This is a genomic window from Aquitalea sp. ASV11 (genome assembly GCF_016429185.1).
Taxonomy (GTDB): domain Bacteria; phylum Pseudomonadota; class Gammaproteobacteria; order Burkholderiales; family Chromobacteriaceae; genus Aquitalea; species Aquitalea pelogenes.
Genome location: NZ_JAELUD010000034.1, coordinates 1 through 43,400 on the forward strand (window position 1 = coordinate 1; position 43,400 = coordinate 43,400).

39 protein-coding genes are annotated in these 43,400 nt (G+C 59.4%); 26 read left to right on the top strand and 13 right to left on the bottom strand.

From position 1 onward, the window contains the following. Both JHD62_RS12070 and JHD62_RS12075 read right to left on the bottom strand, forming a co-directional pair. A partial coding sequence (locus JHD62_RS12070) for an iron chelate uptake ABC transporter family permease subunit (RefSeq protein WP_199103106.1) occupies positions 1 to 491 on the bottom strand: 491 nt, incomplete at its 3' end. Then, positions 488 to 1,597: an ABC transporter substrate-binding protein gene (locus JHD62_RS12075; protein WP_199103107.1), complete on the bottom strand. Its 1,110-nt coding sequence runs from the start codon at positions 1,595 to 1,597 to the stop codon at positions 488 to 490. The genes JHD62_RS12070 and JHD62_RS12075, both read right to left, overlap by 4 nt. A gap of 257 nt (positions 1,598 to 1,854) precedes the next feature. Between JHD62_RS12075 and JHD62_RS12080 the strand changes: the two genes are divergently transcribed. Then, positions 1,855 to 4,053 (top strand): TonB-dependent receptor, encoded by a 2,199-nt coding sequence (locus JHD62_RS12080; protein ID WP_199103108.1) that lies wholly within the window; start codon positions 1,855 to 1,857, stop codon positions 4,051 to 4,053. 174 nt (positions 4,054 to 4,227) lie between these two features. Beyond that, complete coding sequence (locus JHD62_RS12085; RefSeq protein WP_199103109.1) at positions 4,228 to 5,232, top strand: hypothetical protein; 1,005 nt, start codon at positions 4,228 to 4,230, stop codon at positions 5,230 to 5,232. Positions 5,233 to 5,261: 29 nt separating this feature from the next. Here the strand turns inward: JHD62_RS12085 and JHD62_RS12090 are convergent, their stop codons facing one another. Continuing rightward, positions 5,262 to 5,777 carry a TlpA disulfide reductase family protein gene (locus JHD62_RS12090; protein ID WP_199103110.1) on the bottom strand — a complete coding sequence of 172 codons (516 nt, stop codon included), beginning with the start codon at positions 5,775 to 5,777 and terminating at the stop codon, positions 5,262 to 5,264. A 532-nt stretch (positions 5,778 to 6,309) separates the two neighbouring features. Here JHD62_RS12090 and cydP point away from each other — a divergent pair. From cydP to JHD62_RS12165, 15 genes are all read left to right on the top strand, one after another. Beyond that, on the top strand, positions 6,310 to 6,471 hold the full coding sequence (gene cydP / locus JHD62_RS12095; protein WP_181837159.1) for a cytochrome oxidase putative small subunit CydP: 162 nt from the start codon (positions 6,310 to 6,312) through the stop codon (positions 6,469 to 6,471). After that, positions 6,468 to 8,054: a cytochrome ubiquinol oxidase subunit I gene (locus tag JHD62_RS12100; protein WP_199103111.1), complete on the top strand. Its 1,587-nt coding sequence runs from the start codon at positions 6,468 to 6,470 to the stop codon at positions 8,052 to 8,054. The genes cydP and JHD62_RS12100 overlap by 4 nt, the downstream gene beginning before the upstream one ends. A 3-nt stretch (positions 8,055 to 8,057) precedes the next feature. Beyond that, positions 8,058 to 9,194, top strand: coding sequence for a cytochrome d ubiquinol oxidase subunit II (cydB, locus tag JHD62_RS12105; RefSeq protein WP_199103112.1), 1,137 nt, complete (start codon positions 8,058 to 8,060; stop codon positions 9,192 to 9,194). Between the two features lie 17 nt (positions 9,195 to 9,211). Continuing rightward, positions 9,212 to 9,307, top strand: coding sequence for a cytochrome bd-I oxidase subunit CydX (gene cydX / locus JHD62_RS12110; RefSeq protein WP_113023936.1), 96 nt, complete (start codon positions 9,212 to 9,214; stop codon positions 9,305 to 9,307). A gap of 107 nt (positions 9,308 to 9,414) precedes the next feature. Further along, positions 9,415 to 9,996, top strand: coding sequence for a response regulator transcription factor (locus tag JHD62_RS12115; protein WP_233160892.1), 582 nt, complete (start codon positions 9,415 to 9,417; stop codon positions 9,994 to 9,996). A gap of 91 nt (positions 9,997 to 10,087) precedes the next feature. Then, a complete protein-coding gene (locus JHD62_RS12120; RefSeq protein WP_199103113.1) occupies positions 10,088 to 10,594 on the top strand; it encodes an RNA polymerase sigma factor in 507 nt (168 codons plus the stop codon). Continuing rightward, the gene (locus tag JHD62_RS12125) at positions 10,591 to 11,490 is read left to right on the top strand and encodes a FecR domain-containing protein (protein WP_199103114.1); all 900 of its coding nucleotides are present in this window, start codon (positions 10,591 to 10,593) and stop codon (positions 11,488 to 11,490) included. Before JHD62_RS12120 ends, JHD62_RS12125 begins: the two co-directional genes overlap by 4 nt. 82 nt (positions 11,491 to 11,572) lie before the next feature. Then, on the top strand, positions 11,573 to 13,942 hold the full coding sequence (locus JHD62_RS12130) for a TonB-dependent siderophore receptor (protein ID WP_199103115.1): 2,370 nt from the start codon (positions 11,573 to 11,575) through the stop codon (positions 13,940 to 13,942). Positions 13,943 to 13,989: 47 nt separating this feature from the next. Then, the gene (locus tag JHD62_RS12135; RefSeq protein ID WP_199103116.1) at positions 13,990 to 14,904 is read left to right on the top strand and encodes an MbnP family copper-binding protein; all 915 of its coding nucleotides are present in this window, start codon (positions 13,990 to 13,992) and stop codon (positions 14,902 to 14,904) included. Between the two features lie 50 nt (positions 14,905 to 14,954). Next, a complete protein-coding gene (locus JHD62_RS12140) occupies positions 14,955 to 16,064 on the top strand; it encodes a methanobactin export MATE transporter MbnM (protein ID WP_233160893.1) in 1,110 nt (369 codons plus the stop codon). A 449-nt stretch (positions 16,065 to 16,513) separates the two neighbouring features. Beyond that, positions 16,514 to 16,960, top strand: a complete 447-nt coding sequence (locus JHD62_RS12145) for a hypothetical protein (protein WP_199103118.1) — start codon at positions 16,514 to 16,516, stop codon at positions 16,958 to 16,960. Positions 16,961 to 16,970: 10 nt separating this feature from the next. Beyond that, positions 16,971 to 17,549 (top strand): hypothetical protein, encoded by a 579-nt coding sequence (locus tag JHD62_RS12150; protein WP_199103119.1) that lies wholly within the window; start codon positions 16,971 to 16,973, stop codon positions 17,547 to 17,549. 64 nt (positions 17,550 to 17,613) lie between these two features. After that, positions 17,614 to 18,432 (top strand): hypothetical protein, encoded by an 819-nt coding sequence (locus tag JHD62_RS12155; protein WP_199103120.1) that lies wholly within the window; start codon positions 17,614 to 17,616, stop codon positions 18,430 to 18,432. Between the two features lie 53 nt (positions 18,433 to 18,485). Beyond that, complete coding sequence (locus JHD62_RS12160) at positions 18,486 to 19,190, top strand: C39 family peptidase (protein WP_199103121.1); 705 nt, start codon at positions 18,486 to 18,488, stop codon at positions 19,188 to 19,190. 50 nt (positions 19,191 to 19,240) lie between these two features. Further along, positions 19,241 to 19,909 carry a hypothetical protein gene (locus JHD62_RS12165; RefSeq protein WP_199103122.1) on the top strand — a complete coding sequence of 223 codons (669 nt, stop codon included), beginning with the start codon at positions 19,241 to 19,243 and terminating at the stop codon, positions 19,907 to 19,909. Between the two features lie 44 nt (positions 19,910 to 19,953). Here JHD62_RS12165 and JHD62_RS12170 read toward each other — a convergent pair whose 3' ends face one another. The 5 genes from JHD62_RS12170 to JHD62_RS12190 form a co-directional block, all read right to left on the bottom strand. Then, a complete protein-coding gene (locus JHD62_RS12170) occupies positions 19,954 to 21,288 on the bottom strand; it encodes a sigma-54 dependent transcriptional regulator (protein WP_199103123.1) in 1,335 nt (444 codons plus the stop codon). Between the two features lie 11 nt (positions 21,289 to 21,299). After that, the gene (locus JHD62_RS12175) at positions 21,300 to 22,583 is read right to left on the bottom strand and encodes a transporter (RefSeq protein ID WP_199103124.1); all 1,284 of its coding nucleotides are present in this window, start codon (positions 22,581 to 22,583) and stop codon (positions 21,300 to 21,302) included. A 466-nt stretch (positions 22,584 to 23,049) separates the two neighbouring features. Then, entirely contained in the window at positions 23,050 to 23,574 is a 525-nt protein-coding gene (locus JHD62_RS12180) for a hypothetical protein (protein ID WP_199103125.1), read from the bottom strand. Positions 23,575 to 23,626: 52 nt separating this feature from the next. Next, positions 23,627 to 25,306: an ABC-F family ATP-binding cassette domain-containing protein gene (locus tag JHD62_RS12185; protein ID WP_199103126.1), complete on the bottom strand. Its 1,680-nt coding sequence runs from the start codon at positions 25,304 to 25,306 to the stop codon at positions 23,627 to 23,629. A 294-nt stretch (positions 25,307 to 25,600) separates the two neighbouring features. Further along, positions 25,601 to 26,005 carry a nuclear transport factor 2 family protein gene (locus JHD62_RS12190; RefSeq protein ID WP_045848214.1) on the bottom strand — a complete coding sequence of 135 codons (405 nt, stop codon included), beginning with the start codon at positions 26,003 to 26,005 and terminating at the stop codon, positions 25,601 to 25,603. 47 nt (positions 26,006 to 26,052) lie between these two features. Between JHD62_RS12190 and JHD62_RS12195 the strand changes: the two genes are divergently transcribed. Both JHD62_RS12195 and JHD62_RS12200 read left to right on the top strand, forming a co-directional pair. Then, positions 26,053 to 26,982 (top strand): LysR substrate-binding domain-containing protein, encoded by a 930-nt coding sequence (locus tag JHD62_RS12195; RefSeq protein ID WP_199103127.1) that lies wholly within the window; start codon positions 26,053 to 26,055, stop codon positions 26,980 to 26,982. Positions 26,983 to 27,099: 117 nt separating this feature from the next. Further along, positions 27,100 to 28,923, top strand: a complete 1,824-nt coding sequence (locus JHD62_RS12200; RefSeq protein ID WP_199103128.1) for a heparinase II/III family protein — start codon at positions 27,100 to 27,102, stop codon at positions 28,921 to 28,923. A gap of 156 nt (positions 28,924 to 29,079) precedes the next feature. Here the strand turns inward: JHD62_RS12200 and JHD62_RS12205 are convergent, their stop codons facing one another. Beyond that, the gene (locus JHD62_RS12205; RefSeq protein WP_199103129.1) at positions 29,080 to 30,120 is read right to left on the bottom strand and encodes a zinc-dependent alcohol dehydrogenase family protein; all 1,041 of its coding nucleotides are present in this window, start codon (positions 30,118 to 30,120) and stop codon (positions 29,080 to 29,082) included. Between the two features lie 135 nt (positions 30,121 to 30,255). On the opposite strand from JHD62_RS12205, the gene JHD62_RS12210 reads away from it, so the two are divergent. Further along, positions 30,256 to 30,741 (top strand): Lrp/AsnC family transcriptional regulator, encoded by a 486-nt coding sequence (locus JHD62_RS12210; RefSeq protein ID WP_199103130.1) that lies wholly within the window; start codon positions 30,256 to 30,258, stop codon positions 30,739 to 30,741. A gap of 149 nt (positions 30,742 to 30,890) precedes the next feature. On the opposite strand, the gene JHD62_RS12215 is transcribed toward JHD62_RS12210, so the two are convergent. Further along, entirely contained in the window at positions 30,891 to 32,108 is a 1,218-nt protein-coding gene (locus JHD62_RS12215; protein WP_199103131.1) for a hypothetical protein, read from the bottom strand. A gap of 31 nt (positions 32,109 to 32,139) precedes the next feature. On the opposite strand from JHD62_RS12215, the gene JHD62_RS12220 reads away from it, so the two are divergent. Beyond that, positions 32,140 to 33,159, top strand: a complete 1,020-nt coding sequence (locus JHD62_RS12220) for a GIY-YIG nuclease family protein (protein WP_199103132.1) — start codon at positions 32,140 to 32,142, stop codon at positions 33,157 to 33,159. Between the two features lie 926 nt (positions 33,160 to 34,085). Continuing rightward, on the top strand, positions 34,086 to 34,787 hold the full coding sequence (locus JHD62_RS12225; RefSeq protein WP_199103133.1) for a hypothetical protein: 702 nt from the start codon (positions 34,086 to 34,088) through the stop codon (positions 34,785 to 34,787). A gap of 66 nt (positions 34,788 to 34,853) precedes the next feature. On the opposite strand, the gene JHD62_RS12230 is transcribed toward JHD62_RS12225, so the two are convergent. Continuing rightward, positions 34,854 to 35,318: a nuclear transport factor 2 family protein gene (locus JHD62_RS12230; protein WP_045846149.1), complete on the bottom strand. Its 465-nt coding sequence runs from the start codon at positions 35,316 to 35,318 to the stop codon at positions 34,854 to 34,856. Between the two features lie 45 nt (positions 35,319 to 35,363). After that, entirely contained in the window at positions 35,364 to 35,912 is a 549-nt protein-coding gene (locus tag JHD62_RS12235) for a carboxymuconolactone decarboxylase family protein (RefSeq protein WP_199103134.1), read from the bottom strand. A gap of 107 nt (positions 35,913 to 36,019) precedes the next feature. On the opposite strand from JHD62_RS12235, the gene JHD62_RS12240 reads away from it, so the two are divergent. Further along, the gene (locus JHD62_RS12240) at positions 36,020 to 36,925 is read left to right on the top strand and encodes a LysR family transcriptional regulator (protein WP_199103135.1); all 906 of its coding nucleotides are present in this window, start codon (positions 36,020 to 36,022) and stop codon (positions 36,923 to 36,925) included. Between the two features lie 88 nt (positions 36,926 to 37,013). On the opposite strand, the gene JHD62_RS12245 is transcribed toward JHD62_RS12240, so the two are convergent. Beyond that, positions 37,014 to 39,305, bottom strand: coding sequence for an NADP-dependent malic enzyme (locus tag JHD62_RS12245; protein WP_062787981.1), 2,292 nt, complete (start codon positions 39,303 to 39,305; stop codon positions 37,014 to 37,016). A gap of 179 nt (positions 39,306 to 39,484) precedes the next feature. Between JHD62_RS12245 and JHD62_RS12250 the strand changes: the two genes are divergently transcribed. From JHD62_RS12250 to JHD62_RS12260, 3 genes are all read left to right on the top strand, one after another. Further along, positions 39,485 to 40,438, top strand: a complete 954-nt coding sequence (locus JHD62_RS12250) for a LysR substrate-binding domain-containing protein (RefSeq protein ID WP_199103136.1) — start codon at positions 39,485 to 39,487, stop codon at positions 40,436 to 40,438. Positions 40,439 to 40,663: 225 nt separating this feature from the next. After that, positions 40,664 to 42,598, top strand: a complete 1,935-nt coding sequence (locus JHD62_RS12255) for a bifunctional diguanylate cyclase/phosphodiesterase (protein ID WP_199103137.1) — start codon at positions 40,664 to 40,666, stop codon at positions 42,596 to 42,598. Positions 42,599 to 42,687: 89 nt separating this feature from the next. Next, the coding region (locus JHD62_RS12260) for an MHYT domain-containing protein (protein ID WP_304506248.1) at positions 42,688 to 43,400 on the top strand (713 nt) is incomplete at its 3' end.

Below are 43,400 nucleotides of genomic sequence, written 5' to 3' on the forward strand. Positions count from 1 at the left end.
CCGGCCAGCACATAAGACTCGGCATTGCCACCGCGCCTGCGGCCAATCAGCAATACCGCACTGCCTGCCACAAAGGCAAAGCCCAGCGCACTCAGCGGCAGGCCCCAGGCCTCGGCCAGGCCCAGGCTGCTGCCCGCCACAATGAATAGCGCCGCACCAAAACCGGCACCGGCGGAAATGCCCAGCGTATAGCTACAGGCCAGCGGGTTGTGCAGCACGGTCTGCATGATCAGGCCGGACACACCCAACGCCGCCCCCACCGCCAGCGCCATCAGCGCCACCGGCAGGCGGATTTGCCACACGATGACCCCATCGCCCCCTTCACCTTGCAGCAGGCTGTGCAGTACCTGGCTGATGCTCAGCTGTGCCGGGCCGCTGGCAATGTCCAGCAGAAAACTGCCCAGCAGCAGCATGGCAGCCAGCAGCAGGAAACCACACTGGCTGAGCCGGGACTGCCAGCGGCCAGCCAGCGAAAGGCTCAGCGTGCTCATGGCTTGAGGGACAGCAACCAGCTGCCGCTATAGGCAACAGGCAGATAGCGCTGATGGTACTGGCGCAATTCGGCCAGCGGGTCGACATCGGCAAACTGGGCCGGGTACAGCTGCTTGGCGATAAAGGCCATGGCGGTGTAGTCGTTCAGGCTGCGGCACAGGCCGTGCTCGATGGCATAGACATGCTGCTGGCGCACTGCTGGCAGGCTGCTCCAGCCCGGTCGGCCCAGATAGGCTTGCAGGCTGGCGCGGGCGTCCGCAGCGTTATGGTTGTATCCGAGTTTGACTGCCTTGGGGCGGTTTACCCAGGACGAACCGGCAATGAAGATGTAGTCCGGCTGCGCAGCCAGCACGGCCTCCGGGTTCAGCGGCCCCCAGTTGGCGGCAATGCGGCCATTGGCCAGATTGTCGGCACCCAGGGTGTCCAGCAGCTTGCCCCACATGGTGTCGCGGTAGGTATTGCCCATCGTGTCTGCGCCGTCGCGGCCCAGTTCCACATATACCCGTGGCTTGCTGGTGGCCTTGGCCAGTGCCACGCGGCGCAGGATGTCACGGTATTTGCGCTGGTATTGCTGCGCCAGTTCTTCGGCGCGGATATTGCTGCCCATCACCGCGCCAATGGCACGGGTGCTGGCCAGATGCCGCTCCAGCGTCTGGGCGTTGTAGTCGATCACCACAATGGGAATGCCGGCCTGGGTGATTTGCTGTACCGCCGTGCCCAGCACCTTGAAGCTGCCCTCGGGCAGGATCAGCACATCCGGCTTCAGCGCAATCACCTTTTCCGCGCTAAAGGTATTGTCCTCGCTATAGCCTACGTCCGGCATGGTGTTGAGTGCCGGAATCACCTGCTGATAAAGCGCCCAGTTGGCTGGACGCCAGCCTGCCCACGGGTTTTTGCTGATGCCTACCACTCGCTTCCAGCCCTCGGTACCGGCGATGGCGGTGAAGTCCTCGAAATTGAAACCCAGCACTACCCGTTTGGCGGGTACATCCACCACTACCTTGCGATTGAGGGCATCACTGATGGTGAGCGGTTTGGCAAAGGCGGGCAGGGCCAGCAGGGTGGACAGGCAAAGGGCAAGCAAGGTGCTGCGGCGGCTGGTCATTATTCTTTGGGCATGAAGTGACAAGGCCGTCATTTTAAGGGTTGGGCGGGGTAGGGTGCTGCGGCAAATTGTCGCAGCATGGTGCGGCAATATGTCACAGCGCTTTGCCTTGGCAAGCTTGTAAGCTCGCAAGATTGACAGGCCAGGCCGCCGAACTGCGTTCGGCAAGCATGCTTGGGCCTGATTGGCATAACAGGGCTGGCAATCACCAGTTTGACCGGCCCGGCTGATTATCCGTTGCTCACTTGGGAAACAACATGCATTACCACACCAAACCGGCCGTCGTGGCCGTCACCCTTGCCCTGTCCGCCCTTGGCCAACTGGCCTATGCCGCCGACAGCACTGAAGTACAGCAAATGCCGGAGGTGGTGGTCCACGGCACCCGGCCGGACAGCTTGGCCAATGGCAGCACCCTCAATCAGGCACAGCTGGCTGGCCAGGCAGCGCGCAGCAGCGACAGCGCCCAGCTGTTGCAAGACATTCCCGGCCTGAATCTGCACGCAGCCGGTGGTTTTTCCAGCTTGCCGGTACTGCGCGGTCTTGCCGACGACCGCCTGCTGGTGAAGACCGACGGTGCCAGCCTGATTGCCTCCTGTCCCAATCACATGAACTCGCCGCTGTCGTATATGGATGCCAGCAAGGTGGACAGCATCCAGGTGTATAACGCGGCCGCACCGGTCAGCGCCGGTGGCGATAATATCGGCGGGGTGATTGTGGCCAAATCGGCCGCCCCGCAATTTGCCGCCGATGGCCAAATCTTGCAGACCGGCGAAGTAGGGGCCTTCTACCGCAGTAATGGTGATGGTCGCGGTGCCAATGCCAGTGCTACCCTGGCCAACGACCATGTCAGCATCAACTACACCGGTTCCACCGCGCGCAGCAATGACTACGACGCCGCAGCCGATTTCAAGAAATCCGGCCTGGCCGCTACCGGCCGCGCCTGGATGGATGGTGCTACCGTAGGTTCCACATCCTACAAGACTGAAAATCACGAACTGGGCGTGGCCTGGCGCGATAACAACCAGCTGCTGGAAGCCAAGGTGGGGGTGCAGCGCACCCCGTATGAGGGCTTTGCCAACCAGCGCATGGACATGACCGACAACAGCAGCGACCAGCTGAACCTGCACTACAACGGCCAGTTTGCCTGGGGCGAGCTGGATGCCCGGCTGTACAGCCAGTATGTGCGTCATCACATGGACTTCGGCAATGACAAGCAGCTGGATTACATGGGCGACATCGGCATGCCGATGGACACCGCCAGCCATACCCAGGGTGGCAGCCTGACGCTGGATCTACCATTGAATGCCGGCAACAAGCTGAAGCTGGGAACGGAATTCCAGCGCTACCAGTTGAATGACTGGTGGCCGCCAGTAGCGGGTGACACCATGATGATGGGGCCGGAAACCTTCTGGAACATCAAGAACGGCAAGCGCGACAAACTGGACGTATTTGCCGAATGGCAGGCTGACTGGGCCCCGCAATGGCGCAGCATCATCGGTACCCGCCTGAGCCAGGTGAAAACCAATGCCGACAATGTATCCGGCTACAGCAGCATGTACGACAGCGACGCCGCTGCTTTCAATGCCCAAAGCCACGCCCGTACCGACAACAATATCGACTTCTCGGCGCTGACCCGCTACACCCCGTCAGTCAGCCAGCAGTATGAACTGGCCTTTGCCCGCAAGACGCGCTCGCCCAATCTGTACGAACGCTACACCTGGGCCACCGACAGCATGACCTCCATCATGAATAACTTTGCCGGTGATGGTAACGGTTATGTGGGTAACCCCAACCTGAAGCCGGAAGTGGCCAATACCCTCAGCGGCAGTGTTGACTGGCATGCTGCTGATGGCGAGGCGTGGCAGTTCAAGCTGAGCCCGTACTACAGCTACGTGCAAAACTACATTGATGCCAAGCGTTACGACGCCAGCAGTACCGCCACCACCGGCTATGTGGTGCTGCAATATGTCAACCAGAACGCCCAGCTATACGGTGTGGATGTCAGCGGCAAACTGCAGCTAGCCAAAAACACGGCCTATGGCAGCTTTGATGCCACCGCCCAGCTGAGTTACACCCGTGGCGAAAACCTGACGACCGGCGACAATCTGTACAACATCATGCCGCTCAACGCCAAGCTGGCGCTGGTGAACAAGCTGGGGCAATGGACCAGCACCGCCGAATGGCAGGCCGTACGCGCCAAGACAGAAGTCTCGGCCGTGCGCAACGAAGCCAAGACTCCCGGCTACAGCCTGTTTAACCTGCGCACCCGCTACGAGAACAAACAGTTCAGCGTAGACGTGGGCATCGACAACGTGTTCAACCGCTTCTACACCCTGCCGCTGGGTGGTGCGTATACCGGCCAGGGTGCGACGATGGGCATCAACAGCATTGCCTGGGGTGTTGGTGTGCCGGGGCCTGCCCGTTCGCTGTATACCGCCTTCAACTACAAGTTTTGAGCCTGAAGCGTTCTTTGTATTTTCGAGCCCACCAACATGGTGGGCTTTTTCATTGGCAGGCAGTTTTGGCTGCGACATATTGTCGCAGTTGCCGATTTTTGCCGCAGTCCATGTATGGCCGCGATGAAAAAAAACGATAATCAACGCGCTCACTGAACCTACAAAGGCAAAAAAATGAAAAGCAATTCCTTGAAGCATGTGGCAGCTACCCTGCTGTTGGCTGGTATTTCTGGCCAGGTACTGGCCTGTGCCAGTTGTGGTTGCACGCTTAGCTCTGACTGGGAAAGCCAGGGTTTTACCTCGCAAGAAGGTTTGAAGCTGGATATCCGCTATGACTACCTGAACCAGAATCAGCTGCGTCAGGGCAGTCACAGCATTTCTGCTGCCAATGCCAGTCAGGTGACCACGCCCAGTGGGGATGCGCAGGAAGTAGAAAAGTACACCCGTAACCAGTACCTGACGCTGGGACTGGACTATGCGTTTTCCAGTACCTGGGGCGTCAATGTGCAAGTGCCGTATATCGACCGCCAGCACAGCACGCTGGGGCAGAATTCCGACGGTAACAGCCCGGCGGATGGTGCATATGATTCGCACACCCAAAGCCTGGGCGACATCAAGGTACTGGGCCGTTATCAGGGCTTGACCGCGCAGCACAATCTGGGCTTGCTGTTTGGCCTGAAACTGCCCACCGGCAGCCATACCCAGACCGGTACCTCTACCGACCCGTCCAGTCCCGGAACGAGTGCCAGCATTGACCCCGGCTTGCAGCCGGGCACCGGTACCACCGACCTGATTCTAGGGGTGTATTACTTTGATGCGCTCAACAAAAACTGGGACTACTTTGCCCAGGCGACGGTGCAAAAAGCGCTGGATACCGTGGACGAATATCGTCCCGGCACCGGTTACAACGTGAATGTGGGGGTACGTTACATGGCGTGGCAGGGCATTACCCCGCAGTTACAGCTCAATACGCGTTATGTGATTCACGACCATGGCAGCAATGCCGACCAGGTCAGTACTGGCGGAACGCTGATGTATCTGAGTCCGGGCGTGTCACTGGCGCTGAGCAAGCAAACCACAGTGTATAGCTTTGTCCAGTTGCCGATTTACCAGAAAGTGAATGGTGTGCAACTGGCACCGCGTTACACCGCCAGTGTGGGTGCGCGTTTCGCCTTTTGAGTAAAAACCGGGGCCAGCCTGCCCCGGTTTTATTTTGCTTGCAGCCAGGGGGTGACTTCGGCCTCCAGTACCTTCTCATCGACAGTGGGGCTTCCCACACTGCCATCGCGCCGCAAAATGCCCTTGCGATCAATCACGAAAGTCATGGGCAAACGCCAGATCCGGCCAAAGCCGGATAGCTTGCTGTCCCGGCCCACGGCACCGGTATAGGCAAATTGCTGCATGATGCCGCGCACACTATTGTCCTCGCTGGCCTCGTCCATGCTGACGGCAAACACCTGAAGGCCTTGTTGACGATGTCGCAGGTAATAGTTTTGCAGCGCTGGCATTTCTTCGCGGCAATAACTGCACCACGTGGCCCACAGATTGATGATGACGACCTGACCGCGTAGCTGTGCACTGCTGACCGACTGCCCCTGCAGGGTGTGCAAGGTAAAGTCCGGTACCGGCTGGCCTACCTCCAGGCTGGCAGCCATGGTGGGCAGGGTGATCAGCAGGCCAATGATGGAGAGGGCGGCGAGGGCTCTATGCAAAAGACGTGGCATGTTTCGGTTTGCTGACGGTGGTGAAATGTGTTGATGTGCAGGGCACTATAACACTGTCTGTGGTGGAGCGCCGGGTAGCGCCGATTCTTGCTGCGACAATATGCCACATTTTGTTTTTGTTATTTCTTATTTATAGTGGTTTGCGGAATACAAGCACTCCAAGGCTTGCTAACCCATGTTTTAACTGCACTGACCATGCAGAATAAATGCCCACCCTGACCAGGTGGGCATTTTCATTTCATTATTATTTCAGCGCTTGCCATTCTGCGGCAATATGTCACATTTCCATCTTCCCGCAATGGATATATCATTTTGTTACCTCAAACAAACTTCAAACACTTTGTTGAGTGCCGCCTCCCCCCGAGGCGGCTTTTTTATTTCTACGCTATGTTTTTTGATTGCGACAATATGTCGCACACGAAAAACCACTTGAAAATAAAGGGTATTGGCAGCTTGCGACATTTGGTCGCATTCTGGCAATTCCAGTTATATGGCATGGTGTCGCTGTTTTTTATTGCAGGTGCATGAGGCCATGAAAGACAAAAAAAATTATCGCCGGGATATTGTCCTGGTATTGCTGGTGAAGTTGATTCTGCTGGCCCTGTTGTGGTCGGCATTTTTCCGTGAACGGCCGGCCGTTGTGCCGACCAAGGCAGCCACGCACTGGTTGCAACACGAGGAGGTAGCACCATGAATGAAGCACTGGTAGATATATCGCGGTTGCAGTTTGCTGTAACTGCCCTGTATCACTTTCTGTTTGTTCCGTTAACACTGGGGATGGTGTGGATTCTGGTTATCATGGAATCCGCCTATGTCATTACCAAACAGGAAATCTACCGCGACATGACCCGCTTCTGGGGCAAGTTGTTCGGTATCAATTTCGCGCTGGGGGTGACCACCGGTATTACCATGGAATTCCAGTTTGGTACCAACTGGGCCTATTACTCGCATTATGTCGGGGATATTTTCGGCACCCCGCTGGCGATTGAAGGCTTGATGGCGTTCTTTCTGGAATCCACCTTTATCGGCCTGTTCTTTTTTGGCTGGGACCGGTTGTCGCGCGGCAAGCATTTGCTGGTGACCATCCTGATGGCCATCGGCTCCAATCTGTCGGCCTTGTGGATTCTGATTGCCAACGGCTGGATGCAGGACCCGGTAGGCGCGCATTTCAATTACCAGACCATGCGCATGGAAATGAGCTCGATGTGGGACATCGTGTTCAACCCGGTGGCACAGGCCAAGTTCGTCCACACCGTCAGCGCCGGTTATGTGACCGCCGCCTGCTTTGTGCTGGGCATTTCCAGCTGGTACATCCTGAAAGGCCGTGACCTGCCGTTTGCCCGTCGCAGTTTCCGTATTGCTGCGGCCTTCGGTTTTGCTTCGGCCTTGTCGGTGATTGTGCTGGGCGATGAGTCCGGTTACACCGTGGCGGAATCGCAGCAAACCAAGATTGCGGCGATTGAAGGCATCTGGAATACCGAAGCCGCACCAGCAGCGCTGACCTTGTTTGCCATTCCGGACCAGGCTAACCGTACCAATCACTACGAAATCCGTATTCCTTATGTGATGGGCCTGATTGGCACCCGCTCCACCAGCAAGGAGATTCCGGGTATCAACCAGATTGTGGCGCGTAACAAGCAGCGTGTTCTGAATGGTCAGCAAGCCGTGATTGCGCTGGAAGCATTGCGCAAGGCACCGCAGGATGCCGCTTTGCGTGCAGCCTTCGAAAAGAATCAGGGCGACCTGGGCTTTGGCCTGCTGCTGAAAAAGTATGTGGCTGACGTACGCACCGCCACCCCGGCCATCATCGACCAGGCGGCCTGGAGCACCATTCCCGATGTGGTACCGATGTTCTGGAGCTTCCGCCTGATGGTGGGCCTGGGCTTCAGCTTCCTGCTGCTGTTTGGCTGCGCCTTCTGGTTCTCGCTGCGCAACCGCTTTGCCGGCAAAACCTGGCTGCTCAAATGGGCGCTGCTGTGGATTCCGCTGCCGTGGATTGCGGCAGAACTGGGCTGGGTGGTGGCTGAATACGGCCGTCAGCCGTGGACGGTATATGGCTTGCTGCCGACCCATCTGTCCACCTCTTCGCTGACCGCAGGCAGCGTGGTGGCTTCGCTCACCGGCTTTGTGCTGTTTTACACGGGCCTGTTGATTGCCGAGATGTTCCTGATGGTGAAGTACGCCCGTCTGGGCCCGGCCAGCCTGGGTACCGGCCGCTACCACGAAGAAACAGCAACCCCGCACGGCAAGCCGCAACTGGCTGGCAAGGAGGCTTGAGTCATGTTTGATTACCCGACAATCAAATTTATCTGGTGGCTGCTGGTGGGCGTGTTGCTGATCGGCTTTGCCATCATGGATGGCCACGACATGGGCGTGGGTGCGCTACTGCCCTTTGTTGGCCGCAGCGATACCGAGCGCCGGGTGGTGATCAATACCATCGCCCCGCACTGGGACGGCAATCAGGTGTGGTTCATCACCGCCGGTGGTGCCATCTTCGCCGCCTGGCCCTTTGTCTACGCCACGGCATTTTCCGGCTTTTACTGGGCGATGCTGGCGGTGTTGTGGTCGCTATTCTTCCGCCCGGTGGGTTTTGATTACCGCAGCAAAATCGAAGACCCGCGCTGGCGTGCCTTCTGGGACTGGGGCCTGTTTGTCGGTGGTTTCGTGCCGCCGGTCATCTTTGGCGTGGCCTTTGGCAACCTGCTGCAAGGCGTGCCTTTCCACTTTGACGACACCCTGCGCGTGTTTTACGAAGGCAGCTTCTGGGCCTTGCTCAACCCGTTTGCCCTGCTGTGTGGTCTGGTATCGGCCAGCATGATCCTGCTGCAAGGTGCCACCTACCTGATGCTGCGCACTGAAGAGAAGATGGCGCAACGTGCCCGCACTGCGGCCATGCTGTTTGGCGTGCTGACTATCGTGCTGTTTGTGCTGGGCGGCCTGTGGGTCGGCCATCTGGATGGTTACGTGATTACCGCTGGCGGAGAAGCCGCCGCGCAGTCCAATCCGCTGGCCAAAACCGTGGTGCGTGCCACCGGAGCCTGGCTGGCCAACTACCAGCGTTATCCGCTGACCATAGCCCTGCCGCTGCTGGGCATTGTCAGTGCGGTTGCTGCGGTTGCGCTGGCTTCGGCACGCAAGGCGGGCCTGGCCTTTATCGCTTCCAGTCTGGTACAGGCCGGGGTGATTGGTACTGCCGGTGTCAGCCTGTTCCCCTTCCTGCTGCCGTCCAGCTCGGACCCACGTTCCAGCCTGACCGCCTGGGATGCCACCTCCAGCCAGATGACGCTGAACACCATGTTCTGGGCCGCGCTGATTTTCACGCCCATCGTGCTGAGCTACACCACCTGGTGCTACCGCGTGATGCGCGGCAAGGTGACCGAGCAGCACATCCGTACCAACAGCAAGAGTGTTTACTGAAGCGAAAGGACAAAATCATGTGGTATTTCGCCTGGATGTTGGGGCTGCCGCTGGCCGTGGCCATGGGGGTCATCAATGCGGTGATCGAGGAAAGCCTGCATCACGATGATTGATACAGTGTAAGTGTTGTACAGGGCGACGCAGCGTGTGCTGCGTCGCTTTTGTGCTGTTGGCGTTGCTGCTTGTGACGCGTGTTGCAGGCATGGATGAAGGAGTAGCCATGAGCGTATTGCTGGTGGATGATGATGTCGATTTTTGCCAGGTACTGGCGCGCACCCTCAGGCGGCGTCAGCTGGATGTGCTGCTGGCACACAATGGCCGCGAGGCGCTGAGTCATGCTGCGGATAGTTGCCAGCGCATCATCCTGGATTTGAACCTGGGCGGGGAGAACGGGCTGAACCTGCTGCCGGCCTTGCGCAACCATTTCAGTGACAGCCGCATTCTGGTGCTGACCGGTTATGCCAGCATTGCCACGGCAGTGGAGTCTATCAAGCTGGGAGCCACCCAGTACCTGTCCAAGCCCGCTTCGGTGGATGACATCCTGCAGGCCTTCGAACAGGCCGAGCCAGACCCGGAGCTGCCTATTTCATCACGGCCGGTGTCGGTACGGCGGCTGGGTTGGGAGTACGTGCAACGCATCCTGCTGGAAAACAACGGCAATGTTTCTGCCACCGCCCGTGCGCTGGGCATGCACCGCCGCACCTTGCAGCGCATGCTGGCCAAGCATCCGCCTCCGGTGGTGCAGGCCCTGTCTGGCAGCAGCGAGCTGCTGCGGTCTCTTGGGGCTGACGATGGAGTCTAGTTTCCAAACAGTCAGGCTGTGACAATTTGCCACATGGCGTTGCCTGTGCTCGCTGTCTATGATGTCCGGATTTTCCAGCCTGGCTAGCGCCATGCCTTTTTCTGCCGACATCACTGCTTTGTATCTGAACCATATTGTCGAACTGCGCCGCTACCTGAGTGGCAAGGTAGACAGTTCCGCCCTGGCCGACGACCTGGCCCATGAAACCTTTGCCCGTGTCCTGGCAAGCGATAAAGGGCTGGACAGCGTGCACCAGCCGCGCGCCTTGCTGTTTCACATTGCCCGTAACCTGCTGACAGACCATTACCGTAGCAAGGCTGCCCATGCCGGGTGGATGGTGCCGCTGGAGTCGTGCCAGCAACAGGTATCTGCAAGTCCCTCTCCCGAGCGCATCGTGCTGGCCCGTCAACAATTGGCCCAGCTACGGCTGTCGATTGAAAACCTGCCGCCGCGCTGTCGTCAGGCATTCGTCCGTTTCCGCTTTGATGGCATTCCGCAAAAAACACTGGCAGCCGAGCTGGGCATCAGCCTCAATGCGGTGGAAAAACTGTTGATCCGCGCGATGCTGGCCTTGCGCCAGCAGCTGGAGTGGGCATGAGCCCTGCGCCGGATGCAGCCGTGCGGCAGCTGCAAGAGGAAGCAGCCCGCTGGTTGTTACGCCAGCAAGAGGGGCTGACTCCACAGCAGCAGGCGGAATTCCAGCGCTGGCATGATGCCGCGGAAGAACACCGCCAGGAATATGCTGCCCAGTGCCGGCTGTGGGGTGCCCTGGACCAGCTGGCCAAAGCACCCGCGCGCCGACGCGGCCGGGCTGCCAGCCTGGGCTGCCTGTTGCTGGCGGCGCTCGGCGGCTGGACCTTGCTGCACTTGCCGGTGCAGTCGGCGCTGTTCACCGCCTATGGCCAGGGCAGCAGCCAATACCTGGCTGATGGCAGCAAGCTGACACTGGGAGGCCATAGCCGGGTGCGGGTGGACTATCACTGGGGCGAGCGGCAGTTAGTGGTGGAGCAGGGTATGGCCCGTATCCGGGTGGCACCCAATCCGCGCCCGCTGCGCGTGCTGGCTGGGGCAGGCGAGTTACGCGATATCGGCACCGAGTTTGATGTGATGCGTAGTGGAAATCAGGTAGCGGTGCATGTACAGCAAGGCCTGGTGGAGCTGCGCCTTGCTGGCCAGGTGCTGCAACTGGCTGCCGGACAGCAAGCCAGTTATCAGAGCCAGCATCTGACAGGGCCGTTATCCGCGGGCAGCTTTGACTGGCAGAACGAAACCTGGACCTTCAACCATCTGCCGCTGGGGGATTTGCTGCTGGCGGTGAATGGCCAGTCGGCCCAGGTTTGGCGACTGGCGGACCCGTCACTGGCCAGTCTCTTGTTGAGCGGCAGCGTACAGCGCGATGACCGTGACGGTTTACTGAGCATGCTCACCAGCATGCTGCCCTTGCAGGCGAAGCAGCAGCCGGATGGCACTGTCTTGTTGAGCAGAAAAAAATAAATGCTGAACCATGTCAGGTTGTTGACCCTTGTTTCGTCTTCCTTCTTGTCCGTGATGAACACTCAAAAGCAAAGAAACGAAGATGAAACAACGCTATCCATCCATGGGACTGGCCCTGCTGGTTTCCGCCCTGTTTTCCAGTGCCGCTCTGGCACAGGATGTGACAGTCAACATTGCGCCGCAAAGCCTGGCCTCTGCCCTGACCGGGCTGGCCGGGCAAACCGGCCTGCAACTGCTGTTTGCCAGCCAGGAGCTGGATGGTCAGCACAGCGCCGGGCTCAATGGCACCATGTCCGCCGAGCAGGCGCTGGCCCGTCTGCTGCAAGGCAGTGGCTTGCAAGCCCGGAAAACCGCGGCCGGCAGCTATATCATTGTCAAGGCAGCCAATCCGGCTAATGCGCAGCTGATGCCGGAAGTGCTGGTGACCGCCAGCGCACTGGACAGCTACAAGGCTGACAAGGCTGCCATTTTTGGCAAGAAACCGGTCAGCCTGCGCGAGATTGCCAACTCGGTATCGGTGGTGGGCAAGCAGCAAATGGAAGACCAGCACATGACCACGGTGGCCGATGCCATGCAGCAGGCCACCGGTGTCACGGTCATTGCCAACGACACCCTGAGCAACCAGTACCTGATTCGCGGTTATAACTCGGTCGGGGTGATGTATGACGGGGTGACGTCGTATAACGGCCTGTCGCCCTCGCACCAGTTTGATCTGCCCTTGTATGAAAGCATCGAGGTGCTGCGAGGCCCCGCCGGACTACTGCGCGGGGTGGGCGAGCCGGGGGGTATTGTCAATCTGGTAAAGAAAAAGCCGCAAAAAGACTTTGCCGCCAGTTGGGAAGCCAGTACCGGCTCGTGGAGCAACAACCGTCTGGTGGGGGATGTCACCGGTGCCATGAATGAAAGCGGCACGGTGCAAGGCCGGCTGATTGCCAGCAGTGAAGACCGTGCCTATTTTTACGATCACACCCACAGCAACAAGTGGTTGTTGTCCGGCATGTTGCGTTTTGAACTGAGTCCGCAAACCACCTTTGACATCAGCTATACCGGGCAGAACCAGACGGTAAAAGACCCATGGTCCGGCTTGCCCACTTACACCACCACCGATAGCAGCGGCCATTACCAGTTGCTGAATGTATCGCCCTCCACCTTCAATGCGCCTGACTGGGGGCGCACCAGCTACAACACCCAGGAGCTGTCCGCTGCGCTGGAGCACAAATTCGGCAATGAATGGGCTGCCAAACTGAATGTGAACCACCGCGTGCAGGAGCTGTACTACAAATATGCCTATACCTCGTCCGGCCTGAACCCGCTGACCAATACCATCGACTACAGCACCATGCGCGGTGACTACACCTATACCCGCGACGGTATGGACCTGAGCCTGTCCGGCCCGCTGGAAATGTGGGGTCGCAAGCATGACATGCTGCTGGGCTTCAATGTCGACGAATACAATAGCAAGGGCCGTTCCGGTCGCGGGCCGACTTATTCCGGGGTGGACTATGCCAGCGGTAACAGCCTGGCCGAACCGGTCATCAACTACACCTCGGGCAGCGAAAGCAATACCCGGCAAAGCGGGTTCTACACCCAGGGTCGCCTGCACCTGACTGACGCCACCACCCTGCTGCTGGGGGCGCGCACCACCACCTTCCTGGCCAAGTCGCACAATATTGCCCCGTCCACCTTTACCGACTGGAAAGACGGTGCCAAGGCCAGCAATCGCGTCACGCCTTATGGCGGCCTGCTGTACGACTTCAGTCAGCAAGTGACCCTGTACGCCAGCTATGCCAATATCTTTGTGCCGCAAACCCAGCAAAAAGCCGACGGCTCCACGCTGGACCCGCGCGTCGGTCGTCAGTATGAAGTAGGGGCCAAGGGAGATTTCCTCGATTCCAGACTGGGCGCGACCCTGGCCTTCTTCAACATCCGTGACAAGAACCGCGCCTATGCCGACCCGGCTTATCCCAGCTCCAACTACTACCTGAATGCCGGTGAAATCGAATCGCAAGGGGTGGAGCTGGAAGTGCAGGGCAAGGTAAACAGCCGCTTTGACGTGACGGCTGGCTACACCTACATGACCACCAAGTATCTGTCCGACCCCAGCAACCAGGGCAAGACCTACTCGATCCAGACCCCGCGCAATCAGTTCAAGCTGTGGAGCAACTACACCTTTGCCGATACCGGCTGGCTGAAGGGTTACTCGCTGGGGGGCGGGCTGATTGCCCAAAGCCGTGCGCAAAGCTCGCGCGGCTGGTCGGACGAGGTGGTAAACAGCGGCTATGTAGTGGCCAATGCCCGTATCGGCTACCAGTTCAACAAGAACTACAGCCTGGCACTGAATATCAACAATCTGTTTGATACCCGCTACTACGCCTCGGTTGGCACGCCGAATATCTACAACTTCTATGGCGAACCGCGCAATGTCATGCTGACCCTGCGCGGCAAGTACTAAGCCTGCCTGCAAGCCGGGGGCCTCGACTCCCGGCTGGAGACCGTGTCATGTTGCAGCGTATTTTTCATGGCGGCCTGCTGACTGCCTGCTTGCTGTCCGTCCCACGGCTGGCTGCCGGACAGGAAGTCGCCCTGCATTTTGCCTTGCAGGCGGGCGAGCAGGCCCTGTCTTGTGCCAGCCCTGCATTGCCACTGGGGCAGCCGCCCGTACCCACCCGGCTGAAAGATGCCAAGTTCTACCTGTCGGACATCCGCCTGCTGCGTGATGATGGCCAGCCGCAGGCCCTGCAGTTACATGCGGATGCCTGGCAGTCGCACGATGTTGCCTTGCTGGATTTCGTCCCCGGCGGTGGCAGCTGTCATGCCGGAGCTACCGGGCCGGTGCATGACACCGTGCAAGGGGAAGTGCCCGCCGCTCACTACCGTGGCCTGCTGTTCACCATCGGGGTGCCGCTGCAAGGGCGGGATGAACAGGGGCGGCCAGTCAGCCTCAATCATGGCAATTTCGAGCTGGCCGATGCCCCGCTGGATCGCGCCAGCATGGCCTGGAGCTGGCAGGTGGGGCGCAAATTCATCAAGCTGGAACTGCTACCGGAAGGCGGGGTGGCACGCAGCAGTGGCCGCGCAGCGGTGTGGACGCTGCATCTGGGCTCCACCGGCTGTAGTGGTAACCCGGCCGAGGCGGGTGCCGTGCATTGCCTCAGCCCTAACCGGGTCAGCGTGATGCTGCCGGATTTCGACCCGGCACAAGACCATGTGGTGCTGGATGTGGCCCGCTTGCTGGCCGGCAGCAATCTGGCCGAGGACAAGGGCGGGGCCAGTGGTTGCATGAGCAGCATGGACGACCCGGAATGCAAGCCACTGTTTGCCCAGTTGCAAATACAGCTGGAGGCGGGAGATCGGCGCGGGCAGCCCTTGCTGCCGCAGACATCGCCAGCCTTTGTCCGGGTGCAACAGCCATGAAGCAGAGCGCAAGAGGGTGGGGACTGCGGAGGGCCTACAGTGGGCTGGCCTTGTCGGGTTTGCTTTGCCTTGCGCCCTTGCAGGCGGCGGACAGCTTGCCGGGCAACTGGCAATGGCGCTTGCCTGCCGGTTTTGCTGCGCCGGTAGTGCCGGCTGATAACCCGATGAGTCAGGCCAAAGTGAAGCTGGGGCATTATCTGTTCTACGAAAAGCGCTTGTCGGGCAATGGCAAGCTGATGTGTGCCAGTTGTCACATCCAGCGGCTGGCATTTACTGATGGCCGGCCGGTATCACGCGGCTCCACGGGTGAATACACCGCGCGCAGCGCGCAGGCGCTGATGAATGTGGCCTGGAACGCCAGCTATACCTGGGCGAATCCGGCACTCACCAGCCTGGAAACGCAGATGAGCGTGCCCTTGTTTGGCGAAAATCCGGTCGAGATGGGGGTGAACGACAGTAACAAGCAGCGGGTGTTGCAACGCTTGCAGGCGGATAAGCTCTACCGGCAGCTGTTTCGTCAGGCGTTTGCGCAGGATGCTGCGCCCATCAGCTGGCGCAATATCATCCGCGCTATTGCCAGCTTCGAGCGCAGCATGGTGTCAGGCAATGCCCGGTACGACCGCTACTTGCAAGGTCGCGCCCGGCTGAGCGCCGCCGAGTTGCGCGGCAAAGACTTGTTCTTTGGCGAGAAGGCCGAGTGTTTTCACTGTCATGGCGGTTTCAATTTCAGTGACCAGACCGTATCCGTCAAAACCCGGCTGGAAGAAATGCTGTTCCATAACACCGGGTTGTACAACCTCGACGGCAAGGGGGCATTTCCCGAGGGCAATCGCGGGGTATACGAGCTGACCGGCCTTGCCGAGGACATGGGCAAGTTCCGCGCGCCCAGCCTGCGTAATATCGCTGTTACTGCACCCTATATGCATGATGGCAGCCTGAAAGACTTACCATCCGTGCTGGCCTTCTATGCTGCTGGTGGCCGTAAACTTGCCCATGGCAGGTATCAGGGCGATGGCAGGTTGAATCCCTACAAGAGTGAGCTGATTGGCAATATCGAACTGAATCGGCAGGAGCAGCAGGACATCATTGCGTTTCTGGGTACGCTGACGGAGCAAGAGTTTTTGCATCAGCGCGCACTGGGTGACCCGTTCCGGCGCTAGTCCCTCATTCCAGATCGGCCAACATCTTGCAAAACATCGCCACGCTGCCGGAACGCTGTCGGCTGCCCAGGTCACAAGCTTCGTCACCGCACCACGCAACACATCCTCCTCAATCGTAGGGCGGTCGTTCCCTGCCAGCGGGCGATCACCTTGCCGCACCATCCCCAGTCCGGCTCAAGCAGGATTTCTCAGGTTTGATACAACCCGCGCAGGCGGAATGGGTGGTTTGGCCCTGCAAACGCCAGCCTCAAGCTCTGCAAATTTCCCGCCGGGTGTGGACCGGCAGCTGGAATGGCGGCTTGCGTACCGGTTTGTGTTTCAGTTCTGACACAGGTGTCCAAATACGATGGCATGGAGAATCTGAATTTCCCTTATGTCATAAGGACTTGCTGCGCCTGGCATGCTTTCTGCACTAGAGAGGGCATTGTCAAAGCTGACGGGAGCAGATGATGAAGCCGAATATCCATCAACTGCTTCTGCTGTTTCTGGCCAGTTCAGCCCTGCACGGGCTGGCACAGGCGGCGGGGGATGGCGACATCATCATCGGCAGGGAAGTGCCCAGCCGCAGTGCCATCCGTCATGGCGACCCCAGCCCCGATGTCAGCGAGGTGAGCGCATCTCCGGCCACGGTGATTGTCGGTGCCACCCGGCAAGTGGACAGCATCAGCAGCCAGGCTGGCGAAATGGTACTGGGTGCCGTGCATGGCAGTGTGGGCAGCCAGAGCGCACAACTGCAAGGTCTTAATGTCACGGCATTTACCGCTGTCACCGGTGCCGGTGCTGCCAGGCCCTCAGGGACGAGTGGCAGTGGCGGCGGGCTTGCTGCAACAGGCATCAGCCAGCAGTTGCAATCCGGCTTGCAGTCTTTGCCGATCATGAGCGGTTTGGCGCACTAGGAGAGGCAGCATGCGAATCCTGCAATTGTTGTGGCTTGGCAGTTGCCTGGGGTATGCGCTGGCGCACGCCGAGCAGGCTGTGATCGACAACAGCGGACAGTCAGCCAACGGGATACTGGCGGTGAACCAGGCCGCTGGCAGTGCCAATCAGCAGGGCAATCTGCAGGCCCTGGCCGTGTCCACCACGGCCGGCCATGCCAGTGTCTCCCTTGCCCGCCAGCCGTCGGGTACCAGCACCGCCGTCACGACGGATGCCACGGCCAGTATTACCGGTGCGGCCTTTTCCGGCAGTCAGGGGCTGATGGCCATCAATCAGACTGCAGGTAATGAAAACCAGTCCCTGAATGCCTTGAGCCTGGCCGTGTCTCCCCGGCCGCAGGCTACCGCGCAGCCAAGCGCTGCTGCCGACAGCCTGCTGGCCAGTACTGCGGGTAGTGCTCCGGCAGTGGCCGGCGACAACAGCCACACCCGAACCGATATTTCCCCCACCGCCTTCCAGGGTAGCCGGGGGCTGGTGCAACTGAACCAGATTGCTGGCAGCCACAACCAGGCTGTCAATGTAGTGGCCGTGCAATGGGCCAATCCGTGAGCAGTACCGGCTGTCACCCGCATGGTGATGACCGGCATTCAAGCAAATCGCCTGGAGAATAATCATGACCGCAATGCTGCAGAAAAAAGTGCTTTTCCTCGCTCTTGTTGGTGTGTGTGGCGTAGCCTATGCCGGCGGGGCAGACCGCCCTGACGACCCGTCGTCTTCCACCACTAGCAAGATCAGCAACAATCTGTCCAACACCTACAGCAATACCAATGTCAGCCTGACCGGTACGGCCTATCTGGAAGGCATTGCCGTTTACGAAGTGTTTGATCCCAAGGCCGATGCCATGGCCTCGGCCCGGGTGGATGATGTACAGAAGAACCTGGCCAACAAGCTGAATGTGACTGACCCGTCCAAAGCCACGGTGAAGGGTAGTGTCACCGGCATCCAGGGCAATGCCGGGGTGAATAATGCGTCCGGCTACTTCAACCAGCAGGCTAACAATGTGGCCATTGCCTCGGTATCTGGCAAAAAGAGTGGTGCGGCCGCAGCGGTTTCCTTCGAGCAGTTGAATGATGGCAACACCTACACCTTTGCCGAGCCGATGCGCGGCACGTCCAACAGCATGGATGCCAGCGTCACCAACTCGGTGAACAACATCCAGGGTAATGCCAGTGTCAATAATGCTGCCGGTGCCGGCAACCAGCAAAAGAACGATGTTGCCCTGTCCTCCGCCAGTGCCGCCGTGCTGGCCACGGCTTCCGCCGGTGGCACCCAGGTCAATCAGGGAACGTCGGTTACCACTTTCTTCCCGCTTAACAGCACGGCGGGCATCTCCGGTTCCGTCAACAACATCAGTGGCAATGTCGGCCTGAACAATGCCGCAGGCTTGTCCAACCAGCAGGTCAACAGCCTGTCGGTTGCCGCCACCCACTAACGTCTGGAGAGACCGGCAGCGCAGTCCCGTGGCCGTGCTGCCGGTTTGCGACCATGAAACTTCCCATCCGCTTGCTGTTATCCATTCCGCTCTTGCTGTTCTGTTCGGGGGGCGGGCAGTTTGCCCAGGCCGCCGACTTGGCGCTGCCTGCCTACACCGGCGAGGGTAATGTTTACAAGCAGGTGCACAGCCTGCGCGAGTTGCGCTTTCGTTATGTGGTGGAACAAAAAACCGATTTCAGCTGTGGTGCCGCCGCGCTTACCACCTTGCTGCGCTACGGATTCGGCCTGGACCTCAACGAGCAACAGGTCATTGCCGGGATGATGGCCGGTGCCAATCCCGATGTGGTCCGGCAGCAGGGTTTTTCCATGCTGGACATGAAGCATTTCGTGAATGTGCTGGGCTTGCGCGCCAGTGGCTTTGTCAGTGGTGCCGAACGCCTGCCTGCATTGCGTATCCCGGCGCTCATCATGCTGGACATCAATGGCTACAAGCACTTTGTGGTATTGAAGATGGCCACGCGTGACACGGTGTATGTGGCAGACCCTGCGCTGGGTAACCGTGCCATTCCCATGGCGGACTTCACCCGGCAGTGGAATGGCGTATTGCTGGCGGTGGCCGGGCCGGGTTACCGGCCACAAGGGCCGTTGCGCCAGTTTCCCAGCCCCTTGTCGGCCCGCCAGCTGATGGTGAACATGGCACCGGTGTCGCCGGCCGATCTGGTGGAATACGGTTTTCTTTACAGTGATTTCTTATAGCCTGTGCCGGCAGGCATGCGGGATTGCCGGGCAAAGGCAGGGAGCAGCACATGCGTACCTTGACTACGGTAGTGCCGGCGCTGTTGTTGCTGGGCTTCAGCTTGCCCTCACAGGCCATGCTGGCCTATGTCGATGACGCTGTGCTCGACAGCATGCGCGGGCGTTATGTGGATGCCGGGCAGATTGTGCGTTTTGGCGTGCAGATGCTCAGTACCTGGCAAAATGCCGCAGGCGTGGTGCAGGGGGCTGGTGTCCAGCTGACTGCCCAGGCCGGTGCCGTACCGGTGATCAATCGCTATACGCTTGACGGGAGTACGGGCAATCCTGCCGCTGTCAGCCTGTCTGGCGGCATGGCTTCGGTGCAGGGCATGGTGCAGGTCAACCAGCAAGCCGGTAATGGCAATGTGTCACGTAATATCACCACGATAGATATCAATGACGGTGCGGCGTCGGCCAGTATGCCGGCTGGCTGGCAAGCCACTACCCAGGGCAGCAGCACCCTGAACGGGCAGCTGGGAGTGAGCATCGATATGGGCAGTGCCGGGCAGATGGGGCAATCGCTGGGGCAGGGCCAGCTGGTCCAGTTCTCGCGCCTGACCGGTAACGGCATCGTCACCAGCAACACCCTGCATATCCAGCTGGTGTTGCAGCCACAGGCAGGCCTGATGAACTTCATCATGCCCAGCCGCAGCATGTTGTCCGGCATCGGTTTGCACTGACGCAGTCCCTGTCTGTACCTCGCCTGCAGGAAAGCAAGGCCTGGCTAGTCGCCAAGGCCAATTCCGTATTTCTTTACCAGCCGGTACAGGGTGGCACGGGAGATGCCCAGCTCGCGCGCGGCCTGGCTGCTGTTCTGGCCATGCAGCTCCAGCGCCATTTCCACCGCCTCGCGCTCGGCATTGTCACGGATGGCGCACAGGCTGTTGCGCTGGGATGGCATGGCAATGCCGCCCAGCCCCATGTCTTGCGGCCGGATGACCTTGCCGCTGGCCATGGCCAGCCCCTGGCTGATGCGGTTTGACATCTCGCGGATATTCCCCGGCCAGTCATGTTGCAACATGATGACCATTGCCTCGTACGACAGCCGTTTGTGTGGCAAAGCCAGCCGCTGGGCGTTTTGCGCCAGCAGGTGTCTGGCCAGCAGGGGAATGTCGGAACGCCGCTCGCGCAAGGGCGGCAAATGCAGCTGGCAGACGCACAGGCGGTAATACAGGTCTTGCCGGAAGCGGCCACTGCTGATGGCCGTGGGGAGGTCGACATGGGTGGCGGACAGCACACGGGTGTCGATACTGCGGCTGCGATTGTCACCCAGCCGGTCTATGGTGCCTTCCTGCAGGAAGCGCAGCAGGTTGACCTGCGCTTCTATCGCCATGTCACCGATTTCATCCAGAAACAGCGTGCCGTTATGGGCCGCCTCGATACGGCCTATCCGGCCGGAAGACGCCCCGGTAAACGCGCCGCGCTCGTGGCCGAACAATTCGGACTGCACCAGATTGACCGGCAAACCACCGCAGTTGACCGCCTGGAAGGGGCCATCGGCCCGGTCTGAGTATTGATGGAGCAGCCGGGCCACCAGCTCTTTGCCGCAGCCGGACTCGCCAGTAATGAGGACAGTGACATTGACACGCGCCAGTCGGCGGATTTCCTGACGCAAACGCCTTATGCAGGCATGTTCGCCCACCAGCTGCTTGCTTTCTGCAGGCGTTTCTTCTTGTTGCAGATGCCGCCGGAGGCTGGTCTTGCCGTGCAGCCGTCCCAGCGTTACCGCCAGCCTGGCACTCTCCACTGGCAGGCAGTGGTAGTCGTAGCAGCTGTCATTGATGAAACTGCGCACCGCCGGGTGCTCCAGCTGCTGACGGTCGGTCAGCAGCACCCACTCCATATCCAGCTGACTGCCCAGCTGTTGCAGCATGTCCAGTTTGCGTTGCAGCTTGTTGTCCAGTAATAGCAGCCCGGCGCTGAACGGGCCTGCCTGTCGCGGTTTGAGTTGCTGTACATCGTGCAGGTGGGTGATGTGCCAGTACTGCTGGTGCAAGTCCTGCAGCACGGGGTGCAAGGCATCCGACCCCAGCGCCAGCAGTGTTTTGCTCGATTTCATTGCTGACTCCGTCAGAAGCGGTAGGGGAACTTCACCGAAAACGCGTAGTTGGGGCTGTCCGGAGTCATGCCCAGTGACAGGTTGGGAATGATGGAAAGCCGCTTGCTGTAGGCATAGGTGAGGCCCAGATTCAGGTTGGCGGCATTGGCGCTGCTGCCCACCACACTTGCCCAGTCGCTGCCTTGCTGCCGTACCCGCGCCTGACCGACTATCTGCTGTGAATAGGACAAACCCAGACTGAGCTTGTCGTTGAGTGCAAAGGCAATACCGGCACCCCAGTTCCAGCTGTCACCCAGCCGTACATCGCCCGGCTGGGTGACCCCTGCCGTGGGGCTGATGTCGCTGAAATGGCCATCCAGATAATGGGTGTAACCCACGCTGGCAAACAGCACGGCCGGGTCTACCGTCTTGACGAAGGACAGGCCGGTGGTGATGCCCCAGACGCCATTGCCGGTGGGCAGCCGGTCTGGCAGCGAGAGATTGTTGTTGCCGGCCGACTGAATCAGCTTGATGCCATAAGGGCTGCGCCCGGTGGGGGCCTTCACGCGCAAGCTCCACACCACATCCGGCCAGTCGGCGTTTTCTTCCACCAGCTTGTAACCCAGTCCAAAACTGATATCGCCCAGGGTAGGCCCCTGACGTACCGAGCCTTGGGACACCGTGCTGGCCGATCCACCCGCGCCGCCCGAAAAATAGGTGGCGTCCCGTGCTACCCAGGGGATGTCGATATCCAGCTGCCAGCGCGGGCTGGGCGAGTAACGGGTGGTGAGGTCCAGCGTCAGGCTGTCGCTGACCACCTTGTCCAGGTTGATATTGCCCAGAAAGATGGAATCCAGCGCCAGAAAGCCATTGAGCACCAGCTCGCGGGTGTCGTAATGGGTGTAGGTGAAGCTCGGTTCGATGGAGAACTTGCCAGGGGCAAAACCGCTGGCTTCCTGATAGATGTCTTCCACGCTCTTGGGTACGTCGCTGACCACGGGCAGCGCCGGGCCATTGTTGCCAGCCATGGCTGCGGAGTTTGCGGCTGCATCGGTTCCAACATTCCTGCTGCTCAAGCCGCTGTTGTTACTGCTGGCTGAGCCTGCAAGCTGGCCATCACGGCGGCTTAGCGCGGCCAGCTGCTGTTCCAGTTGGCGTATGCGCTGTTCCTGCTGGCGGTTGGTTTGTGCCAGATCGCTGATTTGTTGTTGCAGGCCTTCCAGGCTGATATCGGCATGAACCTGCATGGGAACAGACAAGGACACTGCGGCAAGAAACAGGCTGTTTCGCGTGTAGTGCAAGGTAGTCGGCTGCATGATGGTTTCCTTGGCGTACTGGTGCGGCTGGCCCACCTGTATCCTCGGCTTGTGCTGGCAGCCGGATGGAATGCAGCAAGAAGACTTCCCCGCTACCACGTTGGTAGAGTAATGATGCCCCTTGAATTTTTCATATAGAAATAATTTAAACTGTATTAATTGTTGCTTGCTTTTTCATTCTAGTTGCTACCCAAGCCAAAGCAAGCCCTACCAAGTTGTCATTGACATTATTTGCCGCATGGTATTTTCCCCTGCTGCATGCTTCAGGCGGAAAACCGGCTGTTGCAACAGGGTAAAGTGCAGCCCGGTCGGGCCATGTATCGATGGATGGCTGAAAAAGCAAACACCCCGCTTACGGGCGGGGTGTGGTGTCGGGCGAAGAGGGTTGCCGGCTGCGGCTTGTTATTGCTGGCTGCTGTGGTTCAGAACCCTGCGGATGATGGACGTGGCTGGCTGCGCGGGTATTTCATCGGGTACGCATCCAGTTGCCTGTGCCGGTGAAAATCAGCTCGCGTGCCGGTGTGCTGCGGCTTTCATCCTTCCATACCGTGCAGTGCACGCCAGGGCCAGCGGTAATTTCGCATTCGCCTGCCGGGTAGGCAAATTCGGCATTCAGCGCCTTGTCGTAAACCTTGCCCACCGTATAACTGGTGCGGCCGCTACTGCCTGCATTCTGCCCGGTGGTGACAAAAAACCATGCACCGCCGCCGTCAGTCAGCGGAAAGATGAAAATGGGCCTGGCAGGGTCATCCGCACTGATGCCCAGATAATGGTCACATTGGGGCCGGGCTTTGGCGCCAAGATAGAAGGTTTGCGAACACGCACCTTCCACCCGGTAATGACCGGCAGCCAGCATGCCGGTGTTGTCGGCAACAGCAGGCCCGGCTGCGCATGCCGTTGCAATCACTGCGATGGTGCCATACCGGTGAAAGCCCTTGCTGACTGACATCTGGCGCTCCTTGAAGATTTCCATGCCGCGATTCTGGTTCATATGCATGGGTCATGGCAATGGCCCTGTGCCGGGCCAGTTGCCAAGGCCTTGCTTATGCTGCCGTCTGGCGTTTGCCCGCCGCCTCTTCGCGGCGGCGCTTGGCTTCTGCCAGCAGGTAAACCTGGTAATCGTCCAGATCGCCATCAAAGTCGCTGACACCACCGCGCGATACCATCCAGAACTCGTCACACACGGCGCGCAGCAGGGCGCGGTCGTGGCTGACCAGCATCACCGAACCTTCAAACTCGTTAAGCGCCACACTCAGCGCCTCGCGCGTGGCCAGGTCCAGATGGTTGGTCGGTTCATCCAGCAGCAGCAGGTTGGGGCGCAGCCAGACAATCATGCACAGCACCAGCCGGGCCTTTTCGCCGCCGCTCATGCTGCCCACCGCCTGCTTGACCATGTCGCCGCTGAAATTGAAGGTGCCAAGGAAGTTGCGCAAGCCCTGCTCGCGGCAGTCGTTGGCGGGCGGGCGCAGCTGGGCTGGCGTTTCCCGCACCAGGCGCAGCATGTGTTGCAGCGGGTCGTCTTCCGGGCGCAATACGTCCAGCTCCTGCTGCGAGAAGTAGCCGATGCTCAGGCCCTTGCCACGGATGATTTCGCCGCTGGTGGCTTTCAATGCTTCGGCCACCGTTTTTACCAGCGTGGACTTGCCCTGACCGTTGGCCCCCAGAATGCCGATGCGCTGGCCGGCCAGCACCGAGCGGTTCACCCCTTTGACAATTACCGTAGGCGGCGTGCCTGCCGGTGCATCTGCCGCTGCCGGATAGCCGAAAGATGCCTGCGACATGGTCAGCATGGGGTTGGGCAGGCTGCCCGGTTCCTTGAACTCGAACTGGAATTCGGCATCGGCCAATACCGGCGCAATCTTCTCCATGCGCTCCAGTGCCTTGACCCGGCTTTGTGCCTGCTTGGCCTTGCTGGCCTTGGCCTTGAAGCGGTCGATGAATTTTTGCAGGTGGGCCATCTTTTCCTGCTGCTTGGCCTGTGCGGCCTGCTGCAGAATCATCTGTTCGGCACGCATGTCCTCGAACTTGCTGTAGTTGCCGCCGTAGCGTACCAGCTTGCCGTGGTCGATATGCAGGGTGACGTTGGTGACTGCGTCCAGGAATTCGCGGTCATGGCTGATGACCACCATGGTGCCGCTGTATTGTTTGAGCCAGACTTCCAGCCACACCAGTGCGTCCAGGTCCAGGTGGTTGGTGGGTTCGTCCAGCAGCAGCAAGTCGGAAGGGCACATCAGCGCCCGCGCCAGTTGCAGACGCATGCGCCAGCCGCCGGAGAAGCTGTTCACCGGCTGATCCAGCTCCGCCACGCTGAAACCCAGGCCCAGAATCAGCGCCTGCGCCCGCGCCGGGGCGTCATGTTCGCCGGCATCATTCAGTGCGGTATAGGCGTGCGCCATGCGCATGTAGTCTTCACCCGCTTCGGCCTCGGCCACTTCGCGCCGTGCCGCCAGCAAGGTGAGGTCGCCTTCCACCACGAATTCCGTAGCGCTTTGCGCGGTTTCCGGCATGTCCTGCGCCACTTGCGCCATGCGCCACTGGCTGGGAATGGAAAAATCGCCACCGTCTTCGTGCAGATTGCCGTTGAGCACGGCAAACAGCGATGACTTGCCCGCGCCGTTACGCCCGACAAGGCCGACTTTTTCGCCGGGGTTGATGCTGACAGTTGCGTTGTCCAGCAGGACTTTGGTGCCGCGACGCAAGGCCACGTTTTTCAGGATGATCATGAGGGAATGCCGTGCTGCAAGGGTTGGGTGGCGAAAAGCGGTAGCCCGGCGTTTACTTTCGTCGCGACGGAATGCCAGGAAAAAACACCGCCCTCAGGCACATGGGCCGAGGGCGAAGTGGGGATTATACGCAGATGCTTCCTGCGCCGCGCAGGCTTCTGCCAGTCAGCGGCGTCATGTTCCGTGCTTTGTTGACTGCGCTGGCGTGGGATGGGATGGAAATGGCGCGGCGGAACGCCCCGATAGTGCCGGGGCTTCCGTCCTACGGGGCAGGGGCGTGGGGTGTATGGTCTGTCAATCCGGGCTGAAGCGGTCGCCCAGATCGGCACGGATGGTGTGGGTGTCGTAGATGATGACCAGCTTCTCAATCAGGCCATCGGCATTGAAGTCGAACACGTCCACGCAATCAAAGCTGACGGTGCTCTGGTCTTTCAGCACCCAGTCATAGCGGAAATAAGCCGTGGCACGGCGGCTGCCCTGGCTGCTGTGGAAGAGGTCCAGCAGGGTGATCTTGCTGTTGCCGGAAGCCTCGGCCAGCTTGCGGTAAAACGATGCGGGGCTGACCCACCCCAGCAGCGGCGAATAAATGGTGGCCTGCGGGGCAAACAGCGCCACCACCCCGTCAACATTGCTCTGTTCCAGTGCCTGCAGGTAGTCTGTCAGCCTGGCTGCGTACTGCGCCGTATCGATACCGGACATTGCTGTATTCCTTGTTTGGTGTGAGCCATCACCTTAGCCATTTGCCCATGAGCCGAATATCGACAAATTCTGAAGCCGGATATGCAGCGGATGCATACCCGCTTGGCGAACTGACCAAACCCCTGCCATCCATCATGGGCTTGCAGGCCTTTGTCGCCGTCGCCCAGCTGGGCAGCCTGTCGCGTGCCGCCACCCAGTTGCACCGCACCCAGGGCGCGGTGAGCCGTCAGATTCAGCAACTGGAGCAGTACTACCAGCTGGCCTTGTTCCGTCGCAGCGCCAGCGGCATGCAACTAAGCCCGGAAGGCGAGCAACTGCACCAGCTTGCCCGGCGGGTATTGGCCGAGCTGTCCGCATTTTCGCAGCTGGCTTGTCAGCAACAGCAAGTCATCCGCCTGCGCCTGCCATCCACGCTGGCACTGCGCTGGTTCCTGCCACGGCTGGACAGCCTGCAACAGTTGCTGCCCGGCATCCGCATCGACATCAGCACCTCCATCAGCGATACCCCCGACTTCACCGGCACCGAGCTGGACGCCATGCTGGTGCGCGGCAATGGCCAATGGCATGGCCTGCATGCCGAATTGCTGTTTGCCGAGCACCTTACCCCGATGTGCTGCCCGGAACTGGCGCGTGAGTTGCACAGCCCGGCCGACATGCAACAGCACTGCCTGATTCATGCCGATGCCGGCCAGCAAGCTTGGCAAGGCTGGTGGCGGCAATATGGCAGCGGGGAAATGGCAGGGCGGCATGTCGAGTTCGACTCGCTGGAATCCGCCACCGGGGCTGCGGTACTGGGCTACGGCATTGCGCTGGGCGACCCGCGGCTGGCACAAGACCGGCTGGCTAGCGGCGAACTGGTGATGCCCTTTGCCGCCATGACCACCAGCACGCTGGCTTATTTTCTGGTGATGCCCGAGCCTGGCCGCCGCAGCCCCAAGCTGCGCGAGCTGACCGAAGCCCTGCTGGCCCTGGCATAAGGTGGATGACCGCAAGCGGCAGGCTGCCAATGACCACCATGTATAAATTTTTGCAGTTAAGGTCGTCCGGCCGTCGCTCCCATGCTTTACTGCAATAACTGCTTCTGGAGTCTGCGCATGAAATCAAGCAAACGCTCAGGTTTTCTTGGCAGCATGCTGCTATTCTGCCTCCTCATGTTGCAGGCAGCCTGCACGCCCGCAGCCCATGCCTTTGACACCCCTGCCAGTAGCACGAATGCAGCCACCTTGCCCGATCACCCTCGATTGATCGCTACCGCCAGGGACTGGCAACATCTTGCCGCACGCCGCGCCGGCGATGCGGATCTGGACAACTATGTCACTCTGCTGCTGGAACGTGCACGCAAGGATCTGACGCTGATGCCGGTGGAGCGCACACTGGTCGGCCGCCGTCTGCTTGCTACTTCGCGTGAGTTCATTCGCCGCAGCCTGCTGTGGAGCTTTGCCTACCGCGTCACCAGGGAACGCGTCTTCCTCGACCGGGCCCGGCGCGAGATGCTGGCCGTGGCAGCCTTCTCCGACTGGCATCCGGATCACTATCTGGATGTTGCCGAAATGACAGCGGGACTGGCGCTGAGCTACGACTGGCTGTATCACGACCTGTCCGCCACCGACCGTGCCACTGTGCGCCGTGCCATCGTGGACAAGGGCATCGCACAAGCACGTTATGGCCACAAAACCTTCAGGCTGGAAAACAACTGGGGCCAGGTTTGCATCAGCGGCATGGTGTTGGGGGCGCTGGCTGTGGCGGAGGATGAGCCAGCACTTGCTCGCGACCTGCTTGGCGCAGCCAGGGAAAACGCCTTTACCGCGCTGGCTGCCTACAAGCCGGATGGTGTCTATCCTGAAGGGCCGGGCTACTGGGTGTATGGCACCACCTATGAAACCCTGCTGGTTGCCGCCCTGCGAAGCAGCCTCCATACCGACTGGGGCTTGCTGGATGCGCCGGGCCTCAAGCGTAGTGCCGGGTTCTACAGCCATGCAGTCAGCCCGACCGGGCGGCAGTTCAATTTTGCCGACAGCGGTGAAGGCCAGGAAATTGCCCCGCCCTTGTTCTACCTCGCCAGCGAGTTGCGGCAACCCGCTCTGATTGATGCCAAGCGCATCATGATCCGCAACAAAGGAGGGCTTAACGAGCGCTTCGGCCCGCTAGTGGCCTTGTGGTGGCCTGATGCCGCCACGGCTCGGCCGGCTCCGCTGAATTTTACCGGGCAGGGGCCGCAGCCGGTGGCGATCTGGCGCTCTGCATGGAATGACCCGAATGCGTTGTACTTCGCCATCAAGGGTGGCGGCGCCAATCACAACCACGCCCACATGGATGGCGGCAGCTTCGTGCTTGATCTGGATGGAATACGCTGGGCCAAGGACTTGGGCATGCAGGACTACTACTCGCTGGAAAGTCGCGGTATCGACCTGTGGAACATGAAGCAGAACTCATCACGCTGGCAAGTGTTCCGCCTTGGCAGCGCAGCGCACAACACCATCACCCTGGATGGCAGCCCGCACAATGCTGCCGGAATGGCATCGTTGCAAATGCAGGGGCCAGACAGTGCAAAACTCAACCTGACACCGCTGTTTATGCCCGGCCAGCTGAGGCAGGCTACGCGTACCGCCCGCATTGAAGGGCAGAGCGTGACATTGCGTGATGAGGTTCGCGGCGCAGCCCCCGGCAGCATCATCCGCTGGGCCATGACAACCGAGGCCACCATCACTCTGGATGGCAGTGATGCCACGCTTGTTCAGGGTGGCAGAACACTGCATGTCCGCTTCAAAGGTACGCCGTTCACGCTGGAAGTGGTGGATGTTGCCAGACCGCGGGCAGGCTATGACAGCCCCAACCCGAACACCCGCCAGCTTGTCGCCCGCGCCCCGGCAGGACCGGATGGCAGCTGGATGCTGACAGCCCGGTTTTCCCGAAACTAGGTACTGGCCCGCTAGCCTGAAGCGAGGCCCGTCCGCTCCGCCTGGCGCTGATGGGGCCGGGGTGGCACCGACAAGTGATTCAGCGCGCAGGGCAGATGCCCCGGCGGGGCGATCCACCATGCGTTGCATGGCCGCAGGCGGCAGGCTGACGGGGAGTCAGAACTCCGTCACCACCGTTACCCCGGCCACCTCGAACCTGTCCATATTCATCAGCACTTCAATCGACTGCTCAAGGCTGATGGTGCGGCCAATCAGCTGCTCCGGTGCCAGCTTGCCCGCGGCCATCATGGCGAACATGGCATCGTAACGGTGCGCCTGCATGCCGTGGCTGCCCAGGATTTCCAGCTCGTGCGCAATCACCTTGCTCATCGGAATTGCCGGGGTGCTGTGCTCGCCCAGCATCAGGCCCACCTGCACGTGCTTGCCGCGCTTGCGCAGATTGCTGATGGAGTTGAAGCAGGTGACCGGATGGCCCAGCGCATCCAGCGACACATGCGCACCGCCACGGCTGATGTCCATCACCGCTTCAACCACATCCGACACCTTGCTGGCATTCACCGTGGCCACCGCCCCCAGCTTGCGCGCCAGTTCCAGCTTGTCGTCCGCAATATCAATGGCAATCACATTCGCCCCGATGGCATTGGCAATCATGATGGCAGACAGGCCAACGCCACCACAGCCATGCACCGCCACCCACTGCCCGGCCGAGGTTTTACCCTGATCCACCACCGCACGGAACGATGTCACAAAACGGCAGCCCAGACTGGCGGCGGTGGTGAAATCCAGCGACTCCGGCAAGGCCACCAGATTGATATCCGCCTGATGGATGGACACATACTCGGCAAACGAACCCCAGTGGGTGAAGCCGGGCTGGAACTGGTGGTCGCACACCTGATGATTACCGGAATGACACTCCGGGCAATGACCACAGCCAGCCACAAACGGCACCGTGACCCGATCGCCAATCCTCCATTTGCCCACCTGCTTGCCAACCGCCGTCACCACCCCGGCAAACTCATGGCCCGGAACATGCGGCAGCTGGATGTCCGGGTCGTGGCCAACCCAGCCATGCCAGTCGCTACGGCACACGCCGGTTGCCATCACCTGGATCACCACACCGCTGTTATCCGGCGTCGGGTCCGGCACGGTAGTCAGTTGCGGCGGGGCGGAAAACGATTCGTAAACAATGGCTTTCATGCAGTACTCCTCGGTGAAATGGTGCATTTATTGTGAACGTTTTCCCAGAAATTACCTGTCAGATTGCCATTGGAATAAGCCGTAATCTGAAATAGGATTTCACTCATTAACTACCCGGTGAAAGCTTTCTTCAAAATGACCGACCTCGACAAAGTAGACCTCGCCATCGCCGACAAGCTGCAACAGGATGGCCGCCTGTCCAACGCCAAGCTGGCCGAACAATTTGCCATGAGCGAAGCCTCCTGCTGGCGACGGCAGAAACGGCTGGAAGAGCTGGGGGTGATCGAGGGTTACAAAGCAGTACTGAACCGGCGCAAACTGGGAATAGGGGTGATGGCCTTTGTGCAGATTGTCTGCACCCAGCACAGCGAAGAAGCCACCGCCGCATTCGAACGCATCATCCAGGCCTGCCCGCAGATACTGGCCTGCCACAACACCACCGGCGAAGCCGACTTCCTGCTGCAAGTGGTCGCACGCGACCTGGATGACTACAGCCGCTTTGTCGAGAAAGTACTGCGCAAATTGCCGGGGGTGTTCAGCATCCGCAGCAATATCTCGCTCAGGGAAATAAAGGTGATGAACAAACTGCCCATCACCGATATCGAGTCAGGGCATGGCTGAATGGCCATGACCTGTGCGGGTGGGTGGTGATTGGGGGGGGAGGGGGTGCTTGTTCCCGTAGGGCGGATGCCCCACAGGGGCGATCCGCCGGGATTTGGGAAGCAAAGTGATCAATAATTAGAGGTGGGCAATGTTTTCAATGTTATGTCTTATTTATTGTTGCTGCTAAGAAATGGGGTTAAAGTTTTGGTTATAAAATGATTTGGTTTCCAATTTTCTAGTAGTTTGTCAAGTAGTAGCAAGTCAAGTGCTTCATACGATAGGCTCATTGCTGGTGCTACTTTCAGGGTTGTTTCAATGCTGCTAATCGCTTTGCCAATTATGTATCTGATTGTTTTTGTTTTCATTTTACTTTCTACCCCCTTCTTTTGAATTTCCTCTATGTATTCGTGCACGATGTTTTCCTCGGGATTTATATTGCGAGACCAATGCTTGAATTTTTCGGCTTTGTCGAGCATTTTAAATAATTCGTCAATATTTCTTTCGTTTGTGTTTATGACTTCGGTTATGGTTGGTGAGTTATTTAAAATGCACTCACGAAAATTGTCTATTTTTTCTTTGTTTATTTCGGTGCGATGCAAGAATCTATCAAATTTTCTTTTTAGAATTTCTGAATTAATATGAGTTGTCATTAGGTCGCCACCATAGTGCGATGCTATGGCGAGGTCGGCATTTGCATCCAATAGAGAAGTCAAAATGTTGGCCATTGTTATTGGTGAGTCCAGATTGTGATTTTCTATGTTTTTTCTATTGAATTCGTTTAGATTGAAATCTGTGAAGATTGTAAATCTTATGTTATTATTTTCTTTGTATATTTCAATTTTTGAGTCACTGCTGAGGTGGAATTCATTGTCAATTTGCTTTAGTCGCTCTTCAAATAAATGTCTAAGTAGTTTTTGATCGTTTAGGTCGTTTAATGCAGATTTTGTTATGCCCCCCTTGATATAGTGGTCGCTGGAGTAGTCTCTGCATGGGGTTTTTTTAATAAATGATTCTGCGAATTTGTTAGCTTCATTTTGGTCACTGCATACGTTTCTTAATGTGTATGCAATTCGTTCGCTAAGTGATTTAAGCTCACCTGTTTCTTGATTGCCAGAAATTTTTGCTGCAATAAATGAATGATATGGTGTAACGCCATATGTTTGCGTTTGAACGCCAAGTATTTCTTCACAATATACTGCAGATATTTCTGGTCTGTTTAGTAGTCTTAGTGTGTCTTTTGGGCCTAGTTTTTTAATGAAATTTGTGAGAGTGCCTTGGTCGATTATTAATTGTACTTTTTGATAGTAAAACATTGCTTCGGCAACTTCACCAATGGAGATTATATCTCCGTTGAAAGATTTTCTAAGTATGATAGAGTCGAACAATTTACACCTCTAAATTTATTGGTTTGCTTTGATGGATTGGGAAAAACTAATTGCAAGAAAATATGAAGTATCTATATTATATGACAAATTATTTATTTTGCATGATTGTGAGGGTCTGGTGCCAGTAGGAAAGTCAATCCGAATCTTTCTTGCGGATGCCACAGTTACTGGCATCCGCTACGCTGAGTTAGTCAACTGGACAGGCCACGGATTAGCGTGTCCGCGCAACAGGCTTAGTGAGTTATCGGCCTGGCCGGAGGCCAGTAAACCAGGTGTGTATCTGTTGTTTGAGGCGCGATTGGGGGATGCCAAGCCTCTGGCTTACATTGGGGAGTCCGAGAATGTGGCAGAGCGTTTGACGTCGCATGACCGGTTGAAAGACTTCTGGAACGAGGTGGTTATTTTCACTAGCAAGGACGAAAACCTGACTAAGGCTCATGTCAAATTCCTAGAGTCGAATCTAGTCGCCATTGCAAAAAAGGCAGACCGTTACACTCTGGAGAATGGAAATACGCCGACGGAGTCCAGTTTGCCTCGTGCAGACAAGGATGCGATGGCAGAATTTACCGATAATATCCGGATGGTGCTGGGAACGCTGGGTTATCCCATTCTGGAGCCTCTGCTGCGTTCTGCCCCTGTGAGTCTCGATGTTTCCTTGCAATCTACACAAGTTGTCGCAGGTCCGGTGTCTACCAAACTGGATAACCTGACTTTCACGGTGAATGGACTGGTGGCGCATGGCTCGGTGACCGATGAAGGTTTTGTGCTAAAGAAAGGTTCCCAGCTTTCCAGCAAAAATATGGACAGTTTGCCATCGCGAATTTTGCAGCAAAAGCAGAAGATGCAAGAGGATGGCCGTTTATTCCCAGATGCGGCGAGTGGCCATTTGGAGTTGGCTGAGGATGTTCTGACAAGTTCGTCCAGCTATGCTGCTGCTTTGGTTGCAGGTACTTCACGTAGCGGCCCGCAAGGCTGGATTGCAGAAGATGGTCGAACTTTGAAAATGATTGAGGATGAAACTATCACCTTCCCTCAGTCTATTCCTGAATAATTGTAGAAATAGCTGTCTTTCCAGTTCGGGTATTGCTGGTATGGTCCGCATGACGGCGGAACGCCCCGGTAAGGCCGGGGCTTCCGCCCTACGCGCCTATCCCGTAGGGTGGATGCCCCGCAGGGGCGATCCACCCTGAAACGTTCCCGAATAAATCCATTTCCCCCGCCGAAAAACTACCGAATCAACGCGCCCACTTGGCCCCGTCAAGCATGCCGACGGGTGGCGCTGCTGCGGTTTTAAGCGGCTGGCTGTTTGAGCGATTGGACGTTAGCCAATCGCGAGTTCCAGCCGTGCCTCAGCAGTGTCAGGCCCCGGAGGGTAGCCGCAGGCCATGCTTGCTGGGGTGGCCTTGGAGGTGAAGGAGGGCTTGGCCAGGCAAGCTCTCCTTCCCGTCCGCCGCGCGGAAGCGGCAAAACAAAACATCATTCGCGCAGCGGATTTCTACAGTCTGAATAATTGATTTTTTGTTGTGTGCCGGGATAGTCCGCATGGCGGCGGAACGCCCCGGTAAGGCTGGGGCTTCCGCCCTACGGGCTGGCTACAATAACGTCGCCAGGCAAACACGCATCCCGTCCGCCGCGCGGAAGCGGCATTTAAAACATCATCAGCCCCTTACCTGCACCTCTTGCCAGTGTTTCCCCGTCCCTCTACCCTTGCCGTCCCCGGTGGTGCTGATTAGCCTTGTCCCGTTGCGTTTTCAAGCGCATCCAGGTTTGGCGACCTGATGAGAATTACCGGGAAAGCCGTGTAAAAGCGGCTTTTTCTGCTTGCGTCTGCCCCCTTCAATGGCAGGCCAGGCGGGGAGACCTATACGGTCTGCCGGTTCAGTGGTGATTCTCCCGGTTCGCCAACCCCGCTTTGGCCTGCCACCCGCCTTCAAACAAGCGCGTGGCAGCCTTCATCCTGCAACGGAGGGCAGCACCATGACGCATCCCGACCCCATCATCCCCCAGCCACCACCCCTGACACTCTGCTACCTCGGCAAACCCGTCCGCGTAGTGCAACACCACGGCCATTACTGCCTGCTGGCCGACGACATCCTGCAACTGTTCGGCCCGCGCCTGCGCCACAGCCTGCAACAACAACTCCCGCCGCAGCTGGGCTGCACCATCAGCCTGAGCCTGCAAGACACACCGCAAACCGGCTGGCCTGCTGCCACACTGCAACGCGCCTTGCGCCAGAGCAAACGTCCGGCTGCGCGCCGCCTGCGCCTGTGGCTGGAGCGACAAGCACTGCCAGCATTGCAACAACGCCCCGATTGCTACGCCAGCTGGGAGCAGGCACTGGCCATGGCGGCGGAGGCCGGGCAACAAATCAGCCATGCCGTGCTGCAAGCGGTGCTGCAACATGGGCCGGGCTGGCAACGCAGCCACTGGCTGCTGACTCTCAATTACAGCCCGGACCACCCGCGCCGCCATGCGCATGGCCGACTGGTGGAACTGGATAGCCAGGCCACACCGTTGCAAGCGCTGGCGCAGCGTATTGCCGGGCCGGACGGGCTGGATTGCAATCATGCCGAGCTGCTGCGGCTGGCCAGTGCCTGTTACCAGCAACTGGCCAAGCGCACAGAAAAGCAGGCGTGGCGGGTGGAGGCCGCGCAGCAGCGCAAGGCGGCCTGTGCGTGAGCAGGGGATGGCCCCGGCAACAGCAAGGTGTCGCCGGGGCGGGGTGGTGTCAGGCTGAAAGCCTGCTTACAGCCCCAGCGCGGACAGCGAGGGGTGATCGTCCGGCCGCCTGCCTTGCGGCCAGTGAAATAGACGGTCGGCCTCCGTAATGGCCAGGTCGTTGATGCTGGCGTGGCGGATGGCCATCAGGCCGTGCGCGTCGAATTCCCAGTTTTCATTGCCATAGGCGCGGTACCACTGGCCGCTGTGGTCGCGCCATTCATAGGCAAAGCGCACGGCAATGCGCTGTTCGCTGAAGGCCCACAGTTCCTTGATCAGCCGGTATTCCTGCTCGCGCTGCCATTTCTCGGTCAAAAACGCTTCGATGGCCGCACGGCCCTGAATGAAGCGGTCGCGGTTGCGCCAGCGGCTGTCCGGCGTGTAGGCCTGTGCAACGCGGGCCGGGTCGCGGCTGTTCCAGGCGTCTTCGGCCAGCCGTACTTTCAGGGCGGCGCTGGTGGAGTCAAACGGGGGCAGGGGTGGGCGGTTCATGGCGGGCTCCGGGTGGCTTGCCCCGGCGGGTGCCGGGGCGATGGGTCAGGCACTAAAGGGCTGGACCGCGGGGAAGTCGATATCGGTGTCGGCTACAGAGTTGATGTAGTTGGTCCAGCTATTGAGCGCAACATGCTGCACGATTTCGATGATCTGCGCCTCGTCATAGCCGGCGGCCTTGACTGCCAGCAAGGCGTCGCGCCCGACATGGCCGCGTTCACGTGCCACTTGCGCGGCAAAGCGCACGGCGGCATCGGCCTTGGGATCGGTGGAGGTGCCACGGCGGTTGGCCAGGATTTCGGCCTCGTCCAGCCTGGCCAGGTTCTTGCCCAGGTAGCTATGGGCGGACAGGCAATAGGCGCAGCGGTTGATTTCGGCCACGGCCAGCGCAATACGCTCGCGGGTTTGGGCCGGCAGGCTGCCGCGCCCCAGAGCCGCGGACAGGGCGAGGTAGCCTTCCAGTGCTTGCGGGCTGTTGGCCACCAGACGGAACAGGTTGGGAACAAGGCCAAACTGTTTGTTGACCGCTTCCAGCATGGCTTGCGAGGCAGCTGGGGCATCGGCGATGGTGGCGGGGATGGTGAGGTGGGACATGGTCTGGCTCCGTTAGGTGTGTGGTGACGACAGCCCAGACGATACCTGCATTCAGATTTGGTGATAATCCGTTAAAATATGGAATAACTATCCCGGAAATCGAGAATATGGCCGACAGACTGGAAGCAATGGCACTGCTGGTGGCGGTGGTGGATGCCGGTGGTTTTTCGGCAGCGGCGCGGCGGCTTGGGCTGCCGCTGGCCACTGTCAGCCGCAAGGTGGCGGAGCTGGAAAGCTACCTGGGCGTGCAGCTGTTGCAGCGCTCCACCCGGCATATCGCGCTGACCGAGGCCGGGCGCAGCTATGTGGAGGCATGCCGGCGCATTCTGGACGATGTCAACGAAACCGAACGTGCCGCCTGTGGCGAATATGCCGCGCCCAAGGGGGATCTGGTCATCACTGCGCCGGTGGTGTTTGGCCGTCTGCATGTCACCCCGGTGGTGGTGGACTTTCTCAAGGCTTACCCGGATATCAATATCCGCCTGCAACTGGGCGACCGGGTGTCGCATTTGCTGGAGGAGCATATCGACCTGGCGGTGCGCATTGGCCCGCTGCCGGACAGCAGCCTGGTGGCCACCCGGGTGGGTGAAGTGCGTCAGGTGGTGTGTGCCTGCCCGGAATACTTGGCGCAGCGCGGCCTGCCCACGGTGCCGGAGGATATCCGCCGGCACGACTGCATCAGCTATGACGCGCTGGCCGGTACGCAAGCCTGGCCGTTCTATAAAGGTGATGCGGTTTCGCTGCTGCCCATCAACCCCCGGCTTGTCGTCAACGGGGCCGAGGCGGCGCTGGATGCCGCTTGCGGCGGCCTTGGCCTTACCCGTGTGCTGTCCTACCAGTGCGAACAGGCAAGGCGTGAAGGGCGGGTGCAGATTGTACTGGCGGATTATGAAGCAGCCGCATGGCCGGTGAGCCTGGTGTATGCAGCGCAGGGCAGGTTGCCCATCAAGCTGCGCGCTTTTCTGGACTTTGCCGCCCCGCGTTTGCGTGCACGCTTGTCAGCTGATCAGTAAAGCGGGGTTTGGACGGGGATGCGGCGGCTTTCAGGCCTGGAAGGACAGGCTGCTGCGGCCGGTGTGGCGCGCAGCAGCCCGGGCAGGCTTAGTCAGCCTGGCGGTTGGCTTCCATCACGGTGAGCGCCGCCATATTGATGATGCGGCGCACGGTGGAGCTGGAGGTGAGGATGTTGACCGGCGCATTGACGCCCAGCAGGAAGGGGCCGACGGCCACATTGCTGCCGGCAGCGGTCTTCAGCAGGTTGTAGGCGATGTTGCCTGCGTCGACATTGGGGCAGACCAGCAGGTTGGCGGCACCTTTCAGCCGTGACATCGGCAGGATGTTCATGCGCAGCGCTTCGTCCAGTGCGCAGTCGCCGTGCATTTCGCCATCCACTTCCAGCTCCGGGGCGCGCTGGCGGATGAGTTCCAGTGCCTGGCGCATCTTGCTGCCGGAGGCCGAACTGCCGGAACCGAAGTTGGAGCGCGACAGCAGTGCAGCCTTGGGCTTCATGTGCAGCAGCGTCATTTCCTCGGCAGCGGCCACGGTGAATTCGGCAATCTGTTCGGCCGTGGGGTTGTCGTTGACGTGGGTGTCCACCAGCGCCACGGTCTGTTTTTCCAGCAGCAGGATGTTCATGGCGGCATAGGTGTCCGAGCCGGGCTTCTTGCCGATCACCTGATCAATGTAGTGCAGGTGGTCCTGATAGCCGCCCACTGTGCCGCAAATCATGCCGTCGGCATCGCCCAGCCGTACCATCATCGCGCCAATCAGGGTCAGGCGGCGGCGCATTTCCACGCGGGCCATTTCCTTGGTCACGCCATCACGGCACATCAGCTCCCAGTAGCTGGTCCAGTACTGGTGGAAGCGTTCGTCGTATTCCGGGTTGGTAACTTCCACGTCCTCGCCCAGACGCAGGCGCAGGCCGAATTTTTCGATACGCGCCAGCAGGACTTCCGGGCGGCCCACCAGAATGGGGCGCGCCAGTTTTTCATCCACGATGACCTGCACGGCGCGCAGCACGCGTTCGTCCTCGCCTTCGGTAAACACGATGCGGGTTTTGCCGCCTTCGCGTACCAGCTTCTTGGCGGCGGCAAACAGCGGCTTCATGAAGCTGCCGGAGTGGTAGACAAACTGTTGCAGCTGCTCGGTATAGGCGTCGAGGTTGGCAATCGGCCGGGTGGCCACGCCGCTGTCCATTGCCGCCTTGGCCACGGCCGGGGCAATGCGCACGATCAGGCGCGGATCGAAGGGTTTGGGAATCAGGTATTGCGGGCCGAAGGACAGGTCGTAGCTGCCATAAGCCGCGGCGACTACTTCGTTCTGTTCTTCTTCGGCCAGGCCGGCAATGGCGTACACCGCGGCCACTTCCATTTCACGGCTGATGGTGGTGGCACCCACGTCCAGCGCACCACGGAAAATATAGGGGAAGCACAGCACGTTGTTGACCTGGTTGGGGTAGTCGGAACGGCCGGTTGCCATCACCACGTCGTCACGCACCGCATGGGCTTCTTCCGGCAGGATTTCCGGGGCCGGGTTGGCCAGCGCCAGAATCAGCGGGCGGGCGGCCATCTGCGCCACCATGTCGGGCTTGAGCACTCCGCCAGCGGACAGGCCGAGGAATACATCGGCCCCGGCAATGACTTCGCGCAGGGTGCGGGCGTCGGTAGGCTGGGCAAAGCGCGCCTTGGCCGGGTCCATCAGCACGGTACGACCCTGGTAGACCACGCCTTCGATATCGGTCACCCAGATGTTTTCCAGCGGCAGGCCCAGATGCACCATCAGGTCCAGGCAGGTAAGGGCGGCGGCACCGGCACCGGAGGTGACTACCTTCACCTGGCGGATGTCCTTGCCCACGACCTTGAGGCCGTTGATGAAGGCGGCAGCCACGGTGATGGCGGTGCCGTGCTGGTCGTCATGGAAGACCGGAATCTTCATCCGTTCGCGCAGCTTCCGTTCCACCTCGAAGCATTCCGGGGCCTTGATGTCTTCCAGGTTGATGCCGCCAAAGGTGGATTCCAGGCTGGCGATGATGTCCACCAGCTTGTCCGGGTCGGTTTCGTTGATTTCGATGTCGAACACGTCCACACCGGCAAATTTCTTGAACAGCACGGCCTTGCCTTCCATCACCGGCTTGGAGGCCAGCGCGCCGATATTGCCCAGGCCCAGCACGGCAGTGCCGTTGGTGATGACGCCCACCAGATTGGAGCGGGCGGTAAAGCGGCTGGCATTGAGCGGGTCGGCGACGATTTCTTCGCAGGCGGCGGCCACGCCCGGTGTGTAGGCCAACGCCAGGTCACGCTGGGTCACCAGCGGCTTGCTGGCGTTGACGGCGATTTTGCCCGGGGTGGGAAATTCGTGGTAATCCAGTGCTGCCTGACGGTCGGTGGTATCCATGACGCATTTTCTCCAGTGAGGTGGGCTGGTGGCTGTCTGTGCTGTGCCGCATCGCCCGGTTGGCTGCCAGGGGTGAGGTGGTCTGCCCCTGCGAATGTGGCCATTCTAGGCAGTAAACATAAGCTGGTTATTTTGATTTACTATCATCCCATAATGTTTATCTTATGGAATGCGGCGATATGACGGGCATTAATGGCGAAGAAGTGCTGCGCCGCTTGAGTTCGCGGCTGAAAATGCGGCATCTGATCCTGCTGCTGAATATCCGGCAGTACGGCTCCCTGACGCGGGTGGCTGAACAAATGGCCAGCAGCCAGCCGGCCATCACCAGTGCGCTGGCCGAGCTGGAAAGCATGTTCGGTGCACCCTTGTTCGACCGCTCGGTGCGCGGCATGGCCCCCACGGCGCTGGGCAAGCTGGTGCTGGCGCGGGCCCAGGCGATGATTCACGACCTGGGGCATCTGGTGCGTGACATGGAAAGTGCGGTGGCCGGTTTTGATGCCCACCTGCATGTGGGGGTGATTCCCTTTATCTCGGGCCGTTTGCTGTCGGCTGCCATCCGCCGTGCCATGCCGGAGGACAGCAAGGGCCTGACCGTGACCATTCACGAAGGCACCAGCGACCAGCTATTGCCGCAATTGCAGGATCACACGCTGGATATCGTGATTGGCCGGGCCTCGTCCACAGTGGATCTGGCCGGGGTGGAGTTCAGCCTGCTGTACCGCCAGCAACCACGACTGATTGCCAGTCGGCGACTGGCAGCCCAGCTGGGCCGGGTGCGGCAGGACTGGCAGCAACTGGTGGCGCTGGACTGGATTCTGGGCGCACCCAATACGCCGATGCGCGAGCAGGTGGCCGACATTTTTCTGGCCGCCGGGGTTGCACCGCCATCGCCGATTGTCGAGAGTTATTCGTCCAAGCTGATTGGCGAGATGATTGTGGCCAGCGAGCGGGCGGTGTCGATTGTGCCGGCGGATATTGCCGAAGAACTGGTGCGTACTGCCGGGCTGGCCATTGTGCCGTATTCGTTTGACTGGACCTTGCCGCCGATTGCCATGTTTACCCGTGCCGGCGCACAGTCCCGCCCCTTGCTGCAATTTGCCGAAGCCTTGCGCCAGCTATGCGCGGATGCCTGAGCAGGGCCGGGATTTCATTCACCGTGACCACGGCAAAATTTGTCGCCGATGGCATAACAGCCTGCTGGCAGCGCTTATAATGGCAGTTTACAGCCAGTGTCATGCGCAGCATCTTCCTGCACCAGCCCGGCATGTCCGTGGCAGCAGTCAGCAGCTGCCATCACCTTGGCCACCAGCCGGCGCGACAGGGCCCAGTCATTGATAAGGCGGTTTATGCAGCAAGGCATGCTTGAAAGAATATGGCGCGAGTCATTGAAAAATTATGCAGTTGGCTTGCTGGTCAATCTGGCAGCCATTCTGGCCATTACTTATATCCTGTCTGACGACTCTTCCAGCTTTGTCCTGCAGTGGTCCGGCGCGGCACTTGTACTCACCGTCCTGCGTTTTGTCCAGTTTCTGCATGCAGCCAGACGCTATCGCAAAACCCACACCTTTCTGCTGGCCGACAGCTTCTACCTGAGCCTGGGGCTGGTGAGCGCCGCCGGACTCTGGGCGGTGCTGGGCTGGTGGGGCATTGCGCATTACCAGGGGCCGCAGCAGTTTGCCATTATCGTAATCCTGGCCGCACTGGCTGGTGGGGCCACCGGTACGCTGTCATCCCTTAAAGTAGCCGGCAAGGCTTATATCCTGCTGCTATTGATGCCTGCCTGTATCCGGCTGTTCCAGTCGGGCATTCACTCCTATGTCACGCTGGGTGTGCTGGGGATGATTTTCGCCTGGGTGATGATGATTACCCACCAGCACAACTACAAGCTGGTCCGCCGCAGTATCGGTTTGTCTTTGTCCAACAAGGATTTGCTGAATGAAGTTTCTTCGATGGCGGAAGAACTGAAGCAGGAAAACGACACGCTGGAAGCGCGGGTGGAGGAACGAAGCAAGGATTTGCTGCGCCTGGCGTATTACGACGAGCTGACCGGCCTGTTGAACCGCCATGGCGTGTTCAATCTGGTGAAGTACTTTGGCATCACGCCCGGCAATGTCACGGTTTTCCTGATCAATCTGGCGCGCTTCAAGCAAATCAATGATGGCATGGGCCACGAGGCTGGCGACATGGTGCTGCGCCAGGTGGCGCAGCGGCTGGAGGCGCTGGCGTCGCAGCTGAACCAGGACATTTTCGGCAATGTCGACTGTCAGGTGGGGCGCTGGGGTGGCGACGAGTTCATTTTCTATTTTTCCCGCCTGGGTGAGGGCGCGCTGACCCCGGAGGAAGTGGGCGTCATGCTGAAGCAGGAAATCAGCCAGCGCATGCAGGTGGCGGGCAAGACCATCTGTGTGGACGTCAATATCGGCGCGGTGTCCGAGCAGGATTGTGACAACCCCAACAACCTGTTTCTGTATGCCGACATTGCTGCCGGTGAGGCGCGTCACAGCGGCCATGTGGTGTTCTTCACCCCCGGCATGCGCGAGCAACTGCGACGCAAGACCACGCTGGCACAGGACCTGCGCATGGCCATCGGCAATGGCCAGCTGTCCATTGTCACCCACAATATTGTCTCGGCCGAGGACCACACGCTGGCGTCCTGTGAAATCCTGTCGCGCTGGGCACACCCGGAGCTGGGTGATATCTCGCCGGTGGAGTTCATCCCGGTGGCCGAGGAAAGCGGCACCATTGTGGAGCTGGGCGACTGGGTGATTCATCAGGCCATGGCTGCCCAGCCGCTGCTGCAGCAAATGGCGGGCAAGCCGGTGAAAGTGGCGGTGAATGTGTCGCTCTACCAGCTGTTGCAGGAAGACTTTGTCGACAAGCTGATGCTGTTTACCAGCGGCGACTTTGCCCCGCAAAACCTGATTGTCGAGCTGACCGAAAGCGTGTTCCACGAAGACGAAATCGCGCTGGTGAAACAGGCGCTGTTCAAGATCAAGCAACTGGGGGTGGAAATTCATATTGATGACTTCGGCACTGGCTATTCTTCGTTCTCGCGCATCTGCGAGCTGCCGATTGACGCCATCAAGATCGACAAGGCCTTTATCCAGTCCGAAGACGAAAAGAACATCGCCATCATCGAGGCCGTGGTGTTCATTGCCCGGCGGCTGAAGATACGCGTGATTGCCGAAGGCATAGAAACCCTGGAACAGGCAGAAAAAATGCGCATGCTGGGCGTGAACGAACTGCAAGGCTTTTTCTTTGGCAAACCGGCCGCTCTTCCTTCCGGCCTGTGACGATGTCTGGTGCCATGCGCCGCTTTACATGTCTGTAGGCCACCGCTTGCTCCGGTGGCCGACCTTCCACTCTGACCTGGCCTTGCCTCATGCTTGACGCTTTTTTCATCTTCTCTGACAGCCGCACACTGCCGCTCTTGCCCGGCATCTATCAGCCCTGGCTGGTGGCCCTGTCCGTGCTGGTAGCCATTGTTACATCGGTAGTCACCCTGTACATGGCCGGGCTGGCTGCACGCACACTGTCCAGTGGCCTGCGCCAGATGGCTCTGCTCAGCGGTGCCCTGTTCCAGGGCATCGGCATCTGGGCCATGCATTTCGTCGGTATGCTGGCCTTTGATTTGTGCACCTCGGTGCATTACGACCTGCAACTGACCTTGCTATCCATCCTGCCGGCTTTCTGTGCGTCCTGGGTGGCGCTCAACATGCTGGCATCCCCGCAGGTGAGCCGCCAGCAATTGTGGCTGGGCGGCCTGCTGGTGGGGGCGGGGATAGGCGGCATGCACTACACCGGCATGGCCGCCATGCAGATGGCTCCCATCCTGCGCTACGCGCCGGGCTGGTTCGTGTTTTCGCTGCTGATTGCCATTTTGCTGGCCACCCTGTCGCTGTGGATACGCTTCGGCCTGCGTCAGCTGGCCCGCCTGGGCGAGGGGAGAACCAATCTGCTGGCCGGTTGCATCATGGGCTTTGCCATTGCCGGCATGCACTACAGCGGCATGCTGTCGGCCCGCTTCATCGGCGTGGCAGAGCCGGCCGGCCGGGTGGTGGCGGAAAACGGCAAGATGGCGGCGGTGGTAGCCTT

Coding starts and splice junctions, on each gene's coding strand:
- JHD62_RS12075 (WP_199103107.1), bottom strand. CDS start 1,597: ATGACCAGCCGCCGCAGCACCTTGCTTGCCCTTTGCCTGTCCACCCTG.
- JHD62_RS12080 (WP_199103108.1), top strand. CDS start 1,855: ATGCATTACCACACCAAACCGGCCGTCGTGGCCGTCACCCTTGCCCTG.
- JHD62_RS12085 (WP_199103109.1), top strand. CDS start 4,228: ATGAAAAGCAATTCCTTGAAGCATGTGGCAGCTACCCTGCTGTTGGCT.
- JHD62_RS12090 (WP_199103110.1), bottom strand. CDS start 5,777: ATGCCACGTCTTTTGCATAGAGCCCTCGCCGCCCTCTCCATCATTGGC.
- cydP (WP_181837159.1), top strand. CDS start 6,310: ATGAAAGACAAAAAAAATTATCGCCGGGATATTGTCCTGGTATTGCTG.
- JHD62_RS12100 (WP_199103111.1), top strand. CDS start 6,468: ATGAATGAAGCACTGGTAGATATATCGCGGTTGCAGTTTGCTGTAACT.
- cydB (WP_199103112.1), top strand. CDS start 8,058: ATGTTTGATTACCCGACAATCAAATTTATCTGGTGGCTGCTGGTGGGC.
- cydX (WP_113023936.1), top strand. CDS start 9,212: ATGTGGTATTTCGCCTGGATGTTGGGGCTGCCGCTGGCCGTGGCCATG.
- JHD62_RS12115 (WP_233160892.1), top strand. CDS start 9,415: ATGAGCGTATTGCTGGTGGATGATGATGTCGATTTTTGCCAGGTACTG.
- JHD62_RS12120 (WP_199103113.1), top strand. CDS start 10,088: ATGCCTTTTTCTGCCGACATCACTGCTTTGTATCTGAACCATATTGTC.
- JHD62_RS12125 (WP_199103114.1), top strand. CDS start 10,591: ATGAGCCCTGCGCCGGATGCAGCCGTGCGGCAGCTGCAAGAGGAAGCA.
- JHD62_RS12130 (WP_199103115.1), top strand. CDS start 11,573: ATGAAACAACGCTATCCATCCATGGGACTGGCCCTGCTGGTTTCCGCC.
- JHD62_RS12135 (WP_199103116.1), top strand. CDS start 13,990: ATGTTGCAGCGTATTTTTCATGGCGGCCTGCTGACTGCCTGCTTGCTG.
- JHD62_RS12145 (WP_199103118.1), top strand. CDS start 16,514: ATGAAGCCGAATATCCATCAACTGCTTCTGCTGTTTCTGGCCAGTTCA.
- JHD62_RS12150 (WP_199103119.1), top strand. CDS start 16,971: ATGCGAATCCTGCAATTGTTGTGGCTTGGCAGTTGCCTGGGGTATGCG.
- JHD62_RS12155 (WP_199103120.1), top strand. CDS start 17,614: ATGACCGCAATGCTGCAGAAAAAAGTGCTTTTCCTCGCTCTTGTTGGT.
- JHD62_RS12160 (WP_199103121.1), top strand. CDS start 18,486: ATGAAACTTCCCATCCGCTTGCTGTTATCCATTCCGCTCTTGCTGTTC.
- JHD62_RS12165 (WP_199103122.1), top strand. CDS start 19,241: ATGCGTACCTTGACTACGGTAGTGCCGGCGCTGTTGTTGCTGGGCTTC.
- JHD62_RS12170 (WP_199103123.1), bottom strand. CDS start 21,288: ATGAAATCGAGCAAAACACTGCTGGCGCTGGGGTCGGATGCCTTGCAC.
- JHD62_RS12175 (WP_199103124.1), bottom strand. CDS start 22,583: ATGCAGCCGACTACCTTGCACTACACGCGAAACAGCCTGTTTCTTGCC.
- JHD62_RS12180 (WP_199103125.1), bottom strand. CDS start 23,574: ATGAACCAGAATCGCGGCATGGAAATCTTCAAGGAGCGCCAGATGTCA.
- JHD62_RS12185 (WP_199103126.1), bottom strand. CDS start 25,306: ATGATCATCCTGAAAAACGTGGCCTTGCGTCGCGGCACCAAAGTCCTG.
- JHD62_RS12190 (WP_045848214.1), bottom strand. CDS start 26,005: ATGTCCGGTATCGATACGGCGCAGTACGCAGCCAGGCTGACAGACTAC.
- JHD62_RS12195 (WP_199103127.1), top strand. CDS start 26,053: ATGAGCCGAATATCGACAAATTCTGAAGCCGGATATGCAGCGGATGCA.
- JHD62_RS12200 (WP_199103128.1), top strand. CDS start 27,100: ATGAAATCAAGCAAACGCTCAGGTTTTCTTGGCAGCATGCTGCTATTC.
- JHD62_RS12205 (WP_199103129.1), bottom strand. CDS start 30,120: ATGAAAGCCATTGTTTACGAATCGTTTTCCGCCCCGCCGCAACTGACT.
- JHD62_RS12210 (WP_199103130.1), top strand. CDS start 30,256: ATGACCGACCTCGACAAAGTAGACCTCGCCATCGCCGACAAGCTGCAA.
- JHD62_RS12220 (WP_199103132.1), top strand. CDS start 32,140: ATGGATTGGGAAAAACTAATTGCAAGAAAATATGAAGTATCTATATTA.
- JHD62_RS12225 (WP_199103133.1), top strand. CDS start 34,086: ATGACGCATCCCGACCCCATCATCCCCCAGCCACCACCCCTGACACTC.
- JHD62_RS12230 (WP_045846149.1), bottom strand. CDS start 35,318: ATGAACCGCCCACCCCTGCCCCCGTTTGACTCCACCAGCGCCGCCCTG.
- JHD62_RS12235 (WP_199103134.1), bottom strand. CDS start 35,912: ATGTCCCACCTCACCATCCCCGCCACCATCGCCGATGCCCCAGCTGCC.
- JHD62_RS12240 (WP_199103135.1), top strand. CDS start 36,020: ATGGCCGACAGACTGGAAGCAATGGCACTGCTGGTGGCGGTGGTGGAT.
- JHD62_RS12245 (WP_062787981.1), bottom strand. CDS start 39,305: ATGGATACCACCGACCGTCAGGCAGCACTGGATTACCACGAATTTCCC.
- JHD62_RS12250 (WP_199103136.1), top strand. CDS start 39,485: ATGACGGGCATTAATGGCGAAGAAGTGCTGCGCCGCTTGAGTTCGCGG.
- JHD62_RS12255 (WP_199103137.1), top strand. CDS start 40,664: ATGCTTGAAAGAATATGGCGCGAGTCATTGAAAAATTATGCAGTTGGC.